This is a genomic window from Streptomyces sp. NPDC047853, assembly GCF_043204535.1.
Classification (GTDB): domain Bacteria; phylum Actinomycetota; class Actinomycetes; order Streptomycetales; family Streptomycetaceae; genus Streptomyces.
Genome location: NZ_JBIDCI010000001.1, coordinates 654123 through 709032 on the forward strand (window position 1 = coordinate 654123; position 54910 = coordinate 709032).

The following is a 54910-nucleotide window of genomic DNA, read 5'->3' on the forward strand; positions in this document are numbered from 1 at the left end:
TGTGCGGGCCGGGGCGGCCGTCGAGGCCGGTGAAGGTGCCGCCAGCCTCCGTGACGATGATCGCGTTCGCGGCCATGTCCCAGAGGGAGAGCTCGGGTTCGGCGCAGAGGTCGACCGAGCCCTCGGCGACCATCATGTACGGCCAGAAGTCGCCGTACGCGCGCGTGCGCCAGACCTCGCGGGTCAGGTCCAGGAAGCCGTCCAGCCGGCCCTGCTCCTCCCAGCCGCTGAGCGAGGAGTACGCGAAGGAGGCGTCGGAGAGCGCGGAGACCTGGGAGACCCGGAGCCGGGAGGCCGAGGTAAGGCTGCGTCCGGTGAAGGCGCCGTGGTCCTTCACCGCCCACCAGCGACGGCCCAGGGCCGGTGCGGAGACGAGGCCGACGACGGGCTGGTAACCGCCCTCGGAGGCTTCCGTGAGCGCGATGAGGGTGGCCCAGACGGGGACGCCGCGGACGTAGTTCTTGGTGCCGTCGATCGGGTCGATGATCCAGCGGCGGGAGCCGCTGCCCGCCACGCCGAACTCCTCCCCGTGCACCGAGTCGCGGGGGCGGGCGCGGGCGAGGTGGCCGCGGATGAGTTCCTCGGCGGCCTTGTCCGCTTCGCTCACCGGGGTCATGTCCGGCTTCGTCTCGACCTTCAGGTCGAGGGCCTTGAAGCGGTCCATCGTCGCGGCGTCGGCGGCGTCCGCGAGGACGTGGGCGAGGCGGAGGTCGTCGAGGTAGTCGGCCATGCGGTCACGGTATCTGCCGGAAGCGGACCGGGGCCACCAGGGGTTTCGCGGGACGAGCGGGGCCGAGCCGACGCAGGGGCGCCTCGGGCGGGGCGGCGCCCGGGCGTTGGCGGGACACGGGCGGCCGGGGGCCGCGGCGGAGGGACCTCCCGGCCCGGCGTGGCGGGCCTCCTCTCCCGCGCGAGGACCCTTGACAGTGCCCCCATACCCGTCAAATCTGGGCACCAGGTCGCTCGGCCCGAGGGAGGCGATGGTGCCTGCAGCCCGGGAGTCCCTGCTCGATGCCGCCTACACGGCGTTGGCGCGTCGACCGTGGGCCGCTGTGCGGATGGTGGACGTGGCGGCGGCGGCCGGGGTGTCCCGGCAGACGCTGTACAACGAGTTCGGCAGCAAGGACGGACTCGCCAGGGCACTCGTCCGCAGGGAGGCGGACGGGTACCTCGCCGGGGTGGACCGCGCGCTGTCCGGCGGCCCGGGCGACCCCCGCGAACGGCTCGCCGCCACCGCCGAGTGGACCACGTCCGCCGCCCGCGAGAACGTCCTGGTACGGGCCATGCTCACCGGCTGCTGGAGCGAACGGCTGCCCGCCCCGGCCCTGACGGCGGTGCCGTCCACCTCCGCCGTACCGGCGCAGCGCCGCGCCGACGGCCCGCTGCCCTCACCCGGTGATCTCGTCGCCCTCGTCCGCGACCGTGCCGTCGCCGCCCTGAACGGCGCGGGTCCGCCCACGCCGCCGAGCACCACCGAACTGGCCCGCTCCTGCGAACTGGCCGTACGGCTCGCGCTGTCCTGCGTCGCGGCGCCGCCCGGCGAGGGAGGGGCCGGGGAGCTCGTGCGCTCCGTGCTGCCGCGCGAACTGACGGCGTGACGGGGGGCGCGTCAGTGCGCCGAGCCCGACAACTGCAGTCCGATCACGCCGATGATGACGAAGCTGATCGACACGATCTTCAGGGTCGAGACCAGGTCGCCGAGGAAGATCATGCCGTAGATGGCGGTGCCGGCCGCGCCGATGCCGGTCCACACCGCGTACGCGGGACCGACGTCGAGCTTCTTCAGGGACATGGTCAGCAGACCGAAGCTGCCCAGCGCGAAGACGCAGAAGGCGATGGTGGGCCAGAGCCGGGTGAAGCCGTGCGACAGCTTCAGGCAGACGGCGAAGCCGGTTTCGAGCACCCCGGCCACTATGACCAGCAGCCACGCCATGTCGTGTCCTCCCGTAGTCCCGTACCGTGACCGCTGCGTCGCCTGCTCGTCTTCACTTGGTCGCTACGTCCGGCTTTGCTCAGGCTTGGATCCGGCTTGGTGCGATTATGCACTTACCGGTGGCACGGCACGGCAAACAACGCGGAGGTCGGCCGCCTTCCTGTCAGTCGCCTTCCTTCCGCTCCCGCGTCGACAGCAGCCGGCGCAGCGAGTACAGCCGGGCCGGGTCGGCGTGTCCGTCGGCGACCCAGGTGTCCAGCGCGCAGTCGGGCTCGTCGTGGCTGCACGCGCGGGGGCAGCCTTCGGTGCCCGGCACGAGGTCGGGGAAGGCGTTGATCACCCGGGACGGGTCGATGTGCGCCAGCCCGAACGACCGTACGCCCGGGGTGTCGACCACCCAGCCGCCGTTCGCGGAGGACAGCGGCAGGGCGAGAGCCGAGGTCGTCGTGTGCCGGCCGCGTCCCGTCACCGCGTTGACGTGGCCCGTCACGCGACGGCGGTCCTCCGGCACCAGGGTGTTGACGAGGGTCGTCTTGCCGACGCCGGAGTGGCCGACGAAGGCCGTGATCTTGCCGTCCAGGTGCTCCCGGACGAGGTCGGCCGCGGCGCCGTTCTCCAGCTCCTCGCGGCTGGTGACGACGTAGGGGATGTCCAACGCGCCGTACAGCTCCAGGAGTTCGTCCGGCGGGGCGAGGTCCGACTTGGTCATCACCAGCAGCGGGGTGAGGCCGCCGTCGAACGCCGCGACCAGGCACCGGTCGATCAGGCGGGGGCGCGGCTCGGGGTCCGCGAGGGCGGTGACGATGGCGAGCTGGTCGGCGTTGGCGACGACGACGCGCTCGTAGGGGTCGTCGTCGTCCGCCGTGCGGCGCAGGACGGAGCTGCGCTCCTCGATGCGGACGATGCGCGCGAGGGTGTCCTTCTTGCCGGTGAGGTCGCCGACCAGGGCCACCCGGTCACCGACGATCGCGGCCTTGCGGCCGAGTTCCCTGGCCTTCATCGCCATGACCACCCGGTCCTCGACGAGGCAGGTCAGGCGGCCGCGGTCCACGGTGAGGACCAGGCCCTCGGCTGCGTCCTCGTGCTTGGGCCGGGTGTGGGTGCGCGGCCGGTTCCCCTTGCGGTTGGGGCGGGACCGGATGTCGTCCTCGTCGGTGTGCTTGCCGTAGCGGCGCATGGCGATCCGTCCCTACGCCCCGAGCATCCCGGTCCACAGGTCGGGGAACTCGGGCAAGGTCTTGGCCGTCGTCGCCACGTTCTCGATCTCCACGCCCTCGACGCCGAGGCCGATGATCGCGCCGGCCGTGGCCATGCGGTGGTCCTCGTAGGTGTGGAAGACGCCGCCGTGCAGCCGGCGCGGGCGGATGTGCAGGCCGTCGGCGGTCTCGGTGACGTCACCGCCGAGTTCGTTGATCTCCTTGGTGAGCGCGGCCAGGCGGTCCGTCTCGTGCAGGCGCAGGTGCGCCACCCCGCGCAGGGTCGAGGGGGAGTCCGCGAGGGCGGCGACGGCCGCGATGCCCGGGGTCAGCTCGCCGACCTCGCCGAGGTCGACGTCGATGCCGTGCACGGCACCCGAACCGGTGAAGACCAGCCCGTAGTCCGTCAGTTCGCAGGCGCCGCCCATCTCGGTGAAGATCTCGCGGAGCCGGTCACCCGGCTGAGTGGTGCGGGACGGCCAGTCCGGGACGACCACCTTGCCGCCGGTCACCAGCGCCGCCGCCAGGAAGGGCTGGGCGTTGGAGAGGTCCGGCTCGATGGTCAGGTCCCGGCCGAGCAGCGCGCCCGGCGTGACCCGCCAGACGTTCGGTTCGCCGCCGGACTCCGGGGTGTCGACCTGGGCGCCGACCGCGCGCAGCATGTCGACGGTCATGCGGATGTGCGGCATGGACGGCAGCGCGGAGCCGGTGTGGCGGACCTCGACGCCCTGGTTGAAGCGCGGTCCGGACAGCAGCAGGGCGCTCACGAACTGCGAGGACGAGGAGGCGTCGATCGCGACCGGGCCGCCCTCCAGCGCCCCGCCGCCGTGCACGGTCAACGGCAGCGCACCCCGCGCGTCGTCGTCGATCCGGGCGCCGAGGGCGCGCAGCGCGTCGATCACGCCGTGCAGGGGACGCTCGTACGACCGCGGGTCGCCGTCGAAGCGGACGGGGCCGTCGGCGAGCGTGGCGACCGGCGGCAGGAAGCGCATGACCGTGCCGGCGTTGCCGACGTCGACCGTGGCCGGTCCGCGCAGGCCCGCCGGGATGACCCGCCAGAACTCGCCGGTGCCGTCCGGACCGACGCCCTCCTCGATCTCGACGCCCATGGCGCGCAGGGCCCCGGCCATCAGCAGGGTGTCCCGGGAGCGCAGCGGACGGCGCAGCCAGCCGGGCTCGGACGCGAGGGCGGCCAGCACCAGCGCGCGGTTGGTGACCGATTTGGACCCGGGCACATGGACGGTCGCGTCGACGGCCCCGCTCGCGTGCGGGGCGGGCCAGAGGGCGGTGTGCGCGGGGTTCACGGTCATGGGCCCCACTTTAATGGCTGGGGACGAGCGCAGATCTTGATCAAAAGCGGCGAAACCTGACCGAAAGTGCTGGGAGGGCATGTGCCGTGCATATATGCGAGAGCAGCCCGGCGAGCGCGGACCGCGCGGCGGACGCGGGGGACCCGTGCGTCGCGTTCACAGCTCCAGCAGCCAGCGGCCCCCGCCCACCAGTGAGCACAGCGACACCGCGTGGAACAGGAAGAACCACACCCCCGCCGGCGCGTGCGTCAGCCGGGCCAGCTGGTCCGCGTCCGAGTCGCCGGCGCCGCCGCGCGCCCGCTTCGCCTGCAGCTCGAAGGCCGGCCGCACCCCGCCGAGGAGCAGGAACCACACCACCGCGTACGCGAACGCCGCCTGCACCTGCGGGCCGGCCAGCCAGGACACCAGGACGAAGGTGGCGCCGGTGAGCACCACCGTCAGCACCCCGTAGGCGTTGCGGACCATCACCAGCAGGGCGGCGAGCAGCGCCGTCGCCAGCCACAGCAGCAGGGTGATGCGTCCCGAGGCCAGCAGCGCGGCGCCGCCGAGGCCGAGCAGCGGGGGAGCGGTGTAGCCGGCGACCGCGGTGAGGATCATCCCGAGCCCGTGCGGCTTGCCCCGGCTGACGGTCAGGCCGCTGGTGTCCGAGTGCAGGGTGATGCCGGTCAGCGTCCGCCCGGTCAGCAGCGCCACCAGCCCGTGGCCGCCCTCGTGGGCGATGGTGACGGCGTTGCGGGCTATCCGCCACAGCCCGTGCGGCACGACGACCGCGAGCGCGGCGACCAGGGTCGCGATCACCACCCACAGGTCGGGATCGGGTTGGGTGCCGGAGACCTCGTCCCAGAGGGAGGCGAGCGAGGCCGATGCGAGGTGGTCCATGTCCGGTGGGGGCTCCTCGTGCGATCGGTCGAGCGGGTGGCGCGCGCCTCGTCGACGGGTGGTGGCCGGAAGACGGGCGGGCCTGGCAGTGTGGCACGTATGTGCGGACGGTATGCGGCGAGTCGTCGACCCGAGGATCTCGCGGGAATCTTCGAGATCGAGAAGTGGGAGCCCGAGGAGACCTTGGAGCCCGACTACAACGTGGCCCCGACCAAGGAGGTCTACGCCGTCCTCGACCGCCCCCTGAAGGACGTCGAGGACCCGAAACCGGTTCGCCAGCTGCGCAAGCTGAAGTGGGGCCTGGTCCCCTCCTGGTCCAAGACGCCCGAGGGCGGCGCCCGGATGATCAACGCGCGCGCGGAGACCGTCCACGAGAAGCCGTCCTACCGCCGTGCCTTCGCCACCCGGCGCTGCATCCTGCCCGCCGACGGCTACTTCGAATGGGTCACCGGCAAGCAGGAGCGCGACCTGGAGGTCGAGGGGCGCAAGAAGCGGCCCGGCAAGCAGCCGTACTTCGTGACCCCGGCCGACGGGTCCGTCTTCGCCATGGCGGGCCTGTACGAGTTCTGGCGGGACAAGACGCTGCCGGACGACCACCCGCGCGCCTGGTGGGTCACGTGCTCGGTGATCACCACGGAGGCCGAGACCACCCCCCTGGCGGTCGCCCCGGCCGACGGACCGCACGCCCTCGCGGACATCCACCCCAGGATGCCGCTCATGCTGACGCCGGACCGGTGGGACCACTGGCTCGACCCGACGCGCACGGACCCCGACGAGCTGACCTCGCTGCTGGCGCCGCCGCCCGCCGGGCTGATGCGGGCGTTCCCCGTCACCACGGCCGTGAGCAACGTGCGCAACAACGGTCCCGAGCTGCTGAAGGAGCTGGAGGGACCGGAAGAGGGCACACTCTTCTGACGTGAGCAGCGAGAACACGCAGACCGAGACCGTCCCCACGGACACCGGCCCCGCCCGCGTCACCTGGCACCCGGCGAAGACGCCCCGCCTCGTACTGGGCGTGAGCCACGGCGCGGGCGGCGGTATCGAGGCGCGCGACCTGAGGGCACTGGCGGCCGTCCTGCCCGCGCACGGCGTGACCGTCGCCCTCGTCGAGCAGCCCTGGCGGGTGGCCGGCAGGAAGCTCGCGCCCGCGCCGAAGACCCTGGACGCCGGCTGGCGGGGCATCTGGCCCGCGCTGGCCGCGCCCGGGCTGCCGGTGATCTCGGGCGGCCGCAGCGCCGGCGCCCGCGTCGCCTGCCGCACCGCCGCCGAACTGGGCGCCCACGCCGTCCTCGCCCTGAGCTTCCCACTGCACCCGCCGGGCAAGCCGGAGAAGTCCCGCGCGGAGGAACTGCTGGGGGCCGGCGTGCCGACCCTCGTCGTCCAGGGCGGCAACGACCCGTTCGGCCGCCCGGAGGAGTTCCCGAAGACCCCGGCGGGCACCTACGACCTGATCGAGGTGGCGTACGGCGACCACGGTTTCGCCGTGCCCAAGCGGGCGCCGACCACCCAGGAACAGGCCCTGGAAACGATCACCGACGGGGTCCTGGAGTGGGTCCGCTCACTCGGGTGACGGCCCGGGAATGACCGGCCGACGGCCGCTGTTGTGGCGGACATACCGTGCTGAGGACCAACACCAGCACCGACGTCGTACGAGAGGGAGCCCGCCGCATGGCATCAGCCTTCTGCCCGAGTCGCAGCAGCCGCGCCGACCTGGACTGGACAGTGCTGCACGCGGCGAGGACCGCCCCCGTCCGGACGTCGGGCGGACCGGATCGGCCGGCGTCCCCGGCCGCGGGACGAGTGCCCTCGACCCTTGGACAAGCGGCCTTGACCGCAGGTCGTCTATCCTCCGATTCGAGCGGGGCCGCATTCGGTTCCGTGACGTCACTGGAGGAGGTGGGTCCGGTCACTGGGACCGACGCAGGGACCGAAAACGGCCAGGCGGAGCAGCCCGAGGGCCGGGGCGGGGGCACGGAGTCGTCCGCGGAGCGCAGCGCGCGCTTCGAGCGGGACGCGCTGGAGTTCCTCGACCAGATGTACTCGGCCGCGCTGCGCATGACGCGCAACCCGGCCGATGCCGAGGACCTGGTGCAGGAGACCTACGCCAAGGCGTACGCGTCCTTCCACCAGTTCCGCGAGGGCACCAACCTCAAGGCGTGGCTGTACCGCATCCTCACCAACACCTTCATCAACTCGTACCGCAAGAAGCAGCGCGAACCCCAGCGCAGCGCGGCCGAGGAGATCGAGGACTGGCAGCTCGCGCGCGCCGAGTCGCACATGTCGACCGGTCTGCGCTCCGCCGAGTCGCAGGCGCTCGACCACCTGCCCGACTCGGACGTGAAGCAGGCGCTCCAGGCGATCCCCGAGGAGTTCCGTATCGCCGTGTACCTGGCGGACGTCGAGGGCTTTGCCTACAAGGAGATCGCCGACATCATGGGGACACCCATCGGTACGGTGATGTCCCGGCTGCACCGTGGACGGCGGCAGCTGCGCGGCATGCTGGAGGACTACGCCCGCGATCGCGGCCTGGTCCCGGCCGGCGCCGGAGAGTCGAACGAAGCGAAAGGCTCGGGGTCATGAGCTGCGGAGAGCCGCACGAGACGGAGTGCAGCGAAATCCTCGATCATCTCTACGAGTTCCTCGACAAGGAGATGCCGGACTCGGACTGCGTGAAGTTCGAGCACCACTTCGAGGAGTGCTCGCCCTGCCTGGAGAAGTACGGGCTGGAGCAGGCCGTGAAGAAGCTGGTCAAGCGCTGCTGCGGGCAGGACGACGTACCGGGTGACCTGAGGTCCAAGGTGATGGGCCGGATCGACCTGATCCGCTCCGGGCAGTCCGTGCCCGAACACGACGTCACGGCCGCGCCGCCGACTCCGCAGGAGTCCTGAGGCGGTCCCGGACCGGTTCCGTACCGGTCCGGTTCCGTACCGGTCCGGTCCGGTCCCCTTATGTGACGTGGCACGTCAGGTGCCACGTCACTCGTACGTGCTAATCCGCGGGTTGTCCGTCCGCACGTCCCCGCCCCCGCCCTAGGCTCCGGAGCCTGACAGACATGGCCGGGGGAGGGGCTCATGGACGCCGTACCGGCACGCGCGCGGGCGTACGTCGCCGGCGCGGTCCTCGCCGCCCTGGTCTGTCTGCGCCCGCTGCCGGAGGCGGACACGCCCTGGTGGACCGTGGCGCTGTTCGCCGGGCTGTGCGCGGCCTCGGAGCTGGCCGCCCGTTCCGCCCGCACCTGTTCCTTCGGCACCTGCTACCCCGTCCTGCTCGCCGGGGCCTTCCTGCTGCCACCGCCCGCCGCCGCGCTCGTGGCGCTGCCCGGGGCCCTGCTGTCCCCGGTGGCGCGCCGCCCCGCCGCGCTGCGGCGCGTCTGGCGGGCCGCTCAGCTGGCGCTCGCCGTGTGGGCGGCGGCACGGGTGCACGAGGGCCTCGACGGCCCGGCGGCGGTCGGCGCGGCCGACTTCCCGTACGCGCTCGGGCCGGCGGGGGCCGCGGTGCTGGCCTTCTGCCTGGTGCTGACCCTGCTGGACGGCGGCATCTCGGTGCTCGCCGACCGGGTGCCCGCACGCCGGGCCTGGCGCGGGCTGTTCTCCCGGTCGGCGGCGCCGATCGCCGTGCACGGTCTCGCCGGGCTGATGATGGCCGTCCTGTGGCGCAGCCCGTACGGGGCCGTCGCCGCGCTGCTCGTGCTGCCGCCGATGTGCGTGGCGTGGTGGGCCTTCGCCCAGTACCACCGGGAGCGGGCCGCCCACCAGGCGACCATCCGCGCCCTGGTGCAGGCCGTCGACATCAAGGACGGCTACACGCGCGGGCACAGCGAGCGCGTCGGACAGGCCTCCATGATGATCGCCCGGGAACTGGGCATGGACGACGAACGCGTCGAGACGCTCCGCTTCGCCGGGATCCTGCACGACGTCGGCAAGCTCGGTGTGCCCACCCGGCTGCTGCGCAAGGACGGGCCGCTGACGCCCGAGGAGCGCCGGGTGATCGAGCTGCACCCCGAGTACGGGCACGAGATGGTGCGCGGCATCCGCTTCCTGGGCGAGGCCCGGGCCGCCGTCCTCCACCACCACGAACGACTGGACGGCAGCGGCTACCCGTACGGCCTGACCGGCGACCGGATCCCGGAGTCGGCCCGGGTGGTGGCCGTCGCCGACGCCTTCGACGCCATGACGTCCACGCGCTCCTACCGCCGGGCCCGGCCCGTCCCGGCGGCCGTGGAGGAACTCCGGCGGTGCGCCGGGGCCCAGTTCGACCCGCGGATGGTCGGGGCGCTGGTCCGCGCCCTGGACCGCCACGGCTGGCGCCCGGCCGTGACGGCGGACGCCGCGCCCGCCGGGCCCCCGGACGCGGTCCCGGGCCAGCGCGGCGGGGAGCCGGAGGACAGCGTCGGCGGAGGGGCGCGGAACAGCGCCGGGAGAGGCGCGCGATGACGGAACAGTCGGGGCGGGGCACCGGCACCCCCTGCGGGGGCGGGACGTGACGGCGTCACCGTACGGGCCCCTGTCCGCGTACCGGCCCCGGGCGTCGGCGGCCCACACGCTGCTCCCGGCGTGTGCCGGGCTGCTCGCGCTCGCCTCCCTCGTGTCCGTCCTGTGGTCGGGACCGGCGGACCGGTCCGCCGCGCTCGCCTTCGGCCTTCTCGTCGCCCTCGGCGAGCTGACCCGGTGGACGGGGCCCGGGGCCCGGGAGGCCGCGCCGCTCGCGGCCGCCGGAGCGCCGGCGTACGCCTTGCTCGGGGACGTCGCCGGGCGGCCCACCCAGCACGGCGTCGGCCAGACCGTCACCGTCGTGCTCGCCGCCTCCCTGCTCGGCAGCGTGCCCCGCATCGCGCGAGGCGGCGGGCCCGTGCTGGACCACCTGGCGCGGCGCGTGCTCACCGTCGCCTTCGCCGCCGTGTGCTTCCGGCCGCTGTACACCCAAGGGGTCTTCCACGACTGGAGCGGTCCCGCCCAGGTGCTGCTGCTCCTCGCCCTGCTGGCCCTGACCGCGCTGTGCGACGCCCTGCTCGCCGCGGCCCCGGCGCACGCCCGCACCGGGTGGCCCTTCGGCCCGCTGCTGCGCGAGGAGCTGCGCGGCATGGTCGGGATCACGTCCGCGGTCTGCGCGACCGGGGCGGTGATGGCGCTCGCGGTGGCCGTCGCGGGGCTGTGGGCGCTCCCCGTCCTGTGCGTACCGCTGCTCCTCACCCAGCTGTCCTACCGGCGGTACGCGGCCGTGCGGGCCACCTACCGGCAGACCATCGCCTCCCTGGCCCGGGCCACCGAGATCGCCGGATACACCCCGGCCGGTCACGCCCGCCGCGTCGCCGGGCTCAGCGGCGCCGTCGGGCGCGAGCTGGGGCTGTCCGGCACCGACCTGACCGTGCTGGAGTACGCGGCCCTCATGCACGACATCGGCCAGCTGAGCCTCGTCGACCCGGTACCGGCCGGAGCCACCGCCTGCCTGCCCGCCGCGGAGCAGCGGCGCATCGCCCTGCTCGGCGGGGCCGTCGTGCGCCAGACCGGGGTCGACGCGGCGGTCGCGGTGGTGGTGGAGCGCCAGGCCGACCCCTGCCGGGAGCAGCCGCTCGCCGCGCGGATCGTGCGGGCCGTCAACGCCTACGAGGAGAAGGCGCGGGACGCCGGCCCCGGCGGCGGCCTCACGGCGCTGGAGGAGCTGCGCCTGGCCACCGCGGACGCCTACGCTCTCGACGTCGTGGAGGCGCTGGCCCGGGTGCTCTCCCGGCAGGGAGGGGCCAGGCATGAGCGGCTCGGTTGAGGGCAGGGGCGGGACGGGGCGGGCTGTCTTACCGGCCCCGCTACTGGGTAACCCATGGGTAATGAGCGACCTCGTGGCCGTACGTGGTTGGATGCGAAGGAGAAGGTGTCCGGGGGCGCGGGAAGGCACAGCCAGCCCACAGAACGGAACTGGCAGGCGGGAATCGTGAGGATCTTCGGCAAGGGACGGCACCGGCCCTCCGCCTCCTGGCGGCAGGCCACCGACCGGGCGTTCACACTGATCGGCGACGGTCGGTACGAGGATGCCGGCGCGCTGCTCACGCGCGCCGCCGACCTGGAACCGTGGCTGTCGGAGTCCTGGTTCAACCTCGCCCTGCTGCACAAGTTCCGGCACGACTGGGAGCAGGCCAGGGCGGCCGGCCTGCGGGCCGTGGCGCTGCTCGACCGGGACGTCGGTGCGCCCGACTGGTGGAACGTCGGCATCGCGGCGACCGCCCTGCAGGACTGGCCGCTGGCCCGCCGGGCCTGGCAGGCCTACGGACTGCGCACCCCGGGGAACGCGACGGACGCCGGCGAGCCGCTCGGCATGGAGCTGGGCAGCGCCGCCGTACGGCTGTCCCCGGAGGGGGAGGCCGAGGTCGTCTGGGGGCGGCGGCTGGACCCCGCCCGCGTCGAGGTGCTGTCCATCCCGCTGCCCTCCTCCGGCCGGCGCTGGGGCGAGGTCGTCCTGCACGACGGGGTGCCGCACGGGGAGCGGACCACCACCGCCGGACACGCCTACCCGGTCTTCGACGAGATCGAGCTGTGGGCGCCGTCGCCCGTGCCGACCTGGGTGGTCCTCCTGGAGGCCGCCACCGAGGCCGACCGGGACGCGCTGGAGCAGCTCGCCGCCGACGCCGGGTTCGCCGCCGAGGACTGGTCGTCGTCGGTCCGGCTGCTGTGCCGGATGTGCTCGGAGTCACGGATGCCGTCCGACGAGGGCGAGGGCGAGCACCTCGACCCGCACGACCACAGCGAGCCGGGGCATCCCGGGCCGCTCGGCCACCGCACCGACGGGCAGCTGTGGGTGCCGGAGCGGGAGTGCGGGGTGGCGGCGCCGGCCGCGCTGGTGAGGGGGCTGCTGGACGGGTGGGTCGCGGACAGCCCGGACTCGCGTGACTGGCGGGATCTGGAAGAGGTCTGCTGAGCGGCCCCGTAGTCTTTACCAGCGCCTGGGCGGCAGCGGTCGCCGGCGGCATCACCCTAAGTTGTTCGAGGAAGGCATACGTCGGTCATGGCCCAGCAGGACACCGATCAGCAGCACGCGGGCGTGCTCCCCGTGGACGAGGACGGGTTCGTCGTCGACACCGAGGAGTGCGAGGAGCGCGAGACGGCCTGGCGGGAGCGCGGCACCTCGCGTCCGATCACGGTGGTCGGCAACCCGGTGCTGCACAAGGAGTGCGAGGACGTCACCGACTTCGGCGAGGAGTTCCAGCAGCTGGTCGCGGACATGTTCGCCAGCCAGCGCACCGCCGAGGGCGTCGGCCTCGCCGCCAACCAGATCGGCGTCGCCAAGAAGGTCTTCGTCTACGACTGCCCCGACGACGAGGGCGTCCGCCACGTGGGCGTGGTCTGCAACCCGCGGCTCGTCGAACTGCCCGCCGACCGGCGCCGGCTGGACGACAGCAACGAGGGCTGCCTGTCCGTGCCCACCGCCTACGCGCCGCTCGCCCGCCCCGACTACGCCGAGGTGACCGGGCAGGACGAGAAGGGCAACCCGGTCAAGGTGCGCGGCACCGGCTACTTCGCACGGTGTTTGCAGCACGAGACGGACCACCTGTACGGGTACCTGTACATCGACCGGCTCTCCAAGCGTGAACGCAAGGAAGCGCTGCGGCAGATGGCCGAGAACGAGCCGCGCTACCCCGTGGTCGCGAACGACTGACACCGCCCCACCGGTCACACATCTTCCGTACGCACGGCGCCTGTTCGGGACTCCCCCGGGCAGGCGCCGTCCGTCTGTCGGAACCTGCCACACAACAGGAGAATTCCGGCACCGGGGGTAGTGAATGGAGCAAATCCGTTCCCATAGCGGTCAGTTGTGGTGCTGAATAGGAAGCGCGGGGATACGCAACGGCGCACGCCCCGCTCAGCGCGAGGGGTGCGCCACCGGCGGCTGAGAGGGGTTTGTTCGTGCATGCTTTCTCACACGGCACCACAGCGACACCGACCGCGATCGCAGTACCGCCATCGCTCCGCCTTCCGGTGATCGAGGCGGCATTTCCCCGCCGACTGCACCCGTATTGGCCGAGGCTCCAGGAGAAGACCCGTACCTGGCTGCTCGAGAAACGGCTCATGCCGGCGGACAAGGTCGCGGAATATGCCGACGGCCTGTGCTACACAGACCTCATGGCGGGGTACTACCTGGGCGCCCCCGACGAGGTCCTGCAGGCGATCGCGGACTACAGCGCCTGGTTCTTCGTCTGGGACGACCGGCACGACCGCGACATCGTCCACGACCGCCCCGGCGCCTGGCGGCGGCTGCGGAACCAGCTGCACGCGGCCCTCGACTCTCCCGAGGACCACCTGCACCACGAGGACACCCTGGTCGCCGGGTTCGCCGACAGTGTGCGGCGGTTGTACGCCTTCCTGCCGCCGCCGGCGAGGTGGAATGCCCGGTTCGCCCGGCACTTCCACGCGGTGATCGAGGCGTACGACCGGGAATTCCACAACCGGACCCACGGAATCGTGCCCGGCGTGGAGGAGTACCTCGAACTGCGCCGGCTCACGTTCGCGCACTGGATCTGGACCGATCTGCTGGAGCCGAGCGCGGGCTGCGAACTCCCGGACACCGTGCGGAAACATCCGGCGTACCGTCGGGCCGCCTTGCTGAGCCAGGAATTCGCCGCCTGGTACAACGACCTCTGCTCCCTGCCCAAGGAAATAGCGGGCGACGAGGTCCACAATCTCGGTATCAGTCTCATCACTCATCACGGATTAACCCTGGAGGAATCCATCGGGGAAGTCCGGCGGCGCGTGGAGGAATGCATCACCGAATTCCTCGACGTGGAACAGGAAGCGTTGAGGCTCGCCGACCGGATCGACGACGGCACCGTGCGCGGAAAAGAACTGAGCGGCGCCGTGCGGGCCAACGTCGGCAATATGCGGAACTGGTTCAGCTCCGTCTACTGGTTCCACCACGAGTCCGGCCGGTACATGGTCGACAACTGGGACGACCGGTCCACACCCCCGTACGTCAACAACGAACCGGCAGGTGAGAAATGACCGTCCAGTCCTTCCCCGAGTCCCCGGCGACCGCCGGACAGGACGCGCCCGCGCCCCCCGCGGGCCGGGACGAGGCGACACCCGAGCCGCCCGTGGCGGGCGGCGGCGTCCCGCTCCTCGGCCACGGCTGGCGACTGGCCCGCGACCCGCTGGCCTTCATGTCCCAGCTGCGCGACCACGGCGACATCGTTCGCATCAAGCTGGGCCCCAAGACCGTCTACGCGGTCACCGCGCCCGAGCTCACGGGCGCCCTGGCCCTGAGCCCCGACTACCACATAGCCGGTCCGCTCTGGGAGTCCCTGGAGGGCCTGCTCGGCAAGGAGGGCGTGGCGACGGCCAACGGCCCGCTCCACCGCCGGCAGCGGCGCACCATCCAGCCGGCGTTCCGGCTCGACGCCATCCCCGCCTACGGGCCGATCATGGAGGAGGAGGCCCACGCGCTCGCCGAACGCTGGCAGCCCGGGCGGACGGTCGACGCCACCTCCGAGTCCTTCCGCGTCGCCGTGCGCGTCGCGGCCCGCTGCCTGCTGCGCGGCCAGTACATGGACGAGCGGGCGGAGCGGCTGTGCGTCGCGCTCGCCACCGTCTTCCGGGGCATGTACCGGCGCATGGTCGTCCCGCTGGGGCCGCTCTACCGGCTGCCGCTTCCGGCCAATCGCGAATTCAACAACGCGCTGGCCGATTTGCACCTGCTGGTCGACGAGATCATCGCCGAGCGCCGCGCATCCGGTCAAAAGCCGGACGATTTGCTGACGGCGTTGCTGGAGGCGAAGGACGACAATGGCGACCCGATCGGGGAACAGGAGATCCACGACCAGGTGGTCGCGATACTCACCCCCGGAAGTGAGACCATCGCCTCCACGATCATGTGGTTGCTGCAGGCACTTGCCGACCACCCGGAACACGCGGACCGCATACGCGACGAAGTCCGGGAGGTCACCGGAGGGCGCCCCGTCGCATTCGAGGACGTCCGCAGGCTCACCCACACGAACAATGTCATCGTGGAAGCCATGCGTTTGCGTCCCGCCGTGTGGGTATTGACGCGCCGCGCGGTCGTCGAGACCGAACTCGGTGGCTATCGCATTCCGGCCGGGTCGGACATCATCTACAGTCCGTTCGCAATCCAGCGCGATGCGAAGTCGTACGCCGACAACCTGGAGTTCGACCCGGACCGATGGCTTCCGGAGCGTGCGGGGGAGGTACCGAAATACGCCATGAAGCCGTTCAGCGTCGGCAATCGGAAGTGCCCGAGCGACCACTTCTCGATGGCGCAGCTGACGCTGATCACGGCGGCCCTGGCCGCGAAGTACCGCTTCGAGCAGGTGGCCGGCTCCAACGACGCGGTCCGGGTGGGCATCACCCTCCGTCCGCACGACCTGCTGGTCAGGCCCGTGGCCCGGTGACGCTCAGGCCGCCGCCTGCGGGCCGCGGAAGGCGCGCCGGTAGGCGTGCGGTGTGGTGTCCAGGGCCCTGACGAACTGGTGCCTGAGGGCCGCCGCCGTACCGAATCCGGTGCGCCACGCGATCGCGTCCATCGTCTCGTCCGTCGCCTCCAGCAGCCGCTGGGCCAGCAGCACGCGCTGGCGCAGTATCCAGCGGTAGGGGGTCGTACCCGTCTCCTGCTGGAAGCGGCGGGCGAAGGTGCGCGGCGACATGTGCGCCCGCGCCGCGAGCTGGTCGACGGTGACCTCCTCGTCGAGGTGCTGTTCCATCCAGGACAGCACCTCGCCGACGGTGTCGCAGGAGGAGCGCGGCAGCGGCCGTTCGATGTACTGGGCCTGGCCGCCGTCCCGGTGCGGCGGCACGACCATGCGCCGGGCGATCTTGTTGGCGACCTCCGGCCCCTGCTCCTTGCGGACGATGTGCAGACAGGCGTCGATGCCGGCGGCGGTGCCGGCGCTGGTGATCACCGGGTCCTCGTCCACGTAGAGCACGTCGGGGGCCACGGACGCCCGCGGGTACTGCCGGGTCAGCTCGGCGGCGTGGTGCCAGTGCACCGCGCACCGCCGGCCGTCCAGCAGACCGGCGGCGCCCAGCACGAACACCCCGGAGCACACGCTCAGCACCCGCGCACCCCGGTCCACGGCGCGCCGCAGCGCCTCCAGCAGCTCCGGCGGGTACTCCCGGCGGGCGAAGTCGCTCCCCGCCGGCACGGTGATCAGGTCGGCCTCCTCCAGCCGCTCCAGCCCGTAGGGCGTGGAGACGGTGAGCCCGCCGACGTGGGTGGTCAGCTCGGGGCCCTCCGCGGAGACCACCGCGAAGTCGTACCGCGGCAGGCCCTCGTCGCTCCGGTCGATGCCGAAGACCTCGCAGACGACGCCCAGTTCGAAAGGATGCGCGCCGTCGAGCAGGACGGCCGCCACGTTCCGCAACATGCCGACAGTGTGCCTCGGAAGTGGCAGGAAATCGAGGCCCTGCGGCAGTCCTGCCACTGCCGGTAAGGAGTCCGGGGCGCGACAGTGGTGTCATGAACAGCAACCAGATGGAAGCCCTGATCGGAATGCTCGCGACCTTCGGACTCCTGGTCCTCATGGTCCTCCCCTCGGTGATCGGCATCGTGCGCGAGAAGCGCATCGACCGTCAGCTCAGGGAGGCCCAGGAGAACCGGCGGGAGAGCGAGGAGCCCCGGCGGACTCAGAAGTCCTCGGACAGGTCGACGGTGCCCTCCACCGCGACCTGGTACGCCGAGGGGCGGCGCTCGAAGAAGTTGGTCAGCTCCTGAACGCCCTGCAGCTCCATGAAGGAGAAGGGGTTCTCGGAGCCGTACACCGGGGCGAAGCCGAGCCGCGTCAGACGCTGGTCGGCGACGCACTCCAGGTACTCCCGCATCGAGTCGGTGTTCATGCCGGGGAGGCCGTCACCGCACAGGTCGCGCGCGAACTGCAGCTCGGCCTCGACGGCCTCCCGCAGCATGTCGGTGACCTGCTGCCGGAGCCCTTCGTCGAACAGCTCCGGCTCCTCCTTGCGCACGGTGTCCACCACGTCGAAGGCGAAGGACATGTGCATGGTCTCGTCCCGGAACACCCAGTTGGTGCCGGTGGCCAGGCCGTGCAGCAGGCCCCGGCTGCGGAACCAGTACACGTAGGCGAAGGCGCCGTAGAAGAACAGGCCCTCGATGCACGCGGCGAAGCAGATGAGGTTGAGCAGGAAGCGGCGGCGGTCGGCCCGGCTCTCCAGCCGGTCGATCGACTCGACCGAGTCCATCCACCTGAAGCAGAATTCGGCCTTCTCGCGGATGGAGGGGATGTTCTCCACGGCCGCGAAGGCGGCGGCGCGGTCCTCCGGGTCGGGCAGGTAGGTGTCCAGCAGCGTCAGATAGAACTGGACGTGCACGGCCTCCTCGAAGAGCTGGCGGGACAGGTACAGCCGCGCCTCGGGGGAGTTGATGTGCTTGTAGAGGGTGAGCACCAGGTTGTTCGCGACGATCGAGTCGCCGGTGGCGAAGAAGGCCACCAGCCGGCCGATCAGGTGCTGCTCCATGGGGCTGAGCTTCGCCAGGTCGGCGACGTCCGAGTGGAGGTCGACCTCCTCGACGTGCCAGGTGTTCTTGATGGCGTCCCGGTAGCGCTCGTAGAAGTCCGGGTAGCGCATGGGGCGCAGGGTCAGTTCGAAGCCCGGGTCGAGCAGGTTCTTGGTGGCGGGGGTCGCGGGGGTCGCGGGGATCTCGGTGGTCATTACTGGCAGGCCTCGCAGGACTCGGGGTTTTCCAGGGAGCAGGCGACCGCTTCGGGATCGGGGGTCTGCTGTGCGGGGACGGTGGCCCGGGCGGCGGCGCGGGCGATGCGGGTCGCCGGGCGGGAACGCAGGTAGTACGTGGTCTTCAGGCCCTGCTTCCAGGCGTACGCGTACATCGAGGAGAGCTTCCCGATGGTCGGCGTCTCCAGGAACAGGTTCAGCGACTGGGCCTGGTCGAGGTACGGGGTGCGGGCGGCGGCCATGTCGATCAGGCCGCGCTGCGGGATCTCCCAGGCGGTGCGGTACAGGGCGCGGACGTCCTCGGGGATCCAGGAGAACCCCTGCACCGAGCCGTTGGCCTCGCGCAGCGCCTCGCGGGTGCGGGCGTCCCACACGCCGAGCCGCTTGAGGTCGTCCACCAGGTACGAGTTGACCTGGAGGAACTCGCCGGAGAGCGTCTCGCGCTTGAACAGGTTGGACACCTGCGGCTCGATGCACTCGTAGGCGCCCACGATCGAGGCGATGGTGGCGGTCGGGGCGATCGCCAGGAGCAGGGAGTTGCGCAGGCCGGTGGTGGCCATGCGCGCGCGCAGCGCGGCCCAGCGCTCGGGCCAGGCCGCCTCGACGCCGTAGTGGTCGGGGTGCAGCACGCCCCGGGCCGTACGGGTCTTCTCCCAGGCAGGCAGCGGGCCGTTGCGCTCGGCGAGGTCGGTGGAGGTCTCGTAGGCCGCGAGCATGATGCGCTCGGCGATGCGGGTGGAGAGGGCCTTCGCCTCGGGGGAGTCGAAGGGCAGGCGCAGCCGGAAGAAGACGTCCTGCAGGCCCATCGCGCCGAGGCCCACCGGGCGCCAGCGGGCGTTGGAGCGGCCCGCCTGCTCGGTCGGGTAGAAGTTGATGTCGACGACCCGGTCCAGGAAGGTGACGGCGGTGCGGACGGTGGCGTCCAGCCGCTCCCAGTCGAGGTCGCCCGCGGCCACGTCGACGAACGCGCCGAGGTTGACCGAGCCCAGGTTGCAGACCGCCGTCTCCCCGTCGTCGGTGACCTCCAGGATCTCCGTGCAGAGGTTGGAGGAGTGGACGACGTGGCCCGGCTCGGCGGTCTGGTTGGCGGTGCGGTTGGCGGTGTCCTTGAAGGTCATCCAGCCGTTGCCGGTCTGCGCGAGGGTACGCATCATGCGCCCGTACAGCTCACGGGCGGGCAGCGTCCTGCGGGCCAGCCCCGCCGCCTCCGCCGCACGGTACGCCACGTCGAACTCCGCGCCCCAGAGGTCGACCAGCTCGGGCACGTCGGCGGGCGAGAACAGGGACCACTGCCCGTCGGCGTCCACCCGGCGCATGAACTCGTCCGGCACCCAGTGGGCGAGGTTGAGGTTGTGGGTGCGGCGGGCGTCCTCGCCGGTGTTGTCCCGCAGCTCCAGGAACTCCTCGATGTCGGCGTGCCAGGTCTCCAGGTAGACCGCCGCGGCGCCCTTGCGCCGGCCGCCCTGGTTCACGGCGGCGACCGAGGCGTCGAGCGTCTTCAGGAACGGGACGATGCCGTTGGAGTGCCCGTTGGTGCCGCGGATGAGCGAGCCGCGGGAGCGGATGCGGGAGTAGGCGATGCCGATGCCGCCGGCGTGCTTGGAGAGGCGGGCCACCTGGTGGAGGCGGTCGTAGAGGGAGTCCAGCTCGTCCTTGGGGGAGTCGAGGAGGTAGCAGGACGACATCTGGGCGTGCCGGGTGCCGGAGTTGAAGAGGGTGGGGGAGGAGGGCAGGTAGTCGAGGCGGCTCATCAGCCCGTAGAGGGCGGCCACCTCGTCGGCCGAGCGGGCGGTGTCGTCCTCGGCGAGCCCGGCGGCCACGCGCAGCATGAAGTGCTGGGGCGTCTCGACCACCTTGCGGGTGATCGGGTGCCGGAGCAGGTACCGGCTGTGCAGGGTACGCAGACCGAAGTAGCCGAAGCGGTCGTCGGCGGCCGGGTCGATCAGCGCGTCCAGCCGCTCCGCGTGCAGCCGTACGAACGCGGCGGTGCGGTCGGCGATCAGGCCCTCGCGGTGACCGGTGGCGACCGACCCGGTGAAGGAGGTGACGCCCTGGGAGGCGGCCTCGGCCCGGATGGTGAGGGTCAGCAGGCGGGCGGCGAGCCGGGAGTAGACCGGGTCCTCCGAGATCAGTCCGGCGGCGGCCTCGGTGGCCAGCTCGCGCAGCTCGGCCTCGTCCGCACGGGTGGACCGGCCGCGCAGCGCGGCGGCGGCGACCCGGCCGGGGTCGGCGCCCGGGAGGTCGGCGGTCAGCTCGGTCAGGGTCCGCAGCAGCGCGGTACCGGGACCGTCCGGTTCCGCGGTCGCCGCCACCGGGGTCGCTGAAGCCGGATCGGCTGGCGCGATGGTCACGTGGAGCACTCCCTCGCTCGGCACGGGGCCTGGCGGAGGGCAGGAGGCAGCTCACGAGCGCGCACGGCGTCGCGTCCACCGGCCCACTCCACGAGGCCCGGACGTCATGGCACCCGGGCCAAGGCGGCCGGGCGCACTGTCGGCAGGTCCTCGGACTCAAGCCCGTGCGCGGACACGTGGGGACGCGGACACGCACAAGTACACCGTTGCGGGACAGTTCCGGATTCGCACCGGATTCCCCTGCGGCGACAGCGAGCACGAGCATACATCTTGTGCCGGGCGCCGCCAGCACCCCCAGATGTTGTGTCCGTGAGCGTGCCGGGAGGGTGTCAGAGCGTCAGTTCGTAGGTGAGCAGGGTAAAGTCGTCCAGCTTCGGCAGGGGGTTCCAGTCGCGCTCCGGGGTGCGGGTGAAACCCAGGCGCGCGTAGAGGCGGTGGGCGCCGTGCATGGTCCGCTGGGTGGACAGCACGACCCGCGCGCAGCCCGGCACGGACCGGGCGCGGTCGACGCAGGCCCGCACCAGCGCCTCGCCGGCGCCGCGTCCGCGCGCCTCGCGGGCGACGGCGAGCATGCGTATCTCGGCCTCGCCGGGACGGGCGATGTCGGCCATCGGGCCACCGCGGGGCACGAAGGTGACGCCACCGAGCACACCGCCGTCCGATGCGGCGACCAGCACCTCGGCGGCGGCCGCCCGCCGGGCCACGGCGCGCAGCTCGTGGAGGTAGGCGTCGTCCTCCCCGAAGTCGAGGAGGCCGTCGCCCAGGTAGGCGCGCGCGGTGATCTCACCGAGGGGGGCGTACTCCTCGGCCGTGGCACGCCGGATCACGAAGTCCATGAACCCGAGTGTGCCCGACGGGTACGACAGCGGGCCGCCGGATTTCTCCGACGGCCCGCATGGGGGAGGGGATCAGTGCGAGGTGCCCGCCGTGGCCGGCGGCAGCTCCACCTCGACGCCGGGGTCGCCCGCGTCCGCCGTGTAGTCACCGGGCTTGGTCTCGTCGACGCCGTCGGGAGCCTTGAGCGCCCGCATGACGAAGGTCAGGACCACGGTGACCACCACGTTCAGCACGAAGGCGGTGAGGCCGATGTAGCCGATCTCACCGATGCCCGGGATCTCGTCGGAGGAACCGCCGAAGTGCTTCTGCGTCGGCGAGGCCACCCCGTACGCGGCGACCGTGCCGTAGACCATGCCGACCGCCCAGCCGCCGAGCAGGGCCCAGCGGTGGAACCAGCGGGTGAACAGGCCGCCCACCAGGGCCGGGAAGGTCTGCAGGATCCAGATGCCGCCGAGCAGCTGGAAGTTGATCGCGACGGTCTTGTCCATGCCGAGCACGAACACCAGCGCGCCCACCTTCACCAGCAGGGACACCAGCTTGGAGACCTTGGTCTCCTGGGCCGGGGTGGCGTCCGGCTTGATGAAGTCCTTGTAGATGTTGCGGGTGAAGAGGTTGGCGGCCGCGATCGACATGATCGCCGCCGGGACCAGGGCGCCGATGCCGATCGCCGCGAAGGCCACGCCGGCGAACCAGTCCGGGAACATGTTCTCGAAGAGCTGGGGGATCGCCAGCTGCCCGTTCTCCACCTTCACCCCGGCCGCGATCGCCATGAAGCCCAGCAGCGCGAGCAGGCCCAGCATCAGCGAGTACAGCGGCAGGATCGTGGTGTTGCGGCGGATCACCTCACGGCTGCGCGAGGACAGCGTCGCGGTGATCGAGTGCGGGTACATGAAGAGCGCGAGCGCGGAGCCCAGCGCCAGCGTGGCGTAGGTCCACTGGCCGCCGTGGTCCGGCGTCAGCGAGCCCTTGCCCGACTCGGTGAACTTGTCGCCCGCCGCCGCGAAGATGTCGTCGAAGCCGCCCAGCTTGATCGGGATGTAGATGATCGCCACCGCGATGACGATGTAGATCAGCGTGTCCTTCACGAAGGCGATCAGCGCGGGCGCGCGCAGCCCCGACGAGTAGGTGTAGGCCGCCAGCACGCCGAAGGCGATCAGCAGGGGCAGGTCCTTGATGAACCAGTTGGTGTCCTCGCCGCCGCCGAGGCCCATCACGTCCAGCACGGCCTGGATGCCGACGAGCTGGAGCGCGATGTACGGCATGGTGGCGAGGATGCCGGTCACGGCCACCGCCAGCGACAGCCCCTTCGAGCCGAACCGGCCGCGCACGAAGTCCGAGGTCGTCACGTAGCCGTGCTTGTGGGAGACCGACCACAGCCGGGGCAGGAAGGTGAAGATCAGCGGGTAGACCAGGATCGTGTACGGCACCGCGAAGAAGCCCGAGGCGCCGGCCGCGTAGATCGCCGCCGGCACGGCCACGAAGGTGTACGCCGTGTACAGGTCGCCGCCCAGCAGGAACCAGGTGACCCAGGTGCCGAACGAGCGGCCGCCCAGGCCCCACTCGTCGAGGCTGTGCTCGTTCTCGGCCCTGCGCCAGCGGGCGGCGAGGAAGCCCATGGCGGTGACGAGCAGGAAGAAGAAGATGAAGACGGCGAGTGCGACGCCGTTCACGCCGTCGTTCACTTCGAACCGCCTTCCCGGCGGGCGCGCTGGTCACGCTGCCACAGCTTGTAGGCGATCATCGTCAGCGCGGTGGAGAGGACCACCCACGCCATCTGGTACCAGTAGAAGAACGGGATGCCGATGAAGGCCGGGTCCGTCTTCGCGTACGAACCGACCCAGAGCATGGCGACGAACGGTGCGACAAGGCAGAGGCCGATGACGACGCGCACCGGCGTCACCACCGGCCCTCTGCTCACTTCTGGGGCTTGTGACATACGGCGGCTCCGTCCCCTCGCTGATCACCTCGTGCAGTGCGCACGAAATGTAGGTGACGGCGTCGAGAGAGCGGAACCCCTCGTCCGCATATCGGTCCTGAACTGCAACTTCACGGTCCGGGGTGGCGGAATATGTCGGACACGCGAGCCGCGCGACCGGCGCGCCGGGCCGGACGGGCCCTAGTCCTGGGGCCGCTTCAGCCGGGCCACGAACTTGTAGCGGTCGCCCCGGTACACCGAGCGCACCCACTCCACGGGCTGACCGGTGCGGTCCTGCGAGTGCCGGGAGAGCATCAGCATGGGCAGGCCGACGTCGGTGCCGAGCAGCCCGGCCTCGCGCGGGGTGGCCAGCGAGGTCTCGATGGTCTCCTCGGCCTCGGCGAGGTGGACGTCGTAGACCTCGGCGAGCGCCGTGTAGAGGGACGTGTACTTCACCAGGGAACGGCGCAGCGCCGGGAAGCGCTTGGCGCTGAGGTGGGTGGTCTCGATGGCCATGGGCTCGCCGTTGGCCATGCGCAGCCGCTCGATGCGCAGCACCCGACCGCCGGCCGTGATGTCCAGCAGCCCGGCGAGCCGGTCGTCGGCGGTGATGTAGCCGATGTCCAGCAGCTGCGAGGTGGGTTCGAGACCCTGGGCCCGCATGTCCTCGGTGTACGAGGTGAGTTGCAGGGCCTGCGAGACCTTGGGCTTGGCGACGAAGGTGCCCTTGCCCTGGATGCGCTCCAGGCGGCCCTCGACGACCAGTTCCTGGAGGGCCTGGCGCACCGTCGTGCGCGAGGTGTCGAACTCGGCGGCCAGGGTGCGCTCGGGAGGGACCGGCGTGCCCGGCGCCTGGGTCCGGGTCATGTCCAGCAGGTGCTTCTTCAGTCGGTAGTACTTGGGCACGCGCGCGGTACGGACGGTCGCCCCACCCTCGTTCTCCGCACTGCTGACGTCGGTGCTCATGCTCTGCCTTCCCGGCTCCGGGTGCCGAAGCGACCGATATCCCTGTCGGCCACGGCCCACATCGTGGCACGGCTCCGGGCAGGATGGCCCCGCACGCTCCGTGATCCCTTCTGTATACCTCCGCGCCCCCCGTTGGTCTAGTCCACAGCGCCGTCGGACACCGCTGGTACGCGCGTTCGGGACCGTGTCGGCACGCCCTTCGGCGGGCGGTGGTACACCCCCTCCCGGTCCGCCCGATCTGCCGCTTGCGCAATGAAAGGTCCCTGCATATCTCGGTCGCATCACGGACGCATGGACCGTGCTTGCGCACCCTTGACAGCCCTATTGGTCTGGGCCAAGCTCCCCGTACTGGTCTACACCATTGGTCCAGGTCCCGGCCCCATGGGCGGTCCGCGTCGACGAGCAACCGCGGGGAGGCAGGGGGGTTTTGTGGCATCCCTGAGGAGGGTGGCGTGAAGCGCAAGCTGATAGCCGCGATCGGTATCGCGGGCATGATGGTCTCGATCGCGGCGTGCGGGGGCGACGACGGCGACGACGGCAAGAAGGCCGGGGCGGACGGCTACGCCGGTGAGACGCTCACCGTGTGGGTCATGGACGGATCCTCGCCGGACGACTGGCAGGCCGACCTCGCCAAGGAGTTCGAGGCGAAGACCAAGGCCAAGGTCAAGTTCGAGATCCAGAAGTGGAACGGTATCCAGCAGAAGCTGACCACCGCCCTCTCCGAGGAGAACCCGCCCGACGTCTTCGAGATCGGCAACACCCAGACGCCGGCCTACGCCAAGACCGGCGGCCTCGCCGACCTGAGCGACCTCAAGAGCGAGATCGGCACCGACTGGTCCGAGTCCCTCAACAAGTCCGCCGTCTTCGAGGACAAGCAGTACGCGGCCCCGTGGTTCGTGGTGAACCGCGTGGTCGTCTACAACAAGAAGATCTGGGCGGACGCGGGCATCAAGGGCACGCCCAAGACCCGCGACGAGTTCTACGACGCCCTCAAGACGATCGGCGACAAGACCGACGCCGAGCCGATCTACCTGCCCGGCCAGAACTGGTACCACTTCGTGGGCCTGGCCATCGGCGAGGGCGCCGAGCTGGTCAAGAAGGACGGCGACAAGTACGTCTCCAACCTGGCCGACCCGAAGATCGCCGCCGCCACCGAGACCTACAAGAAGTTCCAGGCTCTCTCCAAGGCGCCCAAGGACAAGGACGAGGCCACCCCGCAGCAGGGTGAGATCTTCGCCAAGGGCAAGACCGGCGCCTTCATCGGCATGGGCTGGGAGGGCGCCACGGCGATCGCCACCAACCCGGCGATCGAGAAGGACCTCGGCTACTTCACCATCCCGGGTCCCACGGCCGACAAGCCCGAGGGCGTCTTCCTCGGCGGCTCCAACCTGGCCGTCGCCGCGGGCAGCAAGAAGCAGGAGCTGGCCAAGGAGTTCCTGAAGATCGCGCTGTCCGACAAGTACGAGGGCGCGCTGTCCAAGGCCAACGGCGTCATCCCGAACAAGGACGCGCTGCAGAGCAACCTCAAGGGCAACGCCGCCGCCGAGGCCGCCGCGCCGGCCTCCGCGGGCGGTGACACCACGCCGCTGATCCCGGAGTGGGCCGCGGTCGAGAACGACCCCAACCCGATCAAGACCTACCTGACGGCCGTGATGAAGGGGAAGTCCCCGGCCGAGGCCGCCGAGCAGGTCGAGGGCGAGTTCAACAAGCGCCTGGCGCAGCAGCAGTAGGACCGGCTGAGCCGGGGCGGGGGCCGGCACGCGACGGCCCCCGCCCCGGCGTCGAGTTGAACAGGTCGAGAAGAGAGAGACCGCGAGCATGACCGTGCAGACCGAACGGCCGCCCTCCGGCCCGTCGGACGTCCGCAAGACGGACGGCGAGGGCACCGGCAGGCCGAAACCGAGAGCCGCGTCGCGCGCCGGCGCACTCGTCCCGTACCTGTTGCTGCTGCCCGCCTGCGCGGCCACCGTGCTCCTGCTGGGCTGGCCGCTGGTCAAGGACGGCCTGCTGTCCTTCCAGAACCTCAACATGGCGCAGCTGATCCAGCACGTCACCGAATGGACCGGCTTCGACAACTACAAGGCGGTCCTCACCGGCGAGGACTTCTGGCGGGTCACCGTCCGCTCGATCATCTTCACCGCGGTCAACGTCGCCCTCACCATGGTGGTCGGCGGCCTGATCGGCCTGCTGCTCGCCCGCCTCGGCAGGGTGATGCGTCTCGTGCTGATGATCGGCCTGGTGCTGGCGTGGGCCATGCCGGTGGTCGCCGCGACCACCGTCTACCAGTGGCTCTTCGCCCAGCGCTTCGGCGTCGTCAACTGGGTCCTGGACAAGCTCGGCTGGCACTCCATGGCCGACTACAGCTGGACCGGCAGCCAGATGTCGACCTTCTTCGTGGTCACCGTGCTCATCGTCTGGATGTCGGTCCCGTTCGTCGCCATCAACCTGTACGCGGCGACCACCACCATCTCCGTCGAGTTGTACGAGGCCGCCGCCCTGGACGGGGCCGGCGCCTGGCGCAGCTTCACCACGGTCACCCTGCCGGTCCTGCGGCCGTTCCTCTACGCGACGACCTTCCTGGAGGTCATCTGGATCTTCAAGGCGTTCGTCCAGGTGTACACGTTCAACGGCGGCGGCCCGGACCGGCTGACCGAGATCCTGCCCGTGTACGCCTACATCGAGGGCGTCGGCAACCAGCACTACGGCATGGGCGCGGCGATCGCCGTCCTGACCATCCTGATCCTGCTCGGCCTGACCGCCTACTACCTCAGGATCGTGCTCAAGCAAGAGGAGGACGAGCTGTGAAGCGCTCGCTCTTCGGCCGCCTGTGGCCCAACGTCACGGCCGTCGTCCTGTTCATCGGCCTCGTCTTCCCCGTCTACTGGATGTTCGCCACGGCCTTCAAGCCGACCGGCGACATCATCTCGGAGGACCCGGTCTGGTTCCCGACCGACGTCACGCTCGACCACTTCAAGACCGCGGTCGAGGCCGACCACTTCTGGACCTACGTCGGCAACTCGCTCATCGTCACCGTCTGCGCGGTCGTCTTCTCGCTGGTCATCGCGCTGGCCGGGGCGTTCGCCCTGGCGCGGATGCGGTTCAAGGGGCGGCGCGGCTTCATCGTCGGCTTCATGCTCGCCCAGATGGCGCCCTGGGAAGTCATGGTCATCGCGATCTACATGATCGTGCGCGACGCCTCGATGCTGAACAGCCTCGTGCCGCTGACCCTCTTCTACATGATGATGATCCTGCCCTTCACCATCCTGACGCTGCGCGGCTTCGTCGCCGCCGTGCCGAGGGAACTGGAGGAGTCCGCGCTGGTCGACGGCTGCACCCGGGCCCAGGCGTTCCGCCGGGTCATCCTGCCGCTGCTCGCCCCGGGGCTGATGTCCACCTCGATGTTCGGCTTCATCACCGCGTGGAACGAACTGCCCCTCGTGCTGGTCGTCAACAAGGAGGCCGAGGCGCAGACCCTGCCGCTGTGGCTCACCAGCTTCCAGACCGTCTTCGGCGACAACTGGGGTGCGACCATGGCCGCCTCGTCGCTCTTCGCCATCCCGATCCTGATCCTCTTCGTCTTCCTGCAGCGCAAGGCCGTCAGCGGCCTGACCGCCGGCGCCGTGAAGGGATAACGCCACCCGATGACGACAATCGCCAGCGGCACCGACACGCTCACGCGCGACGCGCTGACCGTCCTCCAGCCCGGCTTCACCGGGACCACCGCCCCCGACTGGTTGCTGCGCAGCCTCGGCGAGGGGCTGGCCTCCGTCGGCCTGTTCGGGCGCAACATCGCCTCGGCCGGGCAACTGGCCGCCCTGACCGCCCAGCTGCGCGCCGAACGCGACGACGTGCTGGTCGCCATCGACGAGGAGGGCGGCGACGTCACCCGCCTGGAGGTCCGCACCGGCTCCTCCTTCCCCGGCAACCTCGCCCTCGGCGCGGTGGACGACGTGGAGCTGACCCGGGAGGTGGCCGCGGAACTGGGCCGCCGGCTCGCGGCCTGCGGGGTGAACCTCAACTGGGCGCCGTCCGCCGACGTCAACTCCAACCCGGACAACCCGGTCATCGGCGTGCGCTCCTTCGGCGCCGGCACCGACCTGGTCTCCCGGCACACCGCCGCCTACGTCACCGGCCTCCAGTCGGTGGGCGTGGCCGCCTGCACCAAGCACTTCCCCGGTCACGGCGACACCGCCGTCGACTCCCACCACGCGATGCCGCGCATCGACGTGGGCGCCGAGGTGCTCGCCGAGCGCGACCTCGCCCCCTTCCGCGCGGCCATCGCCGCCGGCAGCCGCGCGGTGATGAGCGCCCACATCCTGGTCCCGGCCCTGGACCCGGACCGGCCGGCCACGCTGTCCCGCCGCATCCTGACCGACCTGCTCCGCGGCGAACTGGGCCACCAGGGCCTGATCGTCACCGACGGCATGGAGATGCGGGCCATCTCGGGCACCTACGGCATCGAACGCGGCAGCGTCCTGGCCATCGGGGCGGGCGCCGACGCGATCTGCGTGGGCGGCGGCCTGGCCGACGAGGGGACCGTGCTGCGGCTGCGCGACGCCCTGGTCGAGGCCGTCCGCTCGGGCGAGCTGGCCGAGGACCGGCTGGCCGACGCGGCGGAACGGGTCCGCGCCCTGGCCCGCTGGACCTCCGCGCACCGCACCGACGCCGCCGCCCGGTCCGCGAGCGGCACCGACGGGGACGTGGGCCTGAGTGCCGCCCGCCGGGCCCTGCGGATCACCGGCTCCGACGGCTTCACCGCCCTCACCGACGCGCCCTACGTCGCCGCGCTCACCCCCGTGGCGAACATCGCGGTCGGCGACGAGACCCCCTGGGGCGTCGCCGCCGAGCTGTTCCGTCTGCTCCCCGGCACGGAGACCGGCAGCTTCACCGGGCCGGACGCCGGGAAGGACGTGCTGGGCGCGGCAGGTCCGCGCCGCATCGTGGCCGTCGTCCGCGACGAACACCGGCACCCCTGGATGGCGGCCGCCCTCGACACGCTGCTGGCGGAGCGCCCCGACACGATCGTCGTCGAGATGGGCGTGCCCCGCGCGGCGCCACGCGGCGCCCTCCACGTGGCCACCCACGGCGCAGCCCGCGTCTGCGGCCGCGCAGCCGCGGAGGCTCTCACGGGGGCGTGACACACACCGCCCGACATGCACGAAGACGCCGACCCCCTCCTGCGAGGGGGTCGGCGACTTCGCCGTACGGCGGGCCCGGGTGTACGGGGGAGGGGGACGGGGGGAGGGGGGACGGGTGTGAGGCCGGCACACGCGTGGAGTGTGGCGCTCAGGAGTCTGCGGCGGCACACGCGTGGGGTGTGGCGCTCAGGAGTCTGCGGCCGGCACAGGCGCGCGGTGCGGCGGCGGCCCGGGCGCGGGTACGGGCGTGAGAGGGGCGGGCGCGCGGTGCGGCGGCGGCCGGGGGCCCGGGTGTACGGGCGTGAGGCGGGGCGGGCGTGCGGTGCGGCGGCGGCCGGGGGCCGGGGGCCCGGGTGTACGGGCGTGAGGCGGGCGCAGGCGTGCGGTGCGGCCGCCCGAGATCCAGACGGGCGCACGGGCGGGCAGCCGGCCTGCACGGTCGCTCGCCGGGCGCGTCCCCCGGAGCCGCTCAGGGCGTCTCCGTGCGGGTGTCCCGGTCCGTGGGGTGTCCGGTCAGGCGCGGCTCCCGCGCAGGTGGGACACGGCGAAGGGCGCCGCCCCCGGTGACCGGGGACCAGCGCCCTCCCTGCACGTGCCCGCGGACTCAGATGCCCTGCCAGGCGGGCTTGTGCGCGAAGGTGTGCCGGAAGTAGTCGGCCAGCTTCAGCTTGGAGGCGGCGGCCTCGTCGACGACGACGGTGGCATGCGGGTGGAACTGGAGCGCGGAGGCCGGGCACACCGCCGCCACCGGACCCTCGACACTCGCGGCTACCGCGTCCGCCTTGCCCTCGCCGGTGGCGAGCAGCACCACGTGCCGGGCCTCCAGGATGGTGCCGATGCCCTGCGTGATCACGTGGTGCGGGACCTGTTCGATGTCACCGTCGAAGAAGCGCGCGTTGTCGACGCGGGTCTGCTCGGTGAGCGTCTTGATCCGGGTCCGCGAGGCCAGCGAGGAGCACGGCTCGTTGAAGCCGATGTGCCCGTCGGTCCCGATCCCCAGCAGCTGGAGGTCGACCCCGCCGGCCCCGCCCAGCGCCTCGTCGTACGCCTCGCATGCCCTCTGCACGTCGTCCGCCGTGCCGTCCGGTCCCATGAACGCGTCCATGCCGATCCCCAGCGGTTCGAGCACCTCGCGCCGCAGCACCGAGCGGTACGACTCGGGGTGATCCGCGGGCAGCCCCACGTACTCGTCCAGCTGGGCGATCCGGGCCCGCGCGGTGTCCACGGCGCCCGAGCGCACCTTGGCCGCCAGCGCCTCGTAGACGGGCAGCGGCGTCGATCCGGTGGCCACCCCGAGCAGGGCGTCGGGCTTGCGTCGGAGCAGCTGCGCCATGGCTTCGGCTATCAGTTCGCCGCCTGCCCTGGCGTCGGGAACGATGACAACTTCCACGCTTGCCTGCCGTTTCGAAGAGTGGACTCACCCGGGGTCCGGGACTGGCTGTGTGGGGCCCTATGTGGTTTAGACCAATCTAACAGAGCGGGACCCCGCGAGCGCGTCGAACGGCCGGTGAAACGGCGGCCCCGGACCTCACGTCAGCGAACCCCCCGTGGCGTCCACCCAGCTCCCCGTGACCCACCGTCCTTCATGCGAGGCGAGGAACGCCACCACGTCGGCCACCTCGGCCGGCGTGCCGACCCCGCCCAGCGCGGAGAGTGCCGCCGCCCGCTTCCAGCCGTCCGCGCTCCCGTGCAGCAGGTCGGCCGTGTTGTCGGTCTCGATGATGCCGGGCGCCACCGAGTTCACCGTGATGCCGCGGGCGCCCAGCACCTTGGAGAGGTCGCGCGAGAAGACGTCCAGCGCTCCCTTCGTCATCGCGTACGCCATGTTGTCCGGCATCACGGCGGTGCGGGCCAGCCCCGAGGAGATGTTGATGACCCGGCCGCCGTCGCGAATCCGCCCCATGCCGTGCTTGAGGAGGAAGAACGGCGCCCTCACGTTGACCGCGAAGACCGCGTCGTACTCCGCTTCCCCTATCTCCCCTATGGGGCGCGTGTTGCCGATGCCGGCGTTGTTCACCAGGACGTCCAGCCCGTCGGCGTGCCGGTCGAACTCCTCCCACAGGGCCTCGGCCGCCCCGGGGGCGCTCAAGTCGGCCCGGATCGCGAACGCCGAGCCGCCCGCCGCCTCGATCTCCGCGACCGTCCCCTTCGCCGCAGTCTCGTCCCTCCCGTAGTGCACCGCGACCCGGGCGCCGTCCCGCCCCAGCCGCTCGGCGATGCCGCGCCCGATGCCCCTGCTCGCCCCCGTGACAAGTGCCGTCCTGCCGGTAAGCACGCCCATGACGACGCCCCCTTCGCATTTCCCTAGCGGTCGCTACAGAAAAGACCGTACAACACCGCGGCGACAATTTTCTAGTGCTCGCTATAAAATGAACTCCATGGTGAGCGACGAGAAGAGCGGACAAGCGGGGGCGTCGGCCGGGAGGGGCGGGGCCAGGACCCGGGGCCGACCCCGTTCCTTCGACCGGGCGACGGCTCTGGAGAAGGCGCTGATGGCCTTCTGGGAACACGGTTACGAGGCCACGTCCGTCTCCGACCTCACCCGGGTCATGGACATCGGCGCCCCGAGCCTCTACGCCGCCTTCGGCGACAAGCGCTCGCTCTTCGAGGAGGTCGTCCAGGAGTACGGCGTGCGCTACGGCTCCTTCGGCGCCCGCGCCCTCGACGAGGAGCCGACCGCGCGGGCGGGGACGGAGCGGATGCTGCGCGAGGCCGCCGTCGAGTACACGGCGCCGGGCCGGCCGCACGGCTGCCTCGTCATCCACGCGGCCGCCAACTGCTCGACGCCCGAGGTCGAGGAGTCCCTCCGGCAGCGGCGCAACGCCAACATCGCCGCCATCGAGAGCCGGATAGCCGCCGACGTGGACGCGGGTGTGCTCCCATCGACCACCGACGCCGCGACCCTGGCCCGCTATACCGGCGCGATGATCCAGGGCATGTCCCAGCAGGCGCGCGACGGCGCGAGCCGGGCGGAACTGGAGGCACTCGTGGAAATTGCCCTGGCCGCCTGGCCCCGCGTGTGAGCCAACAGGGTTAGGCTTCTGCCGGGCACTCGGGTGACCGCGCGCCCGGCGGAGCACGACAACGACAAACGACGTTCATCGCATGGACACGGTGAGTGGTCTAGTCCACAATGGCCACAGGTGGCACTTGCCGTGACGCTCACGCAAGGTGATCGCCAGACTTCCGCCTTCCCCGCACAGGAGGGCGGACCGAGGAACCGGAGCTCTCTGCCCTGACTGCCCCGGCTCCTCATCCTTCGGCCGACCGGGACCGCACACCCCGCGGCCGATGTTGCTCCGGGCTGCGGTGCCGGGAGGGTTGAGGGTCCCTCCCAGGCGCCGCGGCCCGCGGGTGTCTCCGGGGTCCGATCCCGCCCCTCCGCCGGTGCGAACCGTCTGGTTTCGGGCGCTGTCCGTACCGCCAGGTACGCTCAGCCACGTGCCCTCCATGAACGAACTCGTACGCCAGCACACCGCGCTCGACGACTCCGACCTCGAGTGGCTCCACCTGCTGGTCTCGGAGTGGCAGCTCCTCTCCGACCTCTCCTTCGCCGACCTCGTCCTGTGGGTGCCCACCCGCGACGGCACGCGCTACGTCTCGGTCGCCCAGATGCGTCCGAACACCGGCCCGACCTCCTACCAGGACGACATGGTCGGCCACCTCGTCCCGCGCGGCCGGCGCCCCATGCTGGACGCCGCCCTGGACGAGGGCCGGATCGTGCGCGAGGGCGACCCGGAGTGGCGCGAGGAGGTCCCGGTCCGCGTCGAGTCCATCCCCGTGCGGCGCCAGGGGCGCGTCCTGGGCGTCATCGCCCGCAACACCAACCTGCTCACCGTGCGCACGCCGAGCCGTCTGGAGCTCACCTACCTCCAGAGCGCCTCCGACCTCGCCCAGATGATCGCGGCCGGTGCCTTCCCGTTCGAGAACCAGCAGGTCGACATGGACGCCTCACCTCGCGTGGGCGACGGTCTGATCAGGGTCGACGGGGACGGCATCGTCCAGTACGCCTCGCCGAACGCGCTGTCGGCGTACCACCGCATGGGCCTCGCCGCCGACATGGTCGGCCATCACCTCGGCCGCACCACCGCCGAACTGGCCCCCTCCCGCGGCCCCGTGGACGAGGCACTCGCCAAGGTGGCCAGCGGCTGGGCGCCCCGCGAGTTCGAGATCGAGGCCCATGACGGGGTGATCCAGTTCCGTGCCATCCCCCTCAAGCCCAAGGGCACGCGCATCGGTTCGCTGGTGCTCCTCCGCGACGTCACGGAACTGCGCCGTCGCGAGCGCGAGTTGATCACCAAGGACGCCACCATCCGGGAGATCCACCACCGGGTGAAGAACAACCTCCAGACGGTGGCGGCCCTGCTGCGCCTCCAGGCCCGGCGTATCGAGTCCGACCGGGGACGCGAGGCACTCGAAGAGGCCGTACGCCGCGTCGGATCGATCGCGATCGTGCATGAGACGCTCTCCCAGAACCTGGACGAGCGCGTGGAGTTCGACGAGATCGCCGACCGTGTGCTGGCGATGGTGGCGGAGATCTCGCCGGGCAAGGTCACCGGCCGGCGCACCGGACGCTTCGGCATCCTGGACGCCGAGGTGGCGACCCCGCTGTCGATGGTCCTCACCGAGGTGCTGCAGAACGCCCTGGAGCACGGCTTCCGCGAGGGCGACACCGGCACGGTCGAGGTCTCCGCGGTCCGTGGCGGTACGACGAAGGAGGCCCGGCTGCTGGTCACCGTCCAGGACGACGGGGTCGGCCTGCCCGAGCACTTCGACCCGCACCGCTCCGGCAACCTCGGCCTGCAGATCGTCCGCACCCTGGTGGAGGGTGAGCTGGGCGGCTCCTTCGACATGGTCCCGGCCCCGAACCGCGGCACCCGGGTGATCCTCGACATCCCGGTGCCCGCAGCGAAGTAGCGGCGCCGCGCCCGGTGGACCGGGCCCCTGACGGCACAGCCCGGACAGCAAAAAGCCCCGGACCGGTGAAGGTCCGAGGCCAGTGCTCGTGCGTTGCATCGTCCGATGCGCATCGGGGGTACTGCGCGCTGCGGCTCGGGAGCGGGGGTTGCGTACTCGCTGTACGCGCCGCCAAGCTCAGGCTGTCAGCAGGGGTGGATGGTCAGGCGGAGGCCTGACGAGCCCGGTTGCGGGCGGCACGGCGCTTCATTGCGCGGCGCTCGTCCTCGCTGAGACCACCCCAGACGCCGGAGTCCTGACCGGACTCGAGCGCCCACTGCAGGCACTGCTCCATGACAGGGCAGCGACGGCAGACGGCCTTGGCTTCCTCGATCTGCAGCAGCGCGGGACCGGTGTTGCCGATGGGGAAGAAGAGCTCGGGGTCTTCCTCGCGGCAAACGGCGCGGTGACGCCAGTCCATGGCTGCTACCTCTCCTTGGTATTACATGCAGGTTGCTTGTGAATGTGAACGCTTTCACGAATCCCTCAACAAGGGAAGGGCCTACCGTCAGGTTGCCCTGCGTGGTCCTGTGATCTGAAGAGGGGTTCTGGTGATCTGTGGAGGCTGGTGTTGCGGGCCGTCCCGATCGCCAAGAAGAGACTCGCAAACCTCAGCGGCGGATACAACCCCTTCCGGAAAGTTTTTTTTGATTCTTCGGTGTCGACTAGGTCACAGCCGTACTTCCATGGGGTGGACCCTGGTCTAAACGTTCGAGTGAAAGGACTTTCGCCCCTTCTGCTCACACAATCACACGCAGTGCACGGCGTACGCCTGTGAACGTCACGCTGGTCCGCAGTCCCAGGTGGTCACCGTCCATCTGGAGGGGGAGCGGGACCTTCGAATGCAAGGTGAACCCGGTCAGATCGTGCAGGGAGACGGCGTGCCGGCCCTGGGGTCCCCGCTCGGGGGACGAAGTGAGCAACTGGGTCCCATACCGGGCAACCGCGCCCGTGGACAGGCGGCTGAGTCCGAAGACGTCGAGCGCGGTATCGAACGAGGCCTTAGGTGACGCGTAGATCGGGCGATTGCCGAGAAACGTCCAGGGGCACGTGTTCGAGACTATGGAGACCACGAGATCGTTGATCGGCTCCTCGCCCGCCCGCTCCAGGGTGATCGTCCCGCTGCGGCGGTGCGGTTCCCCCATGAGCGCGCGCATCACCTGGCGGAGATAGAGGGCGTGGGTCGATCTCCTGCCGCGCTCACGCTGCTGCTCCACCCGGCCGACCACGCCGGCGTCGAAGCCCAGCCCGGCGTTGAAGGTGAACCAGCGGGCCGGTACCGACTCGTCCTCCGAGCCCGGGGTGCCCGAGGCGAGCCCCAGCCCGACGGTCCGTTCGCTGCCCTCGCGCAGGGCGTCCAGCAGGGCGCCGGTGGCCTCCACGGCGTGGTTGGGCAGGCCGAGGGCGCGGGCGAAGACGTTGGTGGAGCCGCCGGGGACCACCGCGAGACGGGGCAGGTCCTGAGGGGCGGGGCCGGCGTGCAGCAGGCCGTTGACGACCTCGTTCACCGTGCCGTCGCCGCCGAGGGCGACCACCAGCTCGATGTCGTCGCTCTGTGCCGCCTGCCGGCCGAGGTCGCGCGCATGACCGCGGTACTCGGTGGTGACCGCCTCCAGCTTCATCTCGCTCGCGAGCGCGTGGATGAGCACGTCGCGCGTGCGCGCACTCGTGGTGGTTGCCGCCGGATTGACCACGAGAAGTGCACGCATGGTTTGCAGGGTACCTACTGGGTGGTACCCGGCCCAGACCGAGGTGGAGAACCGAGGTGGGGATCGGGGGGCGCACGGGCGTGGGCGGCGCACCGGACGCGCCCGCGGGTTCGTGCGCGCCGGGGGCTACCCTGCAAGGGTGAGCAGTGAGCAGAACCCCACCGTCCCTCAAGCCGCCGAAGAGCCCGGTCCCCGACCCGGTCGGCTGACCGCCGCGGCGGCGCTCGCCGCACTCGAGGGTCTGGCACTCGTCGTCGGTGGTGCCTGGATGCTGGTGGGCGGTCTCACGGGCCACCCCGACGACCGGACGTCGGCCCTCACCGGCGGCGTCACCCTGATCGTCCTCGCCCTGCTGCCGCTGCTCGCCGCCCGCGGGCTGATCGCCCGGCGGGGCTGGAGCCGGGGGCCCGCCGTCATCACGCAGATCATGGCGCTGCCCGTGGCCTACAACCTGCTGCAGGCCGACAGCGTGGCCATCCCGGCGGGCATCGTGCTCGGTGTCGTCGCCGTCACGGCGCTGGTGCTGCTCGTGAACCCCACGACCACCCAGGCCCTCGGGATCCGGGGGCCCGGCGGCGCGGAGAAGTAGGCCGTCCCGCCCGGCGGTGTCCGGGCGCGTCCGGCGCCCGGTGGTCCGTCCTCGCGGCCGGCTACTCCTCGACCAGCAGCTTCTCCCGCAGCTGCGCCAGCGTGCGGGCCAGCAGCCGCGAGACGTGCATCTGCGAGATGCCGACCTCCTGCGCGATCTGCGACTGGGTCATGTTGCCGAAGAAGCGCAGCAGCAGGATGCGTTTCTCCCGCGGCGGCAGGTCCTCCAGCAGCGGTTTGAGCGACTCCCGGTACTCGACGCCCTCCAGGGCCTCGTCCTCCGCGCCCAGGGTGTCCGCGACCGCCGGGGACTCGTCGTCGGTGTCCGGGACGTCCAGGGACAGCGTGGAGTACGCGTTGGCCGACTCCAGGCCTTCCAGGACCTCCTCCTCCGAGATCGACAGCTTCTCGGCGAGTTCGTGGACCGTGGGGGAGCGTCCGTGCAGTTGCGAGAGCTCCGCCGTGGCCGTGGTCAGGGCCAGCCGCAGCTCCTGGAGCCGGCGCGGGACCCGCACCGCCCAGCCCTTGTCCCGGAAGTGCCGCTTGATCTCGCCGACGACCGTCGGGGTCGCGTACGTGGAGAACTCCACACCGCGGTCCGGGTCGAAGCGGTCGACCGACTTGATCAGTCCGATGGTCGCGACCTGGGTGAGGTCGTCCAGCGGCTCGCCGCGGTTGCGGAAGCGGCGCGCGAGGTGCTCCACGAGCGGCAGGTGCATGCGGACCAGCCGGTTGCGCAGCTCCGCGTAGGCGGGGCTGTCCTTCTCCAGGGTGCGCAGCTCGGCGAACAGGAGGCGCGCCCCGCTGCGGTCCTGCGGGTCGTGCCGCGTGCCCTGCGTGCCCCGTGCACCGGGCGCGTCGTCCTCGGTGTGTCGCTCGTGCTCGCTCATCGTCCCGCCCGTTGCCCTTTCCCGAGCCCTCGCCTCCGCTCGGACGGGCCGGACGGGGGTCTCCCCGGTCCGCGGCCCGTCGCCCGGGACGACGACCCCCGGGGAGGCCTCGTCCTCCGGATGCGGCCGGGCCTGCTCGGGGATGCCGTCGATGCCGTCGATGCCGTCCGCCATGCGTCGGTTCTCGTTCTCAGAACGAGCGCCCTCGGCCGGCAGCTCCCGTGTGCCGTTCTCGTCCCGCACCGGCCCGTCCCCGTCCCTCACGTCGGCCCGGGTCCCGCGCCGCGCTGTTTGTAGAGGCTGATCGAAACGGTTCTGTCCTCGTCCACGGCGGAGGAGACCTTGCCCGCCAGGGCGGACAGCACGGTCCACGCGAAGGTGTCCCGCGAGGGTGCGTGGCCGTCCGTGGTCGGTGCCGAGACGGTGACCTCGAGCGAGTCGTCGACCAGGCGGAAGACACAGCTGAGCACCGAGCCGGGCACGGCCTGCTGAAGCAGGATCGCGCAGGCCTCGTCGACTGCGATGCGCAGGTCCTCGATCTCGTCGAGGGTGAAGTCCAAACGGGCTGCGAGGCCGGCCGTCGCCGTACGCAGCACCGACAGGTAGGCACCCGCGGCCGGCAGCCGGACTTCGACGAAGTCCTGGGTCGCGGGCTCGCCTGCGATCTGGGACACCCTCACCTCCAAGGTGGTACAAGCGTTACAGGGCCGAGGATCGACCCCGGGGCAACGCGATGCGTGGTTCAGCGGTGACGTTATCGCGCTCCGAACTTTCCTGTCCCCGAGACCCCAACCCCGCACTGTCACTCATAGTAAACACATGAACACGCACAGTGGCTAGAGGTTCGGGGGGCTCAAATCGGAAGAGCGCGCGCCGGGTTGACGTACCCAGGCCTCAGACGGTCGAACCGTCCCCGGCCGAGGTCACACGAGGACGTGATCTACGAAGCACCAACGCCAGTTCTCGCCCGGTTCGAAGGTGCGCATGACCGGGTGACCGGTCTCGCGGTGATGCGCCGTGGCGTGCTGCCTCGGCGAGGAGTCGCAGCAGCCGACGTGCCCGCAGTCGAGGCACAGGCGGAGCTGCACCGGGTCCGTGCCCTCCGCCAGGCACTCCGGACAGGTCTGGCTGCGCGGCTCCGGTTCCGGGTGCGGCAGCGCGTCGGCGTGCGTGCACTGTTTCATGATTGCCAGGTTACGACGGGTGTGCGGATGACCGCGCGGAAGAAGAGGGCGGGCGAGGACGATGGACGTGATGCCGCTGCTGTTGCTGGTCGCGGGCAGTGCCGCGATCGCGGCGGCGGGGCGACGGGTGCCGGTGCCCGCGCCCCTGCTGCTGGTCGCGGCGGGCCTGGCGGTGAGCTACGTCCCCGGGGTGCCCGACTACACCCTCGACCCGCACATCGTCCTGCCCCTGCTGCTGCCGCCGCTGCTCCACACGGCGGCCACCGACAGCTCCTATCTGGACCTGCGGGCCCAGGTGCGGCCCGTGGCGCTGCTCTCCGTCGGCTACGTGCTCTTCGCGACCTTCGTCGTCGGCTGCGCCGCGTACCTGATCGTGCCGGGCCTGCCGCTGACCGCAGCCCTGGTCCTCGGCGCGGTGGTGGCGCCGCCGGACGCCGTCGCCGCCACGGCGGTCGCCCGCCGGGTGGGTCTGCCGTCCCGGATCACGACGATCCTCCAGGGCGAGTCCCTGGTGAACGACGCCACCGCGATCACCGCCTTCAAGGTGGCGCTCGCGGCGGCCGTGGGCGAGGGGGCGACCTGGGCCGGCGGGATCGGGGAGTTCCTGATCGCGGCGGTGGGCGGTGTGGGCGTGGGCCTGGTGCTGATGGTGCCGATCCACTGGCTGCGCACGCATCTGAAGGAGGCGCTCCTGCAGAACACGCTCTCCCTGCTCGTCCCGTTCTTCGCCTACGCGGTGGCGGAGCAGGTGCACGCGTCCGGGGTGCTCGCGGTGGTGGTCGTCGCGCTCTTCCTCGGGCACCGCGCGTGGGAGGTCGATTTCGCCACCCGTCTCCAGGAGGAGGCGGTGTGGAAGATGGTGGCCTTCGTCCTGGAGTCGGCCGTGTTCGCCCTGATCGGGCTCCAGCTCCCCGTAGTGCTCAAGGGACTCGGGGAGTACGAGGGTGTCGACGCCGCCTGGTACGCGGTCGCCGTCTTCCTGGTGGTCGCCGCCGCCCGCTTCGTCTGGGTCTACCCCGCGACCTTCCTGCCGAGGCTGTCGGCACGCGTCCGCGCGCGCGAGGGGGACCTGTCGTGGAAGGGCCCGTTCGTGATCAGCTGGGCGGGGATGCGCGGGGTCGTCTCCCTGGCGATCGCCTTCTCCATCCCGCTCACCGTGCACGGCGGCGAGCCGTTCCCCGAGCGCAACCTGATCCTGTTCCTCACCTTCACCACGGTCATCGGCACCCTGGTCGTCCAGGGCGTCAGCCTGCCGCCGCTGATCCGCCTGCTGAAATTCCCCGCGCAGGACGTACAGGCCGAGACGCTGGCCGAGGCGAACGCCCAGGCCCAGGCCTCCCGTGCCGCCCAGCAGCGCCTGGAGGAACTGCTCGCGGACGAGCGCAACGCCCTGCCGGCCCCCCTCGCGGACCGTCTGCGCACGGTCCTGGAGCGCCGCCGCAACGCCGTCTGGGAGCGGCTCGGGCAGGCCAACCCGGTCACCGGGGAGAGCGTGGACGACACCTACCGGCGCCTGTCCCGGGAGATGATCGGCGCCGAACGCGAGGTGTTCGTCCGGCTGCGCGACGGCCGCTACATCGACGACGAGATGCTCCGGACCCTGCTGCGTCGACTGGACCTGGAGGAGGCGGCGGCGTACCGGGAGGCGACGTAGCACGGACCGGCACGGCGCGGGCCGTTCGGCCGGGACGGTCCGCGGGCGGTGGGCGCCGCCGGTGCCTCACGCCGGCCGGCTCAGGGGAAGGGGCGGCCGGTGACGACCGCCGCCAGGGTGGTCCCGCGGGCGAAGGCCCCCTCCTCGGTGAGGGCGAGCAGGGCATGCAGCATCTTGGCCACGTAGACGCGCTCCACGGGGAGGCCGTGACGGTGCTCGAAGTCCTCGGCGAAGGAGTCGAGCCCGGGGGTGGTGCGGGCGTAGCCGCCGCAGTGGAAGCGGTCGTCGACGCTCCATGCGCCCCGGACCCCGCCGAAGGCGCGCGTCTGGAGGCGCCTTACGTCGTCGGTGAGGAAGCCGCCCTTCAGGACGGATATCCCGAGCGCCCGTCTCCCCGGGGGCAGGCCGGCCGCCAGCCCGGCGAGCGTGCCGCCGGTGCCGCAGGCGAGGGCGGCCACGTCGGCGTGCTCGCCCAGTTCCTCGCCGAGGGCCCGGCAGCCGCGGACCGCCTCCGCGTTGCTGCCGCCCTCGGGCACGACGACCGCGTCCTCGGCGCCCACCGCGCGCAGCAGGGCGTCCAGGGTCTCCGGCTCCGATGCGCGGCGGTAGGTCGTACGGTCGACGAAGTGCAGCCGCATGCCGTCGGCCGCGCACCGGGCCAGCGAGGGGTTGAGCGGCCGGTCGGCCAGTTCCTGGCCGCGTACCACGCCCACCGTGGACAGCCCGAGCAGCCGGCCGGCGGCGGCCGTCGCCCGCAGGTGGTTCGAGTAGGCGCCGCCGAACGTGACGACCGTGCGATCCGCCGCCATGGCGAGATTCGGTGCCAGTTTGCGCCATTTGTTGCCAACCAGCTCGGGGTGGATCAGGTCGTCCCGCTTGAGGAGCAGCCGGACACCGAGCCGCTCGAACCGCCCGTCGACGACCTCCTGGAGAGGGGAGGGCAGACGGGGCCGCAGGGCGGCGAGGTCGCTGGTGTCGGTGCCGGTCACCCCGTCATTGTCGCGCCGCCGCGCGACGGCGGGCACGTCACCTCAGCCGGTCGCCGATCCGGTTGCGCATCGACGCCATGGTGAAGCCCCTCGGGTCCACCTTGCCCGGCTGCCATTCGAGGTGGCCGATGACGGATCGCTCGTTCCACCCGTGGTGGCGGCAGACCGCGGCGGCGGCCCGCTCGATCGCCTCCAGCTGCGCCGCGGGCCAGGGGTCCTCGCCGTCGCCCATGTTCTCGCACTCGAACCCGTAGAAGTGCCGGTTGCCGTCGGTGTTCGCCTCGTTGTCGCCCGGCAGTCCCCGCTCCGCGATCACCGCGCGCAGGACGTCGTCGTCGCCGAGCCCCGCGTGGTTGGCCCTGCCGTACCCGACCAGGTGGACCCTGCCGTCCTTGGTGATCACCCCGTGGCACAGCGGCCCCGGCAGGCCCGCGTAGCCCTTGCGGCAGATGTCCACCGTCCGCGCGCTGCCCCTGGTGACCGTGTGGTGGATCATCACGCCGTGCACGGGCCCCCAGGGCCCCTTGTGGTTGCGGTTGTGGTCCCGCCAGTCGCCGACCTCGACGACGGTGAGTCCCTCCGCCTTGAGCGCCTTGACGAAACTGCTCGCGGACATGGGTGAGGCCACGCTCGGCTCCTTCACTCTGCGCGACGACCGCCCGGCGCGCTCGCCTCCTACGGTGCTTGTACCGAAACGGAGCGCTCCCTAGTACTTGTTCGGTCCACGAGCGGCGAGATTCGGACAATCTCGTTCCGGTGAACGGCCTTGGGCAGGGCCGGACAAGAGACCGAGAGGCCGAACAAGCGCCCCTATCTGCCCTGGTCTCCGGTGATCCATTCCCGCTCTTTCGGGTAATAGCATCAGCACGCTCCGTGAGCAAGGCTGGTACCCGCACATCGATGCCGGGCGCAGCCGTCCGGCATGACCGGGAGGGCAATTCCTTATGTCGGTAGGCGAAGAGGTCCGCACCGAGCAGACCAGGCCGCAGCAGAGCCTCGGCACGGCGGCCGCGCGGAACCTGGCCACCACGACCAAGTCCGTTCCTCAGATGCAGGAGATCAGCTCGCGCTGGCTGCTGCGGACCCTCCCCTGGGTGGACATCCAGGGCGGTACGTACCGGGTGAACCGGCGTATGACCTTCGCCGTCGGCGACGGCAGGGTGACGTTCGTGAAGACCGGCGACCGCGTCGAGGTCATCCCGGCGGAGCTGGGCGAGTTGCCGGCCCTGCGCTCGTACGAGGACGAGGAGGTCCTCTCGGAGCTGGCGCAGCGCTGTGAGCAGAGGGAGTTCGGCCCCGGTGAGGTGATCGCCTCCTTCGGCGGCCGGGCCGACGAGGTCTACCTGCTGGCGCACGGCAAGGTGGAGAAGCTCGGCAGCGGCCCCTACGGCGACGACGCGGTGCTCGGCGTCCTCGCCGACGGCGCCTACTTCGGCGACGAGGCACTGCTCGACGCGGACGCCATCTGGGAGTACACCGCCCGGACGGTCACCGCCTGCACGGTGCTCGTGCTGCCCCGTCAGGAGGTGGACCAGGTATCGGAGCGTTCCGACTCCCTGCGGACGCACCTGGAGGAGCGGCGGTCGATCCCCGACCAGCCCACCAACCGGCACGGCGAGAAGGCGATCGACCTCTCCGCCGGCCACAGCGGCGAGCCCGACATCCCGCACACCTTCGTCGACTACGAGGCCCGTCCCCGTGAGTACGAACTGAGTGTCGCCCAGACCGTGCTGCGCATCCACTCGCGCGTCGCCGACCTCTACAACCAGCCGATGAACCAGACGGAACAGCAGATCCGCCTGACCGTCGAGGCGCTGAAGGAGCGTCAGGAGCACGAGCTGGTCAACAACCGCGAGTTCGGACTGCTGCACAACTGCGAGTACGACCAGCGGATCCAGCCGCACGACGGGGTGCCCGGCCCGGACGACCTGGACGAGCTGCTGAGCCGCCGGCGCGGTACGAAGCTGCTCCTCGCCCACCCGCGCGCCATCGCCGCGATCGGCCGTGAGCTCAACAGGCGCGGACTCGTCCCCGAGACGATCGACATCGCGGGCAACCGCATCCCGACCTGGCGCGGGGTGCCGATCTACCCGTGCAACAAGATCCCGGTCACCGAGGCCCGTACGACGTCGATCATCGCGATGCGTACCGGGGAGCAGGACCAGGGCGTCATCGGTCTGCGGGCCACCGGGATCCCGGACGAGATCGAGCCGAGTCTGTCGGTGCGTTTCATGGGCATCAACGAACAGGCCATCATCAAGTACCTGGTCACGGCCTACTACTCGGCCGCGGTCCTCGTCCCGGACGCGCTCGGAGTCCTGGAGAACGTCGAGATCGGCCGCTGGCAGTGACGCCAGTCTCCCGAACGCTGTGTCCCCGCCCTCCCGGGCGGGTACACCCCGGGGGTACGCAGGTGGACGGATGGGGGAGGTGAGTCCATGACGGAGGCTCCGCTCGGCGTCACCGACCCGCTTCGGCCCACCGGCACGCTGGAAAGGCACGGGGTCATCGGCGCACAACGGGAGAAGGCACCGGAGACGCCCTCCGACGGGCGGGGGGAGGAGGCGTCGCACGAGGGGCACGAGGCGGCGGCGCTCCTGCGGGATTCGCGGGCGTCGGTCGACCCCGAACTGCGGTCCGCCCTCGCGTCCTTGCCCGCCGCGATGCGCCGCACCGCGCTCTACCACTTCGGATGGCAGCACGCGGACGGCAGCCCCGCGGCCGGTAACGCGGGCAAGGCGATCCGGCCCGCGCTCGTCCTCACCTCGGCCGCCGCCCTCGGCGGACCCGAGGCCCGGGCGGCGGCGGTGCGGGCCGCGGCCGCGGTCGAACTGGCCCACAACTTCACCCTGCTCCACGACGACGTGATGGACCGGGACGTCACCCGGCGCCACCGGCCGACCGCGTGGACCGTGTACGGCGACGCCGACGCGATCCTCGCGGGGGACGCCCTGCACGCACTGGCCCTGCGGATGCTCGCGGCGGATCCGCACCCGGCCTCCGCCGCGGCGGCCGCCCGGCTCGGCGACTGCGTCATGGAGTTGTGCGAGGGCCAGCACACGGACACGGCCATGGAACGGCGCGCGCCGGGCGAGGTCTCCCTGGAGGAGACGCTCGCCATGGCCGAGGCCAAGACGGGCGCCCTGCTGGGCTGTGCCTGCGCCCTCGGCGCGCTGTACGCCGGCGCCGCGGACGAGGACGTCGAGGCTTTGGACCGCTTCGGCCGGGAGGCCGGGCTGGCCTTCCAGCTCATCGACGACGTCATCGGCATATGGGGCGACCCGCAGCACACCGGCAAGCCGGCCGGGGCGGACCTCGCCTCCCGCAAGAAGTCGTTGCCCGTCGTCGCCGCCCTCACCTCGGGCACCCCGGCGGCCGCCGCACTCGCCGAGCTCTACGCGAAGCCGTACGAGGAGGACAAGGAGGATCTGGAGCGCACCGCACTGGCCGTGGAGCGGGCGGGCGGCCGGGACTGGGCGCAGGCCCAGGCGGCCGACCACATGGCGAGGGCGATGCAGGAACTGGCCCGCGCCGTGCCCGACCCGCAGGCGGCGGGCGGACTGCTCGCGCTGGCCGAGTTCGTGACCCGGCGCAGCACCTGACCGTCGCCGCGCCACCTCGGTCGGCCCGGGCGGGCCGTCGAGCAGCCCGGTGACCACGCAAGACCCCGGAGCCCGTCCAGGGCCGTACGGCACCTGACCGACGTACGGCCGCACCGCCGAGGGCTCCGGTCCGGCGGGTCCCGCACTTCCCCACGGTGTGCGGGGCCCGCCACCTTCGTCGAGCGGCCGGCCCGCTCCAGGCCGACGGTCCGCCGCCGGCCCCGCCCGATAGGCTCAACCGCCGTACACACGAGCGAGGTTGGGACGAGAGGGCGGCGGGACATGGGCGTGGCGATCCGGACGGCGGGGAAGGGCGACCGGGAGCGGATCGTCCGGCTGCTGGACGAGGCATTCCAGGACGATCCCGTGAGCAGCTGGGTCTTTCCCGACGCGGCACATCGTCGCCGGACCCACCACCGGCTCATGGCCGCCTTCACCGATGCCGTGCTCGCCGAGGGGCGTATCGACCTCACCGATGACGGTGCGGCCTGCGCCCTGTGGCTGCCGGTGCCCGCGAGCGAGCACTCCGGTGGCGCAGCCGGTGACGGTGACGGCCCCGCCCAGGTACGCGAGGCCGTCGACCCGGGGAACGAACGCGTCGAACTGATAGCCCGGCTGACCGAGGGCATCCATCCGTCGGACCGGGCCCACGAGTACCTGTGGATGATCGGTGTGGTCCCGCACCGGCAGGGCGAGGGCCTGGGCACCGCGCTCATCGAGTCGGTCCTGGACCGCTGCGACCGTGAAGGGCTGCCCGCCTACCTGGAGGCGAGCAGCGCCCGGGGCAGGGGCCTGTACGAACGTCTCGGCTTCGAGTTCACCGGACGCGCGCTGGAGCTGCCGGACGGTCCCCGGATGTGGCCGATGTGGCGGGAGCCGAGGACGCCTGCGGAGACCTGACCGCCGGGCGGATCGTGGTCGCGGCCCGGTGGTTGCTGCCGCCCGGCCGGGGCCCGGCGGACACCCTCCTGCTCATCGCGGTGGTGACCGGCGTCGCCGCGACGAACGCCGTGCCGTCCGTGCCCGGTGCGGCGGCGCCGGCGGTCGGCATGGCCGCGTGCTGCGTCTGGGCGTGCCCATCCCGTGCGGCCACGCAACGCCCCCGGGGCCGTATCGCGCCCCCGCGGCCACCCCGCGCCCAGGCGACCCCGGCGCACGAGCGGCCAAGACCGCACCCGCCGTCGAGGCGGCACCCGGCGCGCGGTCGGCCGGGCGGACCGCACCGCACCGCACCCGCCGTCCAGGCGGCCCCCGGCTTACGGGCGGCCTCCGGCTTACGGGCGGCCGGGCAGACGAAACCGCACCCGGTCCACCGTGGCCGCCGTGCTCGGCGGTCTGCGGACCGGGTGCGGAAAGGCAGACGCCACGACCGAAACGATCGCGGGTCGAAGGGCTTGATCCGGGATCAGGCCTTCTTGGTCTCCCAGAAGATCTTGTCGATCTGGGCGATGTAGTCCAGGGCCTTCTGCCCGGTCGCCGGGTCCTTCGAAGCCTTGGCGGCCGACAGGGCCTTCAGGGTGTCGTTGACCAGCTGGTGCAGCTCCGGGTACTTCTCGAAGTGCGGGGGCTTGAAGTAGTCGCTCCACAGCACGGAGACGTGGTGCTTCGCCAGCTCGGCGCGCTGCTCCTTGATGACCGTGGCACGCGTCTGGAAGTGCGGGTCGTCGTTACCGGCCATCTTCTCCTGCACGGCCTTCACCGACTCCGCCTCGATGCGGGCCTGGGCAGGGTCGTACACGCCGCAGGGCAGGTCGCAGTGGGCGCTGACCGTGACCTTGGGGGCAAACAGGCGGGAAAGCATGAAGCGTTCCTTCCTCGTGATCGTCTTCTCAGGGGGGACATTACTCCCTGCGAGACCCGTTTTCGCGGGTGCCCCCGTGGGCTTAGGACAAAAGTCCGGGGTGAGACGGAGACTGGTGGAGGAAAGACCGGGGAGGTGCCGGGTGATGCCGGAGTCGTCGCAGGAGCACGAGCGTCCGAGAGGGACGTTGCCGTTCGGCCCGGCCGAGGTGACCGGGCCGTCGATGGTGCCCACGCTGCACCACGGGGACGTGCTGCTCGTGCACTGGGGGGCGCGCGTCCGGCCGGGTGACGTGATCGTGCTGCGTCACCCCTTCCAGCAGGACCTGCTCGTGGTCAAGCGGGCCGTCGAGCGGCGCGGGGCCGGCTGGTGGGTGCTCGGGGACAACGCCTTCGCGGGCGGGGACAGCACCGACTACGGGGTGGTCCCCGGGGAACTCGTGCTCGGCAGGGTGCGGTGGCGCTACCGGCGGCTCAAGGCCGGTCAGCGTTCGCCCTTCGCCGTGGCCCGCTGGGCGCTGACCGCGCTCAGGCCGGTGCTCGGCGACCGGTCCGCCTCCAGGCGTTTGCGAGCCCGGTAGGCCGCGACGTTGGCGCGGGTGGCGCAGCGGTCGGAGCAGTACCGCCGGGAGCGGTTGGTGGAGGTGTCCAGGTAGGCGTTGCGGCAGGGGGCCGCCTCGCACAGGCCCAGGCGGTCCACGCCGTACTCGGTGAGGTGGAAGGCGAGGCCCATCGCCGCGATGGCGGCGAAACCGGCGGTCGCGTTGGAGGGGTGGTCCGCCAGGTGCATGTGCCACAGCGGGCTGCCGTCGTCGTCGCGGTGGTCGTGGCCGGAGATCTGCGGGCTCACCGGGAACTCCAGGAGCAGCGAGTTCAGGAGGTCCACGGCGAGGGTCTCGTCGCCGCCGTCGGCCGCCTCGAAGACCGCGCGCAGCCGCCCCCGCACCGAGCGGAACCGGGTCACGTCGCTGTCCGTGGCACGCCGGGCCGCCGACTGGTTGGTGCCGAAGAGCTCCCGGACGGCCTCGACCGAGGTGAGGGAGTCCTGTCCCCGGGCCGGCTCCTCGGTGTTGACGAGACGGACGGCGTAGTCCGAGTAATAGGCCAGTTCCACTTGTAGTCCTTACGGAGGGGCTCTAGGGTCGTGCCTGCGGTCAGGTAAGAGCTGATCGTGCATCCAGGGTATTACGTGACACACGCGAGGGAGGGGCTCGATGACGGACGCGGACATCGCCACCACGATCACGCCCGCAGCCGACTGGCAGGCCTGGCAGCAGAGCTGGGACCGGCAGCAGGAGTGGTACATGCCCGACCGGGAGGACCGCTTCCGGGTCATGCTGGACATGGTCGAGGCCCTGGTCGGCCCCGCGCCGCGCGTCCTCGACCTCGCCTGCGGCACCGGGACCATCACGGCCCGGCTGCTCGCCCGCTTCCCGGAGGCCACCAGCACCGGCGTGGACCTCGACCCGGCCCTCCTCGCCATCGCCGAGGGCACCTTCGCGGGCGACGACCGGGTCTCCCTCGTCACCGCCGACCTCAAGGACCCCGACTGGACGGCGAAGCTGCCGTACGACTCCTACGACGCCGTACTGACCGCCACGGCCCTGCACTGGCTGCACGCCGAACCCCTCGCGGCCCTCTACGGCCGGATCGCGGAGCTGGTCCGCGACGGTGGTGTCTTCATGAACGCGGACCACATGATCGACGACACGACGCCCCGGATCAACGCGGCCGAGCGCGCCCACCGGCACGCGCAGATGGACGCCGCCAAGGCCAGGGGCGCGCTCGACTGGGCCGAGTGGTGGCAGCTCGCCGCCGACGACCCGGTCCTCGCCGGACCCACCGCCCGCCGTTTCGAGATCTACGGCGAGCACGCCGACGGCGACATGCCCTCGGCGGCATGGCACGCGCGCGTACTGCGCGAGAAGGGCTTCGGCGAGGCGCGGCCGGTGTGGTGCTCGCCGTCGGACACGCTGCTGCTCGCGCTGAAGTGACCCGGTGACGTGACAGACGGAGGGGGCGGTACGGAGATCCGTACCGCCCCCTTCCGGTCGTCCGGTGCGCTCAGAGCACCTTGGACAGGAACGCCTTCGTCCGTTCGTGCTGCGGGTCCGTCAGGACGTCGCGCGGGTTGCCCGACTCGACCACCACGCCGTCGTCCATGAAGACCAGGCTGTCGCCGACCTCGCGGGCGAAGCCCATCTCGTGGGTGACGACGACCATCGTCATGCCGGACTCGGCGAGGTCGCGCATGACGTCGAGGACGTCACCGACCAGCTCCGGGTCGAGGGCCGAGGTGGGCTCGTCGAACAGCATCAGCTTCGGGTCCATCGCCAGGGCCCGCGCGATGGCCACGCGCTGCTGCTGGCCGCCGGAGAGCTGCGAGGGGTAGTTGCCGGCCTTGTCACCGAGGCCCACCCGCTCCAGGAGCTGGCGCGCGCGGTCCCGGGCCTGGGCCCGGCTGACGCCCTTGACCTGGACCGGTGCCTCCATGACGTTCTCGACGGCCGTCATGTGCGGGAACAGGTTGAAGCGCTGGAAGACCATGCCGATGTCCCGGCGCTTGACGGCGACCTCGCTGTCCTTCAGCTCGTAGAGCTTGTCGCCCTTCTGGCGGTAGCCGACCAGCTCGCCGTCGACGTACAGCCGCCCGGAGTTGATCTTCTCCAGGTGGTTGATGCAGCGCAGGAAGGTGGACTTGCCCGAGCCCGAGGGGCCGATGAGGCAGAACACCTCGCCCTGCTCCACCTCCAGGTCGATGCCCTTGAGGACCTCGACCGCGCCGAAGGACTTGTGGACGCCCTCGGCCTTCACCATGGCGGTCATGCCGCGCCTCCCGTCGTCTTGGAGCGGTTCGACAGGGACAGCAGGTTCGCCCTGATCTTCTGCATCGGGGTGGCCGGCAGGCTGCGGCTGGAACCGCGGGCGTAGTACCGCTCCAGGTAGTACTGGCCGACGCTGAAGACCGAGGTCAGCAGCAGGTACCAGGCCGCGGCCAGGAACAGCATCTCGGCCGGGGCGCCGGAGGTCTGGCCGATGTCCTGGGCGACCCGGAACAACTCGGCGTACTGGACGACCGACACCAGTGAGGTCGTCTTCAGCATGTTGATGACCTCGTTGCCGGTCGGCGGCACGATCACGCGCATCGCCTGCGGCACCACGATCCGGCGCAGCGTCTTGGTGTGGCTCATGCCGAGCGCGTGCGCCGCCTCGGTCTGGCCCTCGTCGACCGCGAGCAGACCCGCGCGGCAGATCTCCGCCATGTACGCGGCCTCGTTCAGACCGAGGCCGAGCAGCGCCGTCAGGAACGGCGTCATGAAGTCCGACCACTCGTCGCGGTAGAACGGGCCGAGGTTGATGTACTCGAAGACCAGGCCCAGGTTGAACCAGACGACCAGCTGCACCAGTACCGGCGTGCCGCGGAAGAACCAGATGTAGAACCACGCGATGGACGAGGTCACCGGGTTCTTCGACAGCCGCATCACGGCCAGCAGGATGCCGCCGACGACGCCGATCAGCATCGCCAGGACGGTGATCAGCAGCGTCTTGCCCATGCCGGTCAGGACGCGGTCGTCGAAGAAGTAGTCCGGGATCGCGCCCCAGTTGATCTTGCCCTGGGAGAACGCGTACACCACGGCGACCAGCAGCGCGATCGCCACGACCGCGGAGACGTACCGCCCGTAGTGCCGGACCGGGATGGCCTTGATGGCTTCCGGTCCGGCCGGCGGGGTGTCGGCCGGGCCGCCCGCCGTCTTGTCGATGTCAACAGTCACGGATGTTGCCTTTCAGTGCCCGCCGCGCGGTCACTTGCCGCCGTTGATGGTGGCTTCCGTGACGGCGCCTTCCGCCACGCCCCACTTGTCCATGATCTTCTTGTACTCGCCGTTGGCGATGACCGCGTCCAGCGCCGCCTTCAGGGCGTCCCGCAGCTGCGCGTTGTCCTTCGCGACCGCGATGCCGTACGGGGCCGCCTCGACCTGCTCGCCGACGAGCTGGAAGTCGTTGCCGCCACCGGAGGTCTTCACCGCGTACGCCGCGACCGGGAAGTCGGACGAGCCGGCGGCGGCGCCGCCCGCGCGCAGGCGGGTCTGGGCCTGCTGGTCGTTGTCGAAGGCCTCCATGGCGATCTTCTTGCCGGCCGGGCACTTCTCGTTCTCCGCCTTGGCGAGGTCCTCGGAGACCGTGCCGCGCTGGACCACGAGCTTCTTGCCGCACAGGTCGGACCAGGTCTTGATGCCCTGGTCGTCGCCCTTCTTGGTGTAGATCGAGACACCGGCGGTGAAGTAGTCCACGAAGTCGACGCCCTGGCCGACCTTCTTGCCGGTGTCGGAGTCGATGCCCTCCTGCCGGTCCTTGGTGTCGGTCATCGCGGACATGGCGATGTCGTAGCGCTTGGAGCGCAGACCGGTGATCAGGGTGTCGAAGGTGCCGTTCTCGAACTCGAACCTCACCCCGAGCTGCTTGCCCATCGCGTCCGCGAGATCGGGGTCGATGCCGACCGTCTTGCCGGAGTCGTCCTTGAACTCGACCGGGGCGTAGGCGATGTCGGAGCCGACCTTGACGACGCCCTTGTCACGGATGGACTGGGGCAGCTTGTCCGCCAGCGGGGCGCCCGCGGCGGACTGGTTGTCGCTGCCGGAGTCGCTCTTCTCGGTCTGGTCGCCGCATCCGGTGAGGAGCAGGGCGCCTGCGACCGCGATCGCACCGACCGCTGCTAGCCGGGACTGCGCGGCGGTCGTACGACGGGTGGAGCGTGCGGTCATGGTGGTTCCTCCGGCGGATAAAAGGAGATGCCGATGGGGACGGTGGAGTTCCGGTGGGGCTGGGCGCCGCCCGGGGGCCGGCCGGCGCCGTGGGTCGACGAGTGAACGCGTCTTCGAGTGTCGCGACCCTGTGTGATTACGGCATCTTGCCATTCGGACTCGGCCATTCAGGGGGGACGGCATGTCAAAATCGGATAACGGGTCACCCCCCGAACCGCACCAGGTCGGTACATCCCGTCCGAACCTTTACGGGAATCGGGCCTTCCGGCCGGAAAATCTTCGGCATTCCACTGAATGCGGGCACGGTTCGGCAGTGTGCGCGGCTGTTGAAGGCCGGTTGTGCAGGCCTGTCAAGGGCTCGAGGGACATTGTCCTGATCCCCGGCTATGAGCCATGTCACCGGCATGCGGCGTTCGAGGTCCGACATGTGAGCTTGCCCTTATCGGACTCGTCGAGGGGGCCGTCCGTCGGGTAAGAAGGTTCTTTACACCCCTCATCAGGGGCTCAGGGCGCGTGTGCGGCGCGCCCGTCGCGCAGGGCCCATGTGGCGCGGACAGCCACCTTCCTGTGCGGTGCCCGCCCATTCCTCACCAGGAGTGGACAAACCCTCAAACCATGAACTCTTAAGGGGTAAGACAAAGTGGCAGCGGAGATCGTCAATCCTCGCAGCGACAGCGAAGCCGGTACGGAACAGGAGACGGGGGAGCCCCTCGACTCCTTCGACCCGGCGTTCGCTCTGCATCGCGGCGGCAAGATGGCCGTGCAGGCCACCGTGCCGATCCGTGACAAGGACGACCTGTCCCTGGCGTACACGCCCGGCGTCGCGAAAGTGTGCAGCGCGATCGCCGAGCAGCCCGACCTGGTGCACGACTACACCTGGAAGTCGTCGGTCGTGGCGGTCGTGACGGACGGTACGGCCGTCCTGGGACTCGGGGACATCGGACCCGAGGCCTCCCTTCCGGTGATGGAGGGGAAGGCGATCCTCTTCAAGCAGTTCGGCGGTGTGGACGCGGTCCCGATCGCGCTGGACTGCACGGACGCCGACGAGATCGTCGAGACGGTGGTGCGGCTCGCTCCCTCCTTCGGCGGGGTGAACCTGGAGGACATCTCGGCGCCGCGGTGCTTCGAGATCGAGCGCAAGCTCCAGGAGCGCCTCGACATCCCGATCTTCCACGACGACCAGCACGGCACGGCGGTCGTGACGCTGGCGGCGCTGCGCAACGCGGCGCGCCTGAGCGGGCGGACGCTGGGCGAGCTGCGGGCGGTGATCTCGGGCGCCGGCGCGGCCGGTGTCGCCATCGCCAAGATGCTGGTCGAGGCCGGTATCGGGGACGTCGCGGTCGCCGACCGCAAGGGCGTCGTCTCCGCCGACCGGGACGACCTCACCCCGGTCAAGCGGGAGCTGGCCTCCTTCACCAACAAGGCCGGGCTGTCCGGCACGCTGGACGCGGCCCTGTCGGGCGCCGACGTCTTCATCGGCGTCTCCGGCGGTACGGTGCCGGAGCCGGCGGTGGCCTCGATGGCGAAGGGCGCCTTCGTCTTCGCGATGGCCAACCCGAACCCCGAGGTGCACCCGGAGGTCGCCCACAAGTACGCGGCGGTCGTCGCGACGGGGCGCTCGGACTTCCCGAACCAGATCAACAACGTGCTGGCGTTCCCGGGCATCTTCGCGGGCGCGCTCCAGGTGCGGGCCTCGCGGATCACCGAGGGCATGAAGCTCGCGGCCGCCGAGGCGCTGGCCTCCGTGGTGGGCGACGACCTCGCCGCGGACTACGTCATCCCCTCCCCGTTCGACGAGCGGGTCGCCCCGGCCGTCACGGCGGCGGTGGCGGCGGCCGCCCGCGCGGAGGGTGTCGCGCGCCGGTGACGCCGTGACGCACCCCGGGCCGACGGCCCCGCCCCGACGGGCGGGGCCGTCGGCCGTTCTCCGTCACCTCTGACAAGAGGGCGTGTGTCACAGGGCGCCACGGTTCCGGATGGCCGGTGCGGAACCTATCGTCAAGGTCATGTTCGCTGTCTACGCCGCCCGAATCGACCGCGACCAGCCGCTGACCGGCCTGGAGTTGGGGGAGCGCCCGGCCCCCGAGGCCCGCCCCGGCTGGAGCGTCGTCGATGTCAGGGCCGCTTCCCTCAACCACCACGACCTGTGGTCCCTGCGCGGTGTCGGCCTCCCCGAGGACCGGCTGCCGATGATCCTCGGCTGCGACGCCGCCGGTGTCGACGAGGACGGCAACGAGGTCGTCCTGCACTCCGTGATCGGGCAGACCGGCCACGGCGTCGGCCCGCGGGAGCCCCGCTCGATCCTCACCGAGCGCTACCCGGGGACGTTCGCCGAGCGGGTCGCCGTGCCCACCTGGAACATCCTGCCCAAGCCGAAGGAGCTTTCCTTCGAGGAGGCGGCCTGTCTGCCGACCGCCTGGCTGACGGCGTACCGGATGCTGTTCACCAACGCCGGGGTGCGTCCCGGTGACTCCGTGCTGGTGCAGGGTGCCGGCGGCGGGGTCGCCACGGCCGCGATCGTGCTCGGCAAGGCGGCGGGGCTGCGGGTCTTCGCCACCAGCCGGGACGAGGCCAAGCGCAAGCGGGCCCTGGAGCTGGGCGCCGTGGAGGCCGTCGAGCCGGGCGCGCGGCTGCCGCAGCGGGTCGACGCCGTCATCGAGACGGTGGGCGCCGCCACCTGGTCCCACTCGGTCAAGTCGCTGCGGCCGGGCGGCACGCTGGTCATCTCCGGCGCGACCAGCGGCGACCGGCCCTCGCACGCCGAGCTGACCCGGGTCTTCTTCCTCGAGCTCAGGATCGTCGGCTCGACGATGGGCACCAAGGACGAGCTGGAGGATCTGCTCTCCTTCTGCGCGGCCACCGGTGTACGTCCCGTCATCGACGACGTGCTCCCGATGGACCGGGCCCGCGAGGGCTTCGAGCGGATGGCGTCCGGCGAGCTGTTCGGCAAGCTCGTGCTCCAGGCCTCCTGAGCCCGCGGCTCTTTCCTCCTGCCACCTCTGTGTCACGGCGGGTCCGGTTCTCCGGGCCCGCCGTTCCCCTTCGTCAATGTGGGTTGACAGTTCCCGGTTGTCAATCTACGTTGACAGCATGAGTGAAGCTACGGATCTCGCCGCACGTGCGGGTGATCGCGACCCCCGGGTCGGGCTGCGGGCCGTCGCGGCCCTGCGCAGGCTCCTGGAGCAACTGGAGGCGGTGCAGGTGCGCGCCGCTCGCCAGCAGGGCTGGTCGTGGCAGGAGATCGCCTCGGAACTCGGGGTCAGCAGGCAGGCCGTGCACAAGAAGTACGGGAGGCATTGATGTTCGAGCGGTTCACCAAGGACGCGCGGGCCGTGGTGCAGGGGGCGGCCGAGCATGCCGAGGAGACGCGGGCGCAGACCGTCGAGGCCGAGCACCTGCTGCTCGCCCTGCTGGATCGTGAGGGCAGCCGCGCCTCCTTCGCGCTGGCGGCCCTCGGCGCCGGTGAGCGCCGGGAGGCGGTACGGGAGGACCTGGCCGAGGCGCGGCGTCGTGCCGGGCTGACGCGGGCGGAGACCGAGGCGCTCGCCGGGCTGGGGATCGACGTCTCCG

55 protein-coding genes and 1 riboswitch (2 of these 56 only partly in view) are annotated in these 54910 nt (G+C 71.3%); of the genes, 29 read left to right on the plus strand and 26 right to left on the minus strand.

The genetic code is table 11. The features are described 5' to 3' along the window. A protein-coding gene (gene hisN, locus ACGF5T_RS03040; RefSeq protein WP_356604401.1) for a histidinol-phosphatase crosses the window boundary here: on the minus strand, nucleotides 1–730 show its 5' portion. 71 nt of this gene lie to the left of the window's left edge; only the first 730 of its 801 coding nucleotides appear in the window; it begins with the start codon at nucleotides 728–730; its stop codon lies beyond the left edge, outside the window. A 250-nt stretch (nucleotides 731–980) separates the two neighbouring features. Between hisN and ACGF5T_RS03045 the strand changes: the two genes are divergently transcribed. Continuing rightward, nucleotides 981–1598: a TetR/AcrR family transcriptional regulator gene (locus ACGF5T_RS03045; protein WP_366766116.1), complete on the plus strand. Its 618-nt coding sequence runs from the start codon at nucleotides 981–983 to the stop codon at nucleotides 1596–1598. 11 nt (nucleotides 1599–1609) lie between these two features. On the opposite strand, the gene ACGF5T_RS03050 is transcribed toward ACGF5T_RS03045, so the two are convergent. From ACGF5T_RS03050 to ACGF5T_RS03065, 4 genes are all read right to left on the minus strand, one after another. Continuing rightward, a complete protein-coding gene (locus ACGF5T_RS03050) occupies nucleotides 1610–1933 on the minus strand; it encodes a multidrug efflux SMR transporter (protein WP_053136842.1) in 324 nt (107 codons plus the stop codon). A gap of 163 nt (nucleotides 1934–2096) precedes the next feature. After that, on the minus strand, nucleotides 2097–3110 hold the full coding sequence (gene rsgA, locus ACGF5T_RS03055) for a ribosome small subunit-dependent GTPase A (RefSeq protein ID WP_366766117.1): 1014 nt from the start codon (nucleotides 3108–3110) through the stop codon (nucleotides 2097–2099). 12 nt (nucleotides 3111–3122) lie between these two features. Beyond that, nucleotides 3123–4439: a 3-phosphoshikimate 1-carboxyvinyltransferase gene (gene aroA, locus ACGF5T_RS03060; protein WP_356604407.1), complete on the minus strand. Its 1317-nt coding sequence runs from the start codon at nucleotides 4437–4439 to the stop codon at nucleotides 3123–3125. A gap of 156 nt (nucleotides 4440–4595) precedes the next feature. Further along, nucleotides 4596–5318: a M50 family metallopeptidase gene (locus ACGF5T_RS03065; protein WP_356604409.1), complete on the minus strand. Its 723-nt coding sequence runs from the start codon at nucleotides 5316–5318 to the stop codon at nucleotides 4596–4598. 99 nt (nucleotides 5319–5417) lie between these two features. Here ACGF5T_RS03065 and ACGF5T_RS03070 point away from each other — a divergent pair, with 99 nt between their 5' ends. The 10 genes from ACGF5T_RS03070 to ACGF5T_RS03115 all read left to right on the plus strand — a co-directional run bounded on the left by ACGF5T_RS03070 (nucleotide 5418) and on the right by ACGF5T_RS03115 (nucleotide 15705). After that, entirely contained in the window at nucleotides 5418–6233 is an 816-nt protein-coding gene (locus ACGF5T_RS03070; protein WP_361017159.1) for an SOS response-associated peptidase, read from the plus strand. Between the two features lies 1 nt (nucleotide 6234). After that, entirely contained in the window at nucleotides 6235–6888 is a 654-nt protein-coding gene (locus tag ACGF5T_RS03075; protein WP_361017157.1) for an alpha/beta family hydrolase, read from the plus strand. 326 nt (nucleotides 6889–7214) lie between these two features. After that, nucleotides 7215–7898 (plus strand): RNA polymerase sigma factor SigR, encoded by a 684-nt coding sequence (gene sigR, locus ACGF5T_RS03080; RefSeq protein ID WP_356604734.1) that lies wholly within the window; start codon nucleotides 7215–7217, stop codon nucleotides 7896–7898. Beyond that, entirely contained in the window at nucleotides 7895–8206 is a 312-nt protein-coding gene (rsrA, locus tag ACGF5T_RS03085; protein WP_356604415.1) for a mycothiol system anti-sigma-R factor, read from the plus strand. The genes sigR and rsrA overlap by 4 nt, the downstream gene beginning before the upstream one ends. A gap of 183 nt (nucleotides 8207–8389) precedes the next feature. Next, nucleotides 8390–9751 (plus strand): HD-GYP domain-containing protein, encoded by a 1362-nt coding sequence (locus ACGF5T_RS03090; protein ID WP_366766118.1) that lies wholly within the window; start codon nucleotides 8390–8392, stop codon nucleotides 9749–9751. A 70-nt stretch (nucleotides 9752–9821) separates the two neighbouring features. Continuing rightward, nucleotides 9822–11078, plus strand: a complete 1257-nt coding sequence (locus ACGF5T_RS03095) for an HD-GYP domain-containing protein (protein WP_392886783.1) — start codon at nucleotides 9822–9824, stop codon at nucleotides 11076–11078. 165 nt (nucleotides 11079–11243) lie between these two features. Beyond that, nucleotides 11244–12224 (plus strand): hypothetical protein, encoded by a 981-nt coding sequence (locus ACGF5T_RS03100; RefSeq protein WP_356604419.1) that lies wholly within the window; start codon nucleotides 11244–11246, stop codon nucleotides 12222–12224. 87 nt (nucleotides 12225–12311) lie between these two features. After that, nucleotides 12312–12962 carry a peptide deformylase gene (gene def, locus ACGF5T_RS03105; RefSeq protein WP_356604421.1) on the plus strand — a complete coding sequence of 217 codons (651 nt, stop codon included), beginning with the start codon at nucleotides 12312–12314 and terminating at the stop codon, nucleotides 12960–12962. Nucleotides 12963–13210: 248 nt separating this feature from the next. After that, nucleotides 13211–14302 carry an epi-isozizaene synthase gene (gene cyc1, locus ACGF5T_RS03110; protein WP_366766119.1) on the plus strand — a complete coding sequence of 364 codons (1092 nt, stop codon included), beginning with the start codon at nucleotides 13211–13213 and terminating at the stop codon, nucleotides 14300–14302. Beyond that, complete coding sequence (locus ACGF5T_RS03115) at nucleotides 14299–15705, plus strand: cytochrome P450 (RefSeq protein WP_366766120.1); 1407 nt, start codon at nucleotides 14299–14301, stop codon at nucleotides 15703–15705. The genes cyc1 and ACGF5T_RS03115 overlap by 4 nt, the downstream gene beginning before the upstream one ends. Nucleotides 15706–15708: 3 nt before the next feature. On the opposite strand, the gene ACGF5T_RS03120 is transcribed toward ACGF5T_RS03115, so the two are convergent. Beyond that, nucleotides 15709–16677, minus strand: coding sequence for a helix-turn-helix domain-containing protein (locus tag ACGF5T_RS03120; protein WP_366766121.1), 969 nt, complete (start codon nucleotides 16675–16677; stop codon nucleotides 15709–15711). A 92-nt stretch (nucleotides 16678–16769) separates the two neighbouring features. Between ACGF5T_RS03120 and ACGF5T_RS03125 the strand changes: the two genes are divergently transcribed. After that, entirely contained in the window at nucleotides 16770–17024 is a 255-nt protein-coding gene (locus tag ACGF5T_RS03125; protein ID WP_356604429.1) for a hypothetical protein, read from the plus strand. Here ACGF5T_RS03125 and ACGF5T_RS03130 read toward each other — a convergent pair. From ACGF5T_RS03130 to ACGF5T_RS03155, 6 genes are all read right to left on the minus strand, one after another. After that, nucleotides 16937–17977 (minus strand): ribonucleotide-diphosphate reductase subunit beta, encoded by a 1041-nt coding sequence (locus tag ACGF5T_RS03130; protein ID WP_361017152.1) that lies wholly within the window; start codon nucleotides 17975–17977, stop codon nucleotides 16937–16939. The genes ACGF5T_RS03125 and ACGF5T_RS03130 overlap by 88 nt on opposite strands. Beyond that, nucleotides 17977–20349 (minus strand): ribonucleoside-diphosphate reductase subunit alpha, encoded by a 2373-nt coding sequence (locus ACGF5T_RS03135; RefSeq protein WP_366766122.1) that lies wholly within the window; start codon nucleotides 20347–20349, stop codon nucleotides 17977–17979. Before ACGF5T_RS03135 ends, ACGF5T_RS03130 begins: the two co-directional genes overlap by 1 nt. Nucleotides 20350–20472: 123 nt before the next feature. Then, nucleotides 20473–20654, minus strand: a riboswitch (cobalamin riboswitch). Nucleotides 20655–20678: 24 nt separating this feature from the next. Then, the gene (locus tag ACGF5T_RS03140) at nucleotides 20679–21185 is read right to left on the minus strand and encodes a GNAT family N-acetyltransferase (protein WP_366766123.1); all 507 of its coding nucleotides are present in this window, start codon (nucleotides 21183–21185) and stop codon (nucleotides 20679–20681) included. Nucleotides 21186–21257: 72 nt separating this feature from the next. Continuing rightward, the gene (gene mctP, locus ACGF5T_RS03145) at nucleotides 21258–22868 is read right to left on the minus strand and encodes a monocarboxylate uptake permease MctP (RefSeq protein WP_356604437.1); all 1611 of its coding nucleotides are present in this window, start codon (nucleotides 22866–22868) and stop codon (nucleotides 21258–21260) included. Beyond that, entirely contained in the window at nucleotides 22865–23122 is a 258-nt protein-coding gene (locus ACGF5T_RS03150; RefSeq protein WP_356604439.1) for a DUF3311 domain-containing protein, read from the minus strand. Before ACGF5T_RS03150 ends, mctP begins: the two co-directional genes overlap by 4 nt. Before the next feature lie 180 nt (nucleotides 23123–23302). Further along, on the minus strand, nucleotides 23303–24067 hold the full coding sequence (locus ACGF5T_RS03155) for a GntR family transcriptional regulator (protein WP_053136900.1): 765 nt from the start codon (nucleotides 24065–24067) through the stop codon (nucleotides 23303–23305). Nucleotides 24068–24519: 452 nt separating this feature from the next. Here ACGF5T_RS03155 and dasA point away from each other — a divergent pair, with 452 nt between their 5' ends. The 4 genes from dasA (at nucleotide 24520) to ACGF5T_RS03175 (ending at nucleotide 29205) form a co-directional block, all read left to right on the plus strand. After that, the gene (dasA, locus tag ACGF5T_RS03160) at nucleotides 24520–25797 is read left to right on the plus strand and encodes a N,N'-diacetylchitobiose ABC transporter substrate-binding protein DasA (protein ID WP_356604441.1); all 1278 of its coding nucleotides are present in this window, start codon (nucleotides 24520–24522) and stop codon (nucleotides 25795–25797) included. Between the two features lie 88 nt (nucleotides 25798–25885). Beyond that, entirely contained in the window at nucleotides 25886–26872 is a 987-nt protein-coding gene (locus ACGF5T_RS03165) for a sugar ABC transporter permease (protein ID WP_361017148.1), read from the plus strand. Further along, nucleotides 26869–27699 carry a carbohydrate ABC transporter permease gene (locus ACGF5T_RS03170; protein ID WP_356604445.1) on the plus strand — a complete coding sequence of 277 codons (831 nt, stop codon included), beginning with the start codon at nucleotides 26869–26871 and terminating at the stop codon, nucleotides 27697–27699. The genes ACGF5T_RS03165 and ACGF5T_RS03170 overlap by 4 nt, the downstream gene beginning before the upstream one ends. A 9-nt stretch (nucleotides 27700–27708) precedes the next feature. Beyond that, nucleotides 27709–29205, plus strand: a complete 1497-nt coding sequence (locus ACGF5T_RS03175; RefSeq protein ID WP_356604447.1) for a glycoside hydrolase family 3 protein — start codon at nucleotides 27709–27711, stop codon at nucleotides 29203–29205. A 604-nt stretch (nucleotides 29206–29809) separates the two neighbouring features. Here the strand turns inward: ACGF5T_RS03175 and nagB are convergent. Together nagB and ACGF5T_RS03185 are read right to left on the minus strand one after the other, a co-directional pair. Beyond that, nucleotides 29810–30595, minus strand: a complete 786-nt coding sequence (gene nagB, locus ACGF5T_RS03180; protein ID WP_366766124.1) for a glucosamine-6-phosphate deaminase — start codon at nucleotides 30593–30595, stop codon at nucleotides 29810–29812. 138 nt (nucleotides 30596–30733) lie between these two features. Then, the gene (locus tag ACGF5T_RS03185) at nucleotides 30734–31486 is read right to left on the minus strand and encodes an SDR family oxidoreductase (RefSeq protein ID WP_366766125.1); all 753 of its coding nucleotides are present in this window, start codon (nucleotides 31484–31486) and stop codon (nucleotides 30734–30736) included. Nucleotides 31487–31583: 97 nt separating this feature from the next. Here ACGF5T_RS03185 and ACGF5T_RS03190 point away from each other — a divergent pair, with 97 nt between their 5' ends. Together ACGF5T_RS03190 and ACGF5T_RS03195 are read left to right on the plus strand one after the other, a co-directional pair. After that, entirely contained in the window at nucleotides 31584–32228 is a 645-nt protein-coding gene (locus ACGF5T_RS03190; protein WP_356604453.1) for a TetR/AcrR family transcriptional regulator, read from the plus strand. 418 nt (nucleotides 32229–32646) lie between these two features. Further along, nucleotides 32647–34122, plus strand: a complete 1476-nt coding sequence (locus tag ACGF5T_RS03195; protein WP_356604455.1) for a PAS domain-containing sensor histidine kinase — start codon at nucleotides 32647–32649, stop codon at nucleotides 34120–34122. A 202-nt stretch (nucleotides 34123–34324) separates the two neighbouring features. Here ACGF5T_RS03195 and ACGF5T_RS03200 read toward each other — a convergent pair whose 3' ends face one another. Next, nucleotides 34325–34582, minus strand: a complete 258-nt coding sequence (locus ACGF5T_RS03200) for a WhiB family transcriptional regulator (protein WP_003973730.1) — start codon at nucleotides 34580–34582, stop codon at nucleotides 34325–34327. A gap of 319 nt (nucleotides 34583–34901) precedes the next feature. Further along, entirely contained in the window at nucleotides 34902–35870 is a 969-nt protein-coding gene (locus tag ACGF5T_RS03205; RefSeq protein ID WP_356604457.1) for a diacylglycerol kinase family protein, read from the minus strand. 139 nt (nucleotides 35871–36009) lie between these two features. Here ACGF5T_RS03205 and ACGF5T_RS03210 point away from each other — a divergent pair, with 139 nt between their 5' ends. After that, nucleotides 36010–36459, plus strand: a complete 450-nt coding sequence (locus ACGF5T_RS03210; protein WP_356604459.1) for a hypothetical protein — start codon at nucleotides 36010–36012, stop codon at nucleotides 36457–36459. A 61-nt stretch (nucleotides 36460–36520) separates the two neighbouring features. Here ACGF5T_RS03210 and ACGF5T_RS03215 read toward each other — a convergent pair whose 3' ends face one another. The 3 genes from ACGF5T_RS03215 to ACGF5T_RS03225 all read right to left on the minus strand — a co-directional run bounded on the left by ACGF5T_RS03215 (nucleotide 36521) and on the right by ACGF5T_RS03225 (nucleotide 38532). After that, the gene (locus ACGF5T_RS03215) at nucleotides 36521–37612 is read right to left on the minus strand and encodes an RNA polymerase sigma factor SigF (RefSeq protein ID WP_392886689.1); all 1092 of its coding nucleotides are present in this window, start codon (nucleotides 37610–37612) and stop codon (nucleotides 36521–36523) included. After that, nucleotides 37609–38022, minus strand: a complete 414-nt coding sequence (locus ACGF5T_RS03220) for an anti-sigma regulatory factor (RefSeq protein WP_351995178.1) — start codon at nucleotides 38020–38022, stop codon at nucleotides 37609–37611. Before ACGF5T_RS03220 ends, ACGF5T_RS03215 begins: the two co-directional genes overlap by 4 nt. Before the next feature lie 249 nt (nucleotides 38023–38271). Beyond that, a complete protein-coding gene (locus tag ACGF5T_RS03225) occupies nucleotides 38272–38532 on the minus strand; it encodes a UBP-type zinc finger domain-containing protein (RefSeq protein WP_356604461.1) in 261 nt (86 codons plus the stop codon). A 61-nt stretch (nucleotides 38533–38593) separates the two neighbouring features. Here ACGF5T_RS03225 and ACGF5T_RS03230 point away from each other — a divergent pair, with 61 nt between their 5' ends. Beyond that, a complete protein-coding gene (locus tag ACGF5T_RS03230; RefSeq protein ID WP_366766126.1) occupies nucleotides 38594–40186 on the plus strand; it encodes a Na+/H+ antiporter in 1593 nt (530 codons plus the stop codon). A gap of 80 nt (nucleotides 40187–40266) precedes the next feature. Here the strand turns inward: ACGF5T_RS03230 and ACGF5T_RS03235 are convergent, their stop codons facing one another. Both ACGF5T_RS03235 and ACGF5T_RS03240 read right to left on the minus strand, forming a co-directional pair. Beyond that, the gene (locus tag ACGF5T_RS03235; RefSeq protein ID WP_361017140.1) at nucleotides 40267–41175 is read right to left on the minus strand and encodes a pyridoxal-phosphate dependent enzyme; all 909 of its coding nucleotides are present in this window, start codon (nucleotides 41173–41175) and stop codon (nucleotides 40267–40269) included. A 37-nt stretch (nucleotides 41176–41212) separates the two neighbouring features. Continuing rightward, nucleotides 41213–41791, minus strand: coding sequence for an N-acetylmuramoyl-L-alanine amidase (locus ACGF5T_RS03240; protein WP_356604740.1), 579 nt, complete (start codon nucleotides 41789–41791; stop codon nucleotides 41213–41215). A gap of 328 nt (nucleotides 41792–42119) precedes the next feature. On the opposite strand from ACGF5T_RS03240, the gene ACGF5T_RS03245 reads away from it, so the two are divergent. The 3 genes from ACGF5T_RS03245 (at nucleotide 42120) to ACGF5T_RS03255 (ending at nucleotide 45677) form a co-directional block, all read left to right on the plus strand. Then, nucleotides 42120–43526, plus strand: coding sequence for a family 2B encapsulin nanocompartment shell protein (locus tag ACGF5T_RS03245; protein WP_366766127.1), 1407 nt, complete (start codon nucleotides 42120–42122; stop codon nucleotides 43524–43526). 87 nt (nucleotides 43527–43613) lie between these two features. After that, nucleotides 43614–44777 carry a family 2 encapsulin nanocompartment cargo protein polyprenyl transferase gene (locus ACGF5T_RS03250; protein WP_366766128.1) on the plus strand — a complete coding sequence of 388 codons (1164 nt, stop codon included), beginning with the start codon at nucleotides 43614–43616 and terminating at the stop codon, nucleotides 44775–44777. Nucleotides 44778–45059: 282 nt separating this feature from the next. Further along, nucleotides 45060–45677 carry a GNAT family N-acetyltransferase gene (locus ACGF5T_RS03255; RefSeq protein WP_366766129.1) on the plus strand — a complete coding sequence of 206 codons (618 nt, stop codon included), beginning with the start codon at nucleotides 45060–45062 and terminating at the stop codon, nucleotides 45675–45677. A 505-nt stretch (nucleotides 45678–46182) separates the two neighbouring features. On the opposite strand, the gene sodN is transcribed toward ACGF5T_RS03255, so the two are convergent. After that, nucleotides 46183–46578, minus strand: a complete 396-nt coding sequence (gene sodN, locus ACGF5T_RS03260) for a superoxide dismutase, Ni (RefSeq protein WP_019326937.1) — start codon at nucleotides 46576–46578, stop codon at nucleotides 46183–46185. A 145-nt stretch (nucleotides 46579–46723) separates the two neighbouring features. On the opposite strand from sodN, the gene sodX reads away from it, so the two are divergent. Then, complete coding sequence (sodX, locus tag ACGF5T_RS03265) at nucleotides 46724–47158, plus strand: nickel-type superoxide dismutase maturation protease (RefSeq protein WP_356604472.1); 435 nt, start codon at nucleotides 46724–46726, stop codon at nucleotides 47156–47158. On the opposite strand, the gene ACGF5T_RS03270 is transcribed toward sodX, so the two are convergent. Beyond that, on the minus strand, nucleotides 47062–47691 hold the full coding sequence (locus ACGF5T_RS03270) for a CGNR zinc finger domain-containing protein (RefSeq protein ID WP_356604474.1): 630 nt from the start codon (nucleotides 47689–47691) through the stop codon (nucleotides 47062–47064). The genes sodX and ACGF5T_RS03270 overlap by 97 nt on opposite strands. A gap of 100 nt (nucleotides 47692–47791) precedes the next feature. Here ACGF5T_RS03270 and ACGF5T_RS03275 point away from each other — a divergent pair, with 100 nt between their 5' ends. Continuing rightward, the gene (locus ACGF5T_RS03275) at nucleotides 47792–48571 is read left to right on the plus strand and encodes a methyltransferase (RefSeq protein ID WP_366766130.1); all 780 of its coding nucleotides are present in this window, start codon (nucleotides 47792–47794) and stop codon (nucleotides 48569–48571) included. 70 nt (nucleotides 48572–48641) lie between these two features. Here ACGF5T_RS03275 and ACGF5T_RS03280 read toward each other — a convergent pair whose 3' ends face one another. Genes ACGF5T_RS03280 through ACGF5T_RS03290 form a run of 3 tightly spaced genes read right to left on the minus strand, consistent with a single transcriptional unit; the run spans nucleotide 48642 to nucleotide 51340 of the window. After that, the gene (locus ACGF5T_RS03280; RefSeq protein ID WP_356604478.1) at nucleotides 48642–49403 is read right to left on the minus strand and encodes an amino acid ABC transporter ATP-binding protein; all 762 of its coding nucleotides are present in this window, start codon (nucleotides 49401–49403) and stop codon (nucleotides 48642–48644) included. Next, entirely contained in the window at nucleotides 49400–50350 is a 951-nt protein-coding gene (locus ACGF5T_RS03285) for an amino acid ABC transporter permease (protein WP_366766131.1), read from the minus strand. Before ACGF5T_RS03285 ends, ACGF5T_RS03280 begins: the two co-directional genes overlap by 4 nt. 30 nt (nucleotides 50351–50380) lie before the next feature. Further along, a complete protein-coding gene (locus ACGF5T_RS03290) occupies nucleotides 50381–51340 on the minus strand; it encodes an ABC transporter substrate-binding protein (RefSeq protein ID WP_356604482.1) in 960 nt (319 codons plus the stop codon). 640 nt (nucleotides 51341–51980) lie between these two features. On the opposite strand from ACGF5T_RS03290, the gene ACGF5T_RS03295 reads away from it, so the two are divergent. The 4 genes from ACGF5T_RS03295 to ACGF5T_RS03310 all read left to right on the plus strand — a co-directional run. Beyond that, nucleotides 51981–53207, plus strand: coding sequence for an NADP-dependent malic enzyme (locus ACGF5T_RS03295; RefSeq protein ID WP_361017130.1), 1227 nt, complete (start codon nucleotides 51981–51983; stop codon nucleotides 53205–53207). A gap of 139 nt (nucleotides 53208–53346) precedes the next feature. Next, nucleotides 53347–54312 (plus strand): zinc-binding dehydrogenase, encoded by a 966-nt coding sequence (locus tag ACGF5T_RS03300; protein WP_356604486.1) that lies wholly within the window; start codon nucleotides 53347–53349, stop codon nucleotides 54310–54312. 118 nt (nucleotides 54313–54430) lie between these two features. After that, complete coding sequence (locus tag ACGF5T_RS03305) at nucleotides 54431–54640, plus strand: helix-turn-helix domain-containing protein (protein ID WP_356604488.1); 210 nt, start codon at nucleotides 54431–54433, stop codon at nucleotides 54638–54640. Beyond that, nucleotides 54640–54910, plus strand: the beginning of a protein-coding gene (locus ACGF5T_RS03310) for a Clp protease N-terminal domain-containing protein (protein WP_366766132.1). It continues 299 nt past the right edge of the window; 271 of the gene's 570 nt are visible here — the first part of the coding sequence; the start codon lies at nucleotides 54640–54642; its stop codon lies beyond the right edge, outside the window. Before ACGF5T_RS03305 ends, ACGF5T_RS03310 begins: the two co-directional genes overlap by 1 nt.

What these genes read in the sequence shown, in the direction of transcription:
- ACGF5T_RS03045 (WP_366766116.1), top strand. Translation starts at nt 981, where the DNA reads ATGGTGCCTGCAGCCCGGGAGTCCCTGCTCGATGCCGCCTACACGGCG.
- ACGF5T_RS03050 (WP_053136842.1), bottom strand. Translation starts at nt 1,933, where the DNA reads ATGGCGTGGCTGCTGGTCATAGTGGCCGGGGTGCTCGAAACCGGCTTC.
- rsgA (WP_366766117.1), bottom strand. Translation starts at nt 3,110, where the DNA reads ATGCGCCGCTACGGCAAGCACACCGACGAGGACGACATCCGGTCCCGC.
- aroA (WP_356604407.1), bottom strand. Translation starts at nt 4,439, where the DNA reads ATGACCGTGAACCCCGCGCACACCGCCCTCTGGCCCGCCCCGCACGCG.
- ACGF5T_RS03065 (WP_356604409.1), bottom strand. Translation starts at nt 5,318, where the DNA reads ATGGACCACCTCGCATCGGCCTCGCTCGCCTCCCTCTGGGACGAGGTC.
- ACGF5T_RS03070 (WP_361017159.1), top strand. Translation starts at nt 5,418, where the DNA reads ATGTGCGGACGGTATGCGGCGAGTCGTCGACCCGAGGATCTCGCGGGA.
- rsrA (WP_356604415.1), top strand. Translation starts at nt 7,895, where the DNA reads ATGAGCTGCGGAGAGCCGCACGAGACGGAGTGCAGCGAAATCCTCGAT.
- ACGF5T_RS03090 (WP_366766118.1), top strand. Translation starts at nt 8,390, where the DNA reads ATGGACGCCGTACCGGCACGCGCGCGGGCGTACGTCGCCGGCGCGGTC.
- def (WP_356604421.1), top strand. Translation starts at nt 12,312, where the DNA reads ATGGCCCAGCAGGACACCGATCAGCAGCACGCGGGCGTGCTCCCCGTG.
- ACGF5T_RS03115 (WP_366766120.1), top strand. Translation starts at nt 14,299, where the DNA reads ATGACCGTCCAGTCCTTCCCCGAGTCCCCGGCGACCGCCGGACAGGAC.
- ACGF5T_RS03120 (WP_366766121.1), bottom strand. Translation starts at nt 16,677, where the DNA reads ATGTTGCGGAACGTGGCGGCCGTCCTGCTCGACGGCGCGCATCCTTTC.
- ACGF5T_RS03125 (WP_356604429.1), top strand. Translation starts at nt 16,770, where the DNA reads ATGAACAGCAACCAGATGGAAGCCCTGATCGGAATGCTCGCGACCTTC.
- ACGF5T_RS03130 (WP_361017152.1), bottom strand. Translation starts at nt 17,977, where the DNA reads ATGACCACCGAGATCCCCGCGACCCCCGCGACCCCCGCCACCAAGAAC.
- ACGF5T_RS03140 (WP_366766123.1), bottom strand. Translation starts at nt 21,185, where the DNA reads ATGGACTTCGTGATCCGGCGTGCCACGGCCGAGGAGTACGCCCCCCTC.
- ACGF5T_RS03150 (WP_356604439.1), bottom strand. Translation starts at nt 23,122, where the DNA reads ATGTCACAAGCCCCAGAAGTGAGCAGAGGGCCGGTGGTGACGCCGGTG.
- ACGF5T_RS03155 (WP_053136900.1), bottom strand. Translation starts at nt 24,067, where the DNA reads ATGAGCACCGACGTCAGCAGTGCGGAGAACGAGGGTGGGGCGACCGTC.
- ACGF5T_RS03165 (WP_361017148.1), top strand. Translation starts at nt 25,886, where the DNA reads ATGACCGTGCAGACCGAACGGCCGCCCTCCGGCCCGTCGGACGTCCGC.
- ACGF5T_RS03175 (WP_356604447.1), top strand. Translation starts at nt 27,709, where the DNA reads ATGACGACAATCGCCAGCGGCACCGACACGCTCACGCGCGACGCGCTG.
- ACGF5T_RS03185 (WP_366766125.1), bottom strand. Translation starts at nt 31,486, where the DNA reads ATGGGCGTGCTTACCGGCAGGACGGCACTTGTCACGGGGGCGAGCAGG.
- ACGF5T_RS03190 (WP_356604453.1), top strand. Translation starts at nt 31,584, where the DNA reads ATGGTGAGCGACGAGAAGAGCGGACAAGCGGGGGCGTCGGCCGGGAGG.
- ACGF5T_RS03200 (WP_003973730.1), bottom strand. Translation starts at nt 34,582, where the DNA reads ATGGACTGGCGTCACCGCGCCGTTTGCCGCGAGGAAGACCCCGAGCTC.
- ACGF5T_RS03205 (WP_356604457.1), bottom strand. Translation starts at nt 35,870, where the DNA reads ATGCGTGCACTTCTCGTGGTCAATCCGGCGGCAACCACCACGAGTGCG.
- ACGF5T_RS03225 (WP_356604461.1), bottom strand. Translation starts at nt 38,532, where the DNA reads ATGAAACAGTGCACGCACGCCGACGCGCTGCCGCACCCGGAACCGGAG.
- ACGF5T_RS03230 (WP_366766126.1), top strand. Translation starts at nt 38,594, where the DNA reads ATGGACGTGATGCCGCTGCTGTTGCTGGTCGCGGGCAGTGCCGCGATC.
- ACGF5T_RS03240 (WP_356604740.1), bottom strand. Translation starts at nt 41,791, where the DNA reads ATGTCCGCGAGCAGTTTCGTCAAGGCGCTCAAGGCGGAGGGACTCACC.
- ACGF5T_RS03245 (WP_366766127.1), top strand. Translation starts at nt 42,120, where the DNA reads ATGTCGGTAGGCGAAGAGGTCCGCACCGAGCAGACCAGGCCGCAGCAG.
- ACGF5T_RS03250 (WP_366766128.1), top strand. Translation starts at nt 43,614, where the DNA reads ATGACGGAGGCTCCGCTCGGCGTCACCGACCCGCTTCGGCCCACCGGC.
- ACGF5T_RS03255 (WP_366766129.1), top strand. Translation starts at nt 45,060, where the DNA reads ATGGGCGTGGCGATCCGGACGGCGGGGAAGGGCGACCGGGAGCGGATC.
- sodN (WP_019326937.1), bottom strand. Translation starts at nt 46,578, where the DNA reads ATGCTTTCCCGCCTGTTTGCCCCCAAGGTCACGGTCAGCGCCCACTGC.
- sodX (WP_356604472.1), top strand. Translation starts at nt 46,724, where the DNA reads ATGCCGGAGTCGTCGCAGGAGCACGAGCGTCCGAGAGGGACGTTGCCG.
- ACGF5T_RS03275 (WP_366766130.1), top strand. Translation starts at nt 47,792, where the DNA reads ATGACGGACGCGGACATCGCCACCACGATCACGCCCGCAGCCGACTGG.
- ACGF5T_RS03280 (WP_356604478.1), bottom strand. Translation starts at nt 49,403, where the DNA reads ATGACCGCCATGGTGAAGGCCGAGGGCGTCCACAAGTCCTTCGGCGCG.
- ACGF5T_RS03290 (WP_356604482.1), bottom strand. Translation starts at nt 51,340, where the DNA reads ATGACCGCACGCTCCACCCGTCGTACGACCGCCGCGCAGTCCCGGCTA.
- ACGF5T_RS03300 (WP_356604486.1), top strand. Translation starts at nt 53,347, where the DNA reads ATGTTCGCTGTCTACGCCGCCCGAATCGACCGCGACCAGCCGCTGACC.
- ACGF5T_RS03305 (WP_356604488.1), top strand. Translation starts at nt 54,431, where the DNA reads ATGAGTGAAGCTACGGATCTCGCCGCACGTGCGGGTGATCGCGACCCC.